Annotated in this window: 53 protein-coding genes, 3 tRNA genes, 1 other RNA gene and 2 pseudogenes (2 of these 59 cut by a window edge); 7 read left to right on the forward strand and 52 right to left on the reverse strand. The window is 41.4% G+C overall.

What is annotated here, in order from left to right; all coding sequences use genetic code 11:
* From P9L93_00280 to P9L93_00295, 4 genes are all read right to left on the reverse strand, one after another.
* On the reverse strand, positions 1-4002 hold the 5' portion of the coding sequence (locus P9L93_00280; protein ID MDP8229527.1) for a hypothetical protein. 1170 nt of this gene lie to the left of the window's left edge; 4002 of the gene's 5172 nt are visible here — the first part of the coding sequence; it begins with the start codon at positions 4000-4002; its stop codon lies off the left edge, out of view.
* Between the two features lie 78 nt (positions 4003-4080).
* Complete coding sequence (rsmI, locus tag P9L93_00285) at positions 4081-4764, reverse strand: 16S rRNA (cytidine(1402)-2'-O)-methyltransferase (GenBank protein ID MDP8229528.1); 684 nt, start codon at positions 4762-4764, stop codon at positions 4081-4083.
* Between the two features lie 2 nt (positions 4765-4766).
* A complete protein-coding gene (gene glmS / locus P9L93_00290; protein MDP8229529.1) occupies positions 4767-6590 on the reverse strand; it encodes a glutamine--fructose-6-phosphate transaminase (isomerizing) in 1824 nt (607 codons plus the stop codon).
* On the reverse strand, positions 6578-7222 hold the full coding sequence (locus P9L93_00295) for an NAD(P)H-hydrate epimerase (protein MDP8229530.1): 645 nt from the start codon (positions 7220-7222) through the stop codon (positions 6578-6580). Before P9L93_00295 ends, glmS begins: the two co-directional genes overlap by 13 nt.
* 78 nt (positions 7223-7300) lie before the next feature.
* Between P9L93_00295 and P9L93_00300 the strand changes: the two genes are divergently transcribed.
* Positions 7301-9526 (forward strand): fused MFS/spermidine synthase, encoded by a 2226-nt coding sequence (locus P9L93_00300; GenBank protein MDP8229531.1) that lies wholly within the window; start codon positions 7301-7303, stop codon positions 9524-9526.
* A gap of 121 nt (positions 9527-9647) precedes the next feature.
* Here P9L93_00300 and amrB read toward each other — a convergent pair whose 3' ends face one another.
* From amrB to rpmH, 48 genes and pseudogenes are all read right to left on the reverse strand, one after another.
* Complete coding sequence (gene amrB, locus P9L93_00305; GenBank protein ID MDP8229532.1) at positions 9648-11105, reverse strand: AmmeMemoRadiSam system protein B; 1458 nt, start codon at positions 11103-11105, stop codon at positions 9648-9650.
* 2 nt (positions 11106-11107) lie between these two features.
* Entirely contained in the window at positions 11108-11248 is a 141-nt protein-coding gene (locus P9L93_00310) for a hypothetical protein (GenBank protein ID MDP8229533.1), read from the reverse strand.
* An 82-nt stretch (positions 11249-11330) separates the two neighbouring features.
* Positions 11331-12308: an AmmeMemoRadiSam system radical SAM enzyme gene (gene amrS, locus P9L93_00315; protein ID MDP8229534.1), complete on the reverse strand. Its 978-nt coding sequence runs from the start codon at positions 12306-12308 to the stop codon at positions 11331-11333.
* Positions 12301-12444: a hypothetical protein gene (locus P9L93_00320; GenBank protein MDP8229535.1), complete on the reverse strand. Its 144-nt coding sequence runs from the start codon at positions 12442-12444 to the stop codon at positions 12301-12303. The genes amrS and P9L93_00320 overlap by 8 nt, the downstream gene beginning before the upstream one ends.
* The gene (gene lgt, locus P9L93_00325; protein MDP8229536.1) at positions 12437-13147 is read right to left on the reverse strand and encodes a prolipoprotein diacylglyceryl transferase; all 711 of its coding nucleotides are present in this window, start codon (positions 13145-13147) and stop codon (positions 12437-12439) included. Before lgt ends, P9L93_00320 begins: the two co-directional genes overlap by 8 nt.
* 4 nt (positions 13148-13151) lie before the next feature.
* Positions 13152-13889: a thymidylate synthase gene (locus P9L93_00330; protein MDP8229537.1), complete on the reverse strand. Its 738-nt coding sequence runs from the start codon at positions 13887-13889 to the stop codon at positions 13152-13154.
* Positions 13889-14386, reverse strand: a complete 498-nt coding sequence (locus P9L93_00335; protein ID MDP8229538.1) for an NYN domain-containing protein — start codon at positions 14384-14386, stop codon at positions 13889-13891. Before P9L93_00335 ends, P9L93_00330 begins: the two co-directional genes overlap by 1 nt.
* Positions 14371-14793, reverse strand: coding sequence for a DUF523 domain-containing protein (locus P9L93_00340; GenBank protein ID MDP8229539.1), 423 nt, complete (start codon positions 14791-14793; stop codon positions 14371-14373). The genes P9L93_00335 and P9L93_00340 overlap by 16 nt, the downstream gene beginning before the upstream one ends.
* A complete protein-coding gene (locus P9L93_00345; GenBank protein MDP8229540.1) occupies positions 14790-15407 on the reverse strand; it encodes an HAD family phosphatase in 618 nt (205 codons plus the stop codon). Before P9L93_00345 ends, P9L93_00340 begins: the two co-directional genes overlap by 4 nt.
* 195 nt (positions 15408-15602) lie before the next feature.
* Positions 15603-17450 (reverse strand): helix-turn-helix domain-containing protein, encoded by a 1848-nt coding sequence (locus tag P9L93_00350; protein MDP8229541.1) that lies wholly within the window; start codon positions 17448-17450, stop codon positions 15603-15605.
* A gap of 103 nt (positions 17451-17553) precedes the next feature.
* A complete protein-coding gene (locus tag P9L93_00355; protein MDP8229542.1) occupies positions 17554-20142 on the reverse strand; it encodes a helix-turn-helix domain-containing protein in 2589 nt (862 codons plus the stop codon).
* A gap of 10 nt (positions 20143-20152) precedes the next feature.
* The gene (locus P9L93_00360) at positions 20153-23740 is read right to left on the reverse strand and encodes a hypothetical protein (GenBank protein ID MDP8229543.1); all 3588 of its coding nucleotides are present in this window, start codon (positions 23738-23740) and stop codon (positions 20153-20155) included.
* Between the two features lie 26 nt (positions 23741-23766).
* A complete protein-coding gene (locus P9L93_00365) occupies positions 23767-25743 on the reverse strand; it encodes a hypothetical protein (GenBank protein ID MDP8229544.1) in 1977 nt (658 codons plus the stop codon).
* A gap of 197 nt (positions 25744-25940) precedes the next feature.
* Positions 25941-27206, reverse strand: a complete 1266-nt coding sequence (locus P9L93_00370; protein ID MDP8229545.1) for an SLC13 family permease — start codon at positions 27204-27206, stop codon at positions 25941-25943.
* A complete protein-coding gene (locus P9L93_00375) occupies positions 27203-27820 on the reverse strand; it encodes a redox-sensing transcriptional repressor Rex (GenBank protein MDP8229546.1) in 618 nt (205 codons plus the stop codon). Before P9L93_00375 ends, P9L93_00370 begins: the two co-directional genes overlap by 4 nt.
* Entirely contained in the window at positions 27817-28038 is a 222-nt protein-coding gene (locus P9L93_00380) for a NifU family protein (protein ID MDP8229547.1), read from the reverse strand. Before P9L93_00380 ends, P9L93_00375 begins: the two co-directional genes overlap by 4 nt.
* A 102-nt stretch (positions 28039-28140) precedes the next feature.
* The gene (locus tag P9L93_00385) at positions 28141-29346 is read right to left on the reverse strand and encodes a homocysteine biosynthesis protein (GenBank protein ID MDP8229548.1); all 1206 of its coding nucleotides are present in this window, start codon (positions 29344-29346) and stop codon (positions 28141-28143) included.
* Between the two features lie 40 nt (positions 29347-29386).
* Positions 29387-30313: a cysteine synthase A gene (cysK, locus tag P9L93_00390; protein MDP8229549.1), complete on the reverse strand. Its 927-nt coding sequence runs from the start codon at positions 30311-30313 to the stop codon at positions 29387-29389.
* Positions 30314-30328: 15 nt separating this feature from the next.
* Positions 30329-30781 carry an Rrf2 family transcriptional regulator gene (locus P9L93_00395; protein ID MDP8229550.1) on the reverse strand — a complete coding sequence of 151 codons (453 nt, stop codon included), beginning with the start codon at positions 30779-30781 and terminating at the stop codon, positions 30329-30331.
* A 128-nt stretch (positions 30782-30909) separates the two neighbouring features.
* Positions 30910-31908, reverse strand: coding sequence for a hypothetical protein (locus P9L93_00400; protein MDP8229551.1), 999 nt, complete (start codon positions 31906-31908; stop codon positions 30910-30912).
* Positions 31905-33212, reverse strand: coding sequence for a replication-associated recombination protein A (locus P9L93_00405; protein ID MDP8229552.1), 1308 nt, complete (start codon positions 33210-33212; stop codon positions 31905-31907). Before P9L93_00405 ends, P9L93_00400 begins: the two co-directional genes overlap by 4 nt.
* Positions 33213-33221: 9 nt before the next feature.
* A non-coding RNA gene (ssrS, locus tag P9L93_00410) (6S RNA) lies at positions 33222-33407 on the reverse strand.
* Between the two features lie 44 nt (positions 33408-33451).
* Entirely contained in the window at positions 33452-35515 is a 2064-nt protein-coding gene (pheT, locus tag P9L93_00415; protein MDP8229553.1) for a phenylalanine--tRNA ligase subunit beta, read from the reverse strand.
* Positions 35516-35533: 18 nt separating this feature from the next.
* Positions 35534-35992 carry a hypothetical protein gene (locus P9L93_00420; protein ID MDP8229554.1) on the reverse strand — a complete coding sequence of 153 codons (459 nt, stop codon included), beginning with the start codon at positions 35990-35992 and terminating at the stop codon, positions 35534-35536.
* Between the two features lie 93 nt (positions 35993-36085).
* On the reverse strand, positions 36086-37096 hold the full coding sequence (pheS, locus tag P9L93_00425; GenBank protein ID MDP8229555.1) for a phenylalanine--tRNA ligase subunit alpha: 1011 nt from the start codon (positions 37094-37096) through the stop codon (positions 36086-36088).
* A gap of 16 nt (positions 37097-37112) precedes the next feature.
* A complete protein-coding gene (locus P9L93_00430) occupies positions 37113-37796 on the reverse strand; it encodes a TrkA family potassium uptake protein (protein MDP8229556.1) in 684 nt (227 codons plus the stop codon).
* A 10-nt stretch (positions 37797-37806) separates the two neighbouring features.
* On the reverse strand, positions 37807-39165 hold the full coding sequence (locus P9L93_00435) for a potassium transporter TrkG (GenBank protein MDP8229557.1): 1359 nt from the start codon (positions 39163-39165) through the stop codon (positions 37807-37809).
* Between the two features lie 10 nt (positions 39166-39175).
* Positions 39176-39526 (reverse strand): 50S ribosomal protein L20, encoded by a 351-nt coding sequence (rplT, locus tag P9L93_00440; protein MDP8229558.1) that lies wholly within the window; start codon positions 39524-39526, stop codon positions 39176-39178.
* A gap of 12 nt (positions 39527-39538) precedes the next feature.
* A complete protein-coding gene (gene rpmI / locus P9L93_00445) occupies positions 39539-39736 on the reverse strand; it encodes a 50S ribosomal protein L35 (GenBank protein MDP8229559.1) in 198 nt (65 codons plus the stop codon).
* Positions 39737-39747: 11 nt separating this feature from the next.
* Complete coding sequence (infC, locus tag P9L93_00450) at positions 39748-40284, reverse strand: translation initiation factor IF-3 (GenBank protein ID MDP8229560.1); 537 nt, start codon at positions 40282-40284, stop codon at positions 39748-39750.
* Positions 40285-40287: 3 nt separating this feature from the next.
* The gene (gene thrS / locus P9L93_00455; protein ID MDP8229561.1) at positions 40288-42015 is read right to left on the reverse strand and encodes a threonine--tRNA ligase; all 1728 of its coding nucleotides are present in this window, start codon (positions 42013-42015) and stop codon (positions 40288-40290) included.
* Positions 42016-42184: 169 nt separating this feature from the next.
* Positions 42185-42261 (reverse strand) — tRNA-Val (locus P9L93_00460).
* A gap of 148 nt (positions 42262-42409) precedes the next feature.
* Positions 42410-42497 (reverse strand) — tRNA-Leu (locus tag P9L93_00465).
* An 83-nt stretch (positions 42498-42580) separates the two neighbouring features.
* Positions 42581-42655 (reverse strand) — tRNA-Cys (locus tag P9L93_00470).
* A gap of 342 nt (positions 42656-42997) precedes the next feature.
* Positions 42998-43195, reverse strand: a pseudogene (locus P9L93_00475) (DUF1559 domain-containing protein).
* Between the two features lie 40 nt (positions 43196-43235).
* Complete coding sequence (locus tag P9L93_00480; protein ID MDP8229562.1) at positions 43236-43859, reverse strand: phosphopantothenoylcysteine decarboxylase; 624 nt, start codon at positions 43857-43859, stop codon at positions 43236-43238.
* 38 nt (positions 43860-43897) lie between these two features.
* The gene (locus tag P9L93_00485; protein ID MDP8229563.1) at positions 43898-44437 is read right to left on the reverse strand and encodes a flavoprotein; all 540 of its coding nucleotides are present in this window, start codon (positions 44435-44437) and stop codon (positions 43898-43900) included.
* A 35-nt stretch (positions 44438-44472) separates the two neighbouring features.
* The gene (gene rpoZ / locus P9L93_00490) at positions 44473-44658 is read right to left on the reverse strand and encodes a DNA-directed RNA polymerase subunit omega (protein ID MDP8229564.1); all 186 of its coding nucleotides are present in this window, start codon (positions 44656-44658) and stop codon (positions 44473-44475) included.
* A 35-nt stretch (positions 44659-44693) separates the two neighbouring features.
* Positions 44694-45266: a guanylate kinase gene (gene gmk / locus P9L93_00495; GenBank protein ID MDP8229565.1), complete on the reverse strand. Its 573-nt coding sequence runs from the start codon at positions 45264-45266 to the stop codon at positions 44694-44696.
* A 1-nt stretch (position 45267) separates the two neighbouring features.
* The gene (locus P9L93_00500; GenBank protein MDP8229566.1) at positions 45268-46149 is read right to left on the reverse strand and encodes a YicC/YloC family endoribonuclease; all 882 of its coding nucleotides are present in this window, start codon (positions 46147-46149) and stop codon (positions 45268-45270) included.
* Complete coding sequence (locus tag P9L93_00505) at positions 46146-46649, reverse strand: nucleoside-diphosphate kinase (GenBank protein MDP8229567.1); 504 nt, start codon at positions 46647-46649, stop codon at positions 46146-46148. The genes P9L93_00500 and P9L93_00505 overlap by 4 nt, the downstream gene beginning before the upstream one ends.
* Before the next feature lie 10 nt (positions 46650-46659).
* On the reverse strand, positions 46660-47562 hold the full coding sequence (locus tag P9L93_00510; GenBank protein ID MDP8229568.1) for a ParB/RepB/Spo0J family partition protein: 903 nt from the start codon (positions 47560-47562) through the stop codon (positions 46660-46662).
* A gap of 40 nt (positions 47563-47602) precedes the next feature.
* A complete protein-coding gene (locus P9L93_00515; GenBank protein ID MDP8229569.1) occupies positions 47603-48397 on the reverse strand; it encodes an AAA family ATPase in 795 nt (264 codons plus the stop codon).
* A gap of 24 nt (positions 48398-48421) precedes the next feature.
* Positions 48422-48628, reverse strand: a complete 207-nt coding sequence (locus tag P9L93_00520; GenBank protein MDP8229570.1) for a Jag N-terminal domain-containing protein — start codon at positions 48626-48628, stop codon at positions 48422-48424.
* Complete coding sequence (yidC, locus tag P9L93_00525) at positions 48625-50178, reverse strand: membrane protein insertase YidC (protein ID MDP8229571.1); 1554 nt, start codon at positions 50176-50178, stop codon at positions 48625-48627. The genes P9L93_00520 and yidC overlap by 4 nt, the downstream gene beginning before the upstream one ends.
* 3 nt (positions 50179-50181) lie before the next feature.
* Complete coding sequence (yidD, locus tag P9L93_00530; protein ID MDP8229572.1) at positions 50182-50430, reverse strand: membrane protein insertion efficiency factor YidD; 249 nt, start codon at positions 50428-50430, stop codon at positions 50182-50184.
* Positions 50402-50761, reverse strand: coding sequence for a ribonuclease P protein component (gene rnpA, locus P9L93_00535; protein ID MDP8229573.1), 360 nt, complete (start codon positions 50759-50761; stop codon positions 50402-50404). The genes yidD and rnpA overlap by 29 nt, the downstream gene beginning before the upstream one ends.
* Positions 50761-50898 (reverse strand): 50S ribosomal protein L34, encoded by a 138-nt coding sequence (gene rpmH, locus P9L93_00540; protein ID MDP8229574.1) that lies wholly within the window; start codon positions 50896-50898, stop codon positions 50761-50763. Before rpmH ends, rnpA begins: the two co-directional genes overlap by 1 nt.
* A 111-nt stretch (positions 50899-51009) precedes the next feature.
* Here rpmH and dnaA point away from each other — a divergent pair, with 111 nt between their 5' ends.
* From dnaA to gyrA, 6 genes and pseudogenes are all read left to right on the forward strand, one after another.
* Complete coding sequence (gene dnaA / locus P9L93_00545) at positions 51010-52344, forward strand: chromosomal replication initiator protein DnaA (protein ID MDP8229575.1); 1335 nt, start codon at positions 51010-51012, stop codon at positions 52342-52344.
* Positions 52345-52506: 162 nt separating this feature from the next.
* A complete protein-coding gene (gene dnaN / locus P9L93_00550) occupies positions 52507-53598 on the forward strand; it encodes a DNA polymerase III subunit beta (GenBank protein MDP8229576.1) in 1092 nt (363 codons plus the stop codon).
* Positions 53599-53607: 9 nt separating this feature from the next.
* On the forward strand, positions 53608-53919 hold the full coding sequence (locus P9L93_00555) for a DUF721 domain-containing protein (protein MDP8229577.1): 312 nt from the start codon (positions 53608-53610) through the stop codon (positions 53917-53919).
* A complete protein-coding gene (gyrB, locus tag P9L93_00560; GenBank protein MDP8229578.1) occupies positions 53919-56348 on the forward strand; it encodes a DNA topoisomerase (ATP-hydrolyzing) subunit B in 2430 nt (809 codons plus the stop codon). Before P9L93_00555 ends, gyrB begins: the two co-directional genes overlap by 1 nt.
* Before the next feature lie 176 nt (positions 56349-56524).
* Positions 56525-56656 (forward strand): annotated as a pseudogene (locus P9L93_00565) (DNA gyrase subunit A).
* 84 nt (positions 56657-56740) lie between these two features.
* Positions 56741-57671: the 5' portion of a DNA gyrase subunit A gene (gyrA, locus tag P9L93_00570; GenBank protein MDP8229579.1), read on the forward strand. The gene runs 2603 nt beyond the window's last position; the window shows 931 of its 3534 coding nt (coding positions 1-931); it begins with the start codon at positions 56741-56743; its stop codon lies beyond the right edge, outside the window.

Consider the following 57671-nt stretch of genomic DNA (forward strand, 5'->3'; position numbering starts at 1 on the left):
CGCGCCTTTTGAAGTATCGCCCTGCCATTCTTTGGGTATGGTAGTTACTATCTTGTTAATGCCTTGCTTCTCATTCATCACCATCCATGCGGAAACCGGCATGGATTTTCCAAGAACTTCCTCTTCTTTAATATTAGCTGCGCTAACCCATTTTTGTAAGTCAATACCTGCCAGGGCTAAGGGCAAAAGCATACCATTAGTATAAGGCCCGTCATGCCTGCCTGATGTAGTAGCATTGCCTTTTAAATTAGGCATGCTTGCATCAGCTTGATCAGGCTGGTGCACGATCCTTTGGCAACCTTCTAAAGCTTTATCCACATATGAATTATCAATAGTAATCTTGTAAAAATGATCCTCTAGTTTAAGTCCATATTCTGCAAAGATTGGCTTTAAGGCATTATCTGCATTATACACAGGCTCATAAGATGTCATACCTAAGGCCTGAGCAACAACCACGGTCTTTTTTAAACCCCTTTTCAAGGCTATCTCATAATCCAAGTCTAACTCACCTGATTTTTCTCTCTCTTGCTCAACTATTTTGTCGTATATAAACTGCAATGTCTCAGAATCCACATTGTCCACTCCGAAAAATATAAGCTTCTTTCCATTAACCCCCTCAATAGCTTTAGTAGCAATAGCGGCATTCTTATCCTCTATAGACCCGCCCATGCCTGGCCAGATAACATATTCTACATCTGTTTCGTAGGCATCGTTTAAGCGTTTGTTTATACCCTTTGCTGTCTTCTGGGTCCTCTCTATTAGCTTAGGGCCCAGCTCAGGATCATTAAGCGCCTTTCCTAAATAAAATGCGCCAAGATTTATCTTATTCACCTTACCTGGCTCAGAACTAGGCTCGCAAAACACCTCGATAAGCGGATGGTCTCCAATATTTAACTTTTCCGGATCCTGCGACGTCTTATTCTTCTCATCCCAGAACAAAGGATTCCAAATCCCTTCTTTTAAGGCATCATAAATCTTCTTCGCAAGCGTCCTGATGTTTTTCTTTGTAGGGAGAATTGGCGCTTCTTCCTTCACAGGCGTCATCCTAGTTATGTCCCGCTTGCGAGCTGTTACCTTTTCAGGACCATCGGGTAACTGCAATCCTAACTCTTCAAAACCATTTATCTTTATCCCTTCCATGCTAACCTCGAAAGGCACATAGCCCTTTAAATTTCCTGTACCATGAATAATTTTTTTTGCTTCTACTTCTGTCAAAAGGTCTATCCCCATCGCTTTTAGGATATCTATAGCAGCTTGTTTTGTTTCTTCTGTTATCACTCCTATATTAGATGAGGGTCCTCCTGCACCTAAAGGCTGCGCTGCTATATGCGCCTCGTTTAGTTTCTGAACTGCACTATGTATGGGTTCCATTGTGTAAAGACTCATCTCTCTAAGTTTCTCGCCACCTATTCTGTCGTATAATTCTTTAACTAACCCATATTTGTCTTTATGTTTTTCTTCAAAAGCCAGTTCTGCAAATTTAGACGCATAACCAGGCAACCCTGTTTTGCCTTCATGCGCATCAATTGCATTCCTTATCCAAATCCTGCAAAGCTCATCCCGTATCCAGACATATCTTAATACACCATCGATTAACGTATGCCAATCTCCCTCTTTGTATGCCTGGGCATTTCGTGCTGTTATGGCTTTGAATTCCCCGAGTAAGTCTATTCCCTCTTTAATTCTAAAGCGTATAAAATCTGTCCACATCTCATTAATCAACGCTGCTGTCCTATCGTCATCCGCTTCTCCATCTGTATACCCCTTGCCTGCCTGGACTAAAAGAAAGCGGTCTTCTATCTCTTTTATTTTTTCTTCAGTGGTCGCTAATGGTATTGCTAATGCCCCGTAAGTATTAACAAGTTCTCCTTTTTCGTTTTTCTGTCCAGATCTCCATACTTGCTGGTGTATTCCGCCTGTTAAAAAACAAAGATGACCCTGGCCGCCTGTCAGACCTCTAAATACATCATTCTCGAGTTTTACTGCTAAGGCAAAGATATCTGCTTGGCTGAGGTTTGCTCCGCTTAATATACTTGCAGCTGTTATGACTGACATGCTAAAACCATTTGAAGATTCCATGCCTCCTGCCAATGCCATTGCAGGAACAGGAGGACATGTTATCCTTATGCCTTTTAATCCACAGAGATTAGCAAATACAAAAGCTGGCAAAAATCTCATATGTGCTGTACCGTTTTCATCGAGTGCTACATTTCCTTTCACTACGAGAGGTTCGTCTTCTGGGATTCCATAATCAGGAGCAACATATTCTATAGCATCCGGATCATCTGCTGCTTCGATTTTTATAGTTATGCCCATCTTGCTTGCTATAGCAACTGTTGATGGAAATTCCTCTATTTTTTTAGCTTCAATTTCAGTGTACTCGTCTTGGAACTCAGGTAGATCCAGGCTTGAACCGCCTATTACATCTGATCCCCTTAACTGTCCAGATACAGATGTTTCGATGTCGTTTTTCTTTGCTTCTAATAATTTATTTCTTGCTTCCTCAGCGCTTACACTAGGATTAACCCATTTTTTTAACTGCTTTTCGCTCACGCGTTTACGTAATCCAAAATTTATCTTTGGGTCAAACAAATATCCTTCCACCAGCACTGCGTCTCTTACTGCTTTTCTTACCTGCGTCAGGGTCTCCTCACCTGCTCTATCCAATGTGCCTCTCTGAAGCCCCTTGCCTATTACCTTTTCTGCTGCCACTTGCATGTCTTTTAAGTCTTCATGGGTAAGACCATCAAATTCAGGTGTAAATGCAGTTGTGCCGTCTTTTCTTCGTTCGATAATCCCTAACCGCTCACCGAGTCTAAATTCAGCATCAATTGTATAATCTGAAAATGGTTCTCCTGATTTTCTATCCCTTCCTGCCTCTTTCCTCACCTGTTTTAGATTACTGGTATTGCATACACCTACTTGATCTATAAGCGTATCCAATAGACCATAGAAAGCCCCTTCGGTCTTGGGTTTAGCGTCTAAACTAAACGCAAGACCAGCGAGTGGTTCAGCACTTATTATATTTGCAAGCATTTTCCTGAGTGCTCCCTTGGCCTTTAAAGGATTATCTGGCCACCAACCTTTATCCATAATTCTTTTTATGCCCTTATAACCTTTTGCAACCAAAAACTTGTAATGTTCTGGTTTATTTAATTTAAGCAATTTAAAGAAATCGTCTATTTTGTAGGAGTGCAAAGATTGATAAACCATGATATCATACATAGGTATGCCAACATCCCATAGATATCTTACATGTTCATCAATAACCCATTCTGGATCATCTGTTTCCTTATTCTTGTGCATTATCTCCTCTAATATCCTTTCAAAAATAACACGTGACAATGTATCAGTATAGTTCGCTTTCATATGTTTATAATACTTCTCGTCGTCCTTATTAGTAAGGCCTTCTCCTAGTATGTAACGCTCATATAAATGATGAATCCCCTCGTCAATTGCTATATAAACTGTCTTATTTTTCTCGTCATAATATCTCCTTGCTTGAGCCTTAAGAACACCTGACTTAACTGAAATAAATTTTATTTCTTTGGCACCCAAATTCCATTCCTTGCGAAAGTTTTTAGCAAAGATATCTAGAGCCAACTCTTGGGTCGGCAGTAATCTTCCAAAAAATCCATTAAAAATATCTACTACAAACCGCTCTAATTTATCTTCATGTGATGGCAAATCGGTAGTAATTAGATCACGTGGCTTCGCATCATCTATAGCAATACCTTCTAAAAAATCTTTCATATTTGCTGTTTCCTCAATCTTATTCTCCTTACTCAATACCTCTCTTAAGGTCGGCCCTGGCATGACTACGCCCATTATAAAGCTCTCGCCTTCTTTGGCAGCCTTGCTAGTCTGTTCTACCATACCAGGATTTCCCTGTAAGGCAGGCCGCAATGAGTTGGAACTGGGGATTGCATATGCTGTATTAGTTAATAGGAAGGTTATGATGGTAAGCGTAGAGATGATTCTATTACATAGATTGCTCTTCATATAAATTCTCCTTTTGTTAAGCAGATTTTAAATATATTTATAATATACCACGAAAACGCTTTCTCGTCAATCAAAAAATTATACCCTTTTTGAAGCTTTGCTTATTATAAGAACGAACTCTCCGCGGGGTAAATGGGAGGTAAAATGCTGAATTGCGCTGGAGGCTTTAAGGCGTAGGGTCTCTTCAAAAACTTTTGTCAGCTCTCGACTTACAACAATCTCTCTATCCCCTAATATATCTAATATATCCTCTAAACACTTTAAAACCCTGTGCGGAGATTCATAGAGGATAATGGTTCTTGCTTCATTTTTTAACGCGCCTAGCTGTTTTCTGCGCCTTGCCTTCTTATTAGACAAAAACCCCTGGAATGCGAAGCTATCAGTAGGCATGCCTGATGAGACCAGGGCTGCTATAAGTGCACATGGCCCAGGCAAAGCTATTATAGGTATATCATTATCTATAGCTAGTCTTATAATCTTATATCCAGGGTCGCTTATCCCAGGCGTGCCACTGTCAGAGACAATGGCAATGTTCTTATCTTCCTTGAGTAATCTTATAAGATAGTCACCTTTTTTAACCTGATTGTGCTCGAAGTAACTTGTGGTGGGCTTGTCGATACTATAATGGGAGAGCAGTTTTCTTGTATGCCTTGTATCCTCGCACGCAATAAGATCCACTTCTTTAAGCGTATCTATGGCGCGTAACGTTATGTCTCTGAGATTACCTATAGGTGTAGCAACTATATAAAGTTTTCCTGGCATGATTATTCTACTGTAACGCTCTTAGCGAGATTCCTTGGTTGGTCTACGTCGCAACCTCTTTTAACCGCAATATAATATGCCAAGAGCTGTAATGGCAGGACTGTAACTATGGGTGAAAATAGCTCATCTGTCTTAGGCACGTATATAACCTCTTTTGTTAATCGCTTTATCTCACTATCCCCCTCAGTGGCCACTATGATTACCTTGCCTTTTCTTGCGCAGATCTCCTGTATATTAGAAACCATTTTCTCATATATAGACGAATCAGGCGCAATACAGACTACAGCTCTATATTCATCTATCAATGCAATCGGCCCATGCTTCATCTCTCCTGCTGCATAGCCCTCTGCTGGGATATAGGAAATCTCTTTAAGTTTCAATGCGCCTTCGAGCGCAGTTGGAAAATTCAAATTCCTTCCAAGATACAAGAACGAGCCATAATGCAGGTGTTTTCCTGCAAGCTTCTTGATATAGTTTTTGTTTTCGAGAACCTTTTCTAATATCCTTGGTAGCGCCTTAAATTCCTTTATTAAAAATCTCTTAACCCTTTTTCTCAGTAAGGCCCTTTTCTCAGCAAGATAAAACGAAAGTAGATAAAGTATTGCAAGCTGCGCTGTGTATGCCTTTGTAGATGCAACACCTATCTCTGGCCCAGCATAAGTATAAAGGACCCCGTCTGATACTCTAGTAAGGCTTGAACCTACGACATTGCAAATAGATAAAATCTTCGCACCCTTCTTTTTTGCCTCTTTTATAGCAGCCAGAGTATCTGCTGTCTCACCTGACTGACTTATGGCTATAACGAGTGTATTTTTATCTACGATAAACCGTCTATACCTAAACTCAGAAGATAGATCGACTGTTACTGGAATCCTGGTGAATCTTTCTATGAGGTATTTTCCAACCATGCCTGCATGATATGCAGTGCCGCAGGCAAGGATTATAATATTTGATATCTTTTTTATCTGCATATCAGAAAGATTGATTCCATCAAGCACTATTTCACTCGCACCCTTTATTCGCGAAGATATTATCTGCTTTAAGACCTTGGGCTGCTCATGTATCTCCTTCAGCATGAAATGCGAAAAGCCTGATTTCTGTGCGCTTGAGACGCTCCATTTAATCGTATCGATCTGCTTTTTCTTCTTTTTGCCGCTTGCGTCTAAGATCTTTACTTTATTCTGCGATAGACTTACTATTTCACCATCGTCAATATATATGACCCTTTTTGTATGCCGTAATATTGCCGGCACATCTGAGGCAATAAAATTCTCTCCCCTGCCTACACCGACGATAAGAGGGCTTTCCCTCCTTGCTCCAATTAACTTATCCGGCTCATTGCTGCAGACGACTCCCAGAGCAAAAGAACCCTTTAAATATTTCACTGCCTTTAATACTGCCTTTTCTAAATCCCCTCTATAGTATTCCTCTATTAAGTGCGCTATCACTTCGCTATCTGTCTCTGACTTAAATCTGTGACCTTCTCTAATAAGAGTCTCTTTTAACTCGTGAAAATTCTCTATTATGCCGTTGTGAACCACTGCAATATCTCCAGTACAGTCTGTATGAGGGTGCGCATTTACATTTGTTGGCGCGCCATGCGTAGCCCAGCGCGTATGTCCTATACCTATTCTGCTGTGCCCCAATTTCTTGATAATCTGCACAAGGTCTTTCATCTTGCCAGACCGCTTGGCGATCTTTACAGTCCCTTGCCCCACTATACACACGCCTGCAGAATCATACCCACGGTACTCAAGCTGCTTCAACCCCTCTATAAGAATCGGCAACGCATCCTTCTTACCTATATACCCAACTATCCCGCACATATGTCCTCCGGTATCCCGATATCAACCACTATAACTTCACCCGTATGCTCTGGACCTTTATTGATATAAAATCCCTTTTTAGGAAATTGCATTGTTACTGTCTTAGTTGCCCTTATTGCCTCACCTAAAACTTCGCCAGTATCTGCGTTCAGGCCTGACGGAACGTCTATTGAAAGAATCGGTATATTTCTTTTATTCAAATCTGCGATGATCGATCTAGCTGGCTCCCTAACTTCACCCTTCAAACCTATCCCAAATATAGCATCTATAAGTAACTGAGGTCGGACCTCGAACACTTGATGTTCGAGGTCCGACCTCGGCACTATCTCTTCTACAGCAACACCGATCTTCATCAACTTATCCAAATTTATCTTTGGATCATTCTTTATGCTGGATATTTTACCTATTATATATACCTGAACCTCTGCTCCCTTATTGGCCAAATGCCTCGCAGCTACAAGCCCGTCCCCTCCATTATTGCCTGTGCCACAGAATATTGCAACCCTTTTTGCAGAAACCTCCTCTGCCACCTTGCGGCCTGCATTTTCCATGAGCACAATTGAGGCAATACCAATCTCCTCTATTGTCTTGCGGTCCATTTCCTGCATCTCTTTCACGCTGACTCTCCGCATAGGCCCATGTATTATAACACCCCTCACTTTATAGGGCAAGGTTGAACCTTTAATGGGGATATGATACACTTATAGACAATGAACCTTAAAAGAAAGCTCTATCTAAGCGCATTTGTGCTGGGCCTGACCTCGATGGTAGGCCAGATCATTATTATAAGGGAGCTTATTGTAGTATCCTATGGGAATGAGCTTTCGCTTGGCATCATACTTGCGAGCTGGCTATTCTGGGTATCTATCGGGAGTCTGGTATTTGGACGGCTCGTTGATAAAATCAAATTTAAAGAAACGCTGCTCTCTATCATTCAGCTGGCAACATCTATCGCCTTACCACTACATATATTCCTCATAAGAAATATAAAATCCCTGCTACACATATCTCCGGGAGAGGTAATGGGATTTTCTTCTATATTTATCTCTTCTTTTCTATCTCTTAGCGCAATATGTGTACTCTTGGGATTTACATTTACGCTAATATCAAAACTCGCTGCTACGAATTCTAAAGTTCCGTCTAAAGAAATAGGAAAGATCTATCTCTTAGAAGGTCTCGGCGCATCTATCGGAGGCATAGTATATAGTTTTTTCCTGATAACAACTCTCTCGCCGCTACAGAATATATTAATAGTCAGTTCTTGTAATCTAGTCGCCTCCATCTTTTTCAACAGAAATATCCTGCAGCTTGCATATCTGATCATACTCTCTGTGGCATTTGTACTTAACTGGCCATCACATTTGGATAGATTTGCCAGATCCATGCAGTTCAGGCCCTTTAAAATGGTTGAGAGCGTTGATTCTATATATGGAAATATCAGCGTCACTAAAACAGGTAAAGAGTATAGTTTCTTTGAGAATGGGCTTTTGATGTTTACCAGCGGTGATACGCTTACGAGCGAAGAAGCTGTGCATTATGCAATGCTCGAGCATCCGTCTCCGAAAAACATACTCCTTATAGGAGGAGGTATAGGCGGACCTTTACAGCAAATCCTCAAACACCGCGTGGATAATGTAGACTATGTAGAATTGGATCCCCTGATTATTGAGGTGGCTGAAAAATATCTCGCACCTGTAAAGGATAAGCGCGTCAACATACATCATATCGACGGCAGGCTGTTTGTGAAGCAACAACTGAGGGACAAGGGACAAGGGACAAGGGACAAGGGTTATGACATAGTAATAATAAACCTCCCGGATCCATATACAGCTATGTTAAATAGGTTCTACTCTGTCGAGTTCTTCGGGGAGGTAAAAGAAATCCTCTCAGACGGCGGGCTTCTCTCATTCTCCCTGACTTCCTCTGAAAATTACATAAACCGCGAGAATGCAAGATATCTTGGCTGTATCTATAATACCCTCCAAAAAGAATTTAAAGACACAAAGGTCTTTCCAGGAGATAGCGTTGTGTTTCTCGCGTCAAACAAAACAGGTTCTCTTACGTACGACGCTAATATCCTTCTCCAAAGATTAAAAGAAAGACGGATAAAAACTCAATTTGTAAGAGAATATTACCTGCCTTTTAAACTCGCGCCCCTTAGGATCAAATATGTTGAAAATACTCTGCAGGAATTTGGCAGTAAAAAGATAAATCAGGACCTCAGGCCAATAGGATACTTCTACCACATACTATTATGGATGACGCTTTTTTCTGCAGGAAGGAGCATGCTACCGCATATTGGACTGATCAACATCTATCTCTTTAGCGGGATAGCTTTCGCGCTCTTTCTCATTGCTCTCTTAATACAAAAACTAAAAAGGTCTTCTTTCAAAGTGCCAGTGGTATTATCCGTCGGCACTACTGGCATGAGTGAAATAGCCTTTCAGATAATCGTGATATTGGCATTTCAATCTCTATACGGCTATGTGTACTATAAGATAGGTGTAATTCTCACTTCATTTATGATAGGTCTAGTCTTGGGTAGCTTTTATATCAACAAATATCTTGGCCGCATTAAAAATGAAAGGACATTATATCTAAAGATCCAGGCGCTTATATGCGTCTACCCTTTGATCCTTCCTTTGATATTTACAAAACCTATTCCTGAGATAAGCTTCGCGATGCTGCCAATAGTAGCTGGATTTTTAGGCGGGGTGCAATTTCCGTTGGCAAACAAGATCTGCCTGAAGAGCGCCAAAGATGTGGGAAAAACTACAGGCGGTCTTTATGGGATCGATCTCTTGGGTGCTTGTATTGGTGGATTACTGGTAGGTTTATTACTGGTCCCGATACTAGGCATCATCCAGACCTGCATATTTCTATTTATTATCAATACACTTGTCTTAATACTGCTTTGTAATTCCCGCCCGTCTTGATTTTTCAAAAAAATATGCTATACTTTAATTAGTGAATAAACCATGGTGAAAGGAGGCGCGGAGTTAGCGCAAGCACAAAGGTTTATAGCCTATAAAAAAGACCCTTATTGAAGGGTCTTTTTTATTTCACATCCTCTTCGCCAAAGACCTCCGCTGAATAGATATAGATCTCTGTAGAGCTATCCTTCCACGCGGTTACGCTCAGGCCTGCTTTTTGGCAGGTGTGCTGAAGAAAAGTGTCTCTATCCCAACCATATTCTGTTGCGACCTGTGGTAATAAAATTCCTGAATAAAATCCTTGCTTCATATACAGGCCATGCTTACCGACCTCTATCTCGTTTACATCATCTATTCGTTTTAGAGGTGTAAGCGCTGATATCTCTATTTCCATATCTTTCAGCTCATCCTCATTCATCGGACTAAACCTTGGATCTTTTATTGCAGCTGAGCGCGCAACATCTTTGACAGTCTCATGGAGAGGCTTTACTGCGATTATATAGCCTATACAGCCACGAAGCTGGCCGTGTTTTTTTATTGTCACAAACGCCCCGCAGTTTTCTTTGAGCCGCTCTTCTGTAACTTCAGGATAAAATCCTTTTTTCCCAGTTACAGACTCTATGATAGATGCCTTAGCGATCTCCATGAGTTTTCTCTTTTCTTCTTTATTTAAATATTCATCCTTCATGAGCATCTCCCCCCTTTCAGGGACGTATATAACAATGCTTGAATAACCCACTACCCTTGATTTATCTCCTGTAACATCTCCGGAATTTGCGTATTTCAAAATCTTTGCCTTTGCATTATGTCTATTCGCAAGCATTATGGTAGCGAGCACTGCAATAGGCGCGTCTATCTCAGTGTCGCCATTCTTTAGCTGCTCCAATAACCCTTCTGCATCTAATTTTTCAATAGCAGAGATGCCACTTTTATCAAGCTGTACTGCCTTTTCATAAGCATAATAATGAGACAGATCCACACTTATCACTAAAAGCGTATCGCGATCCATCGTGTCATAAAGCGCGTCACTTAAAATGCGCGCGTCACTAAATAGAGGCGTGCCCATGGTAATAGGCACTATCGTAAAGTCCTTGTATATCCTCTGTAGAAATGGAAGCTCTACTTCAATGGCATGCTCTTTCTGGTGCGCCTCAGGATAGAATTTAAATCTATCGCTCTTTTTCATGATCTTTCCAGCAAGCTCTTCGTCTATCTTGATGCGACCAAGAGGAGTCTCGAAAAAACCTTTGTTATAAATAGAAATGCCCTCAAACCCTACATAATGACTGGGTGAGATGATTATTATTTTCTTAAAATCTGTACCTTGCAGCTGCTTAAATCCATGCGCAGCGACCTGACCAGAATATCTATAGCCTGCGTGCGGCACAATGACTGCCAGAAACCTTGCATCAAGATCTACCTTTTTAACATTATCCAAAAACCCATCCACTGCCTCTAACAGCTCACTTTTATCCCCAGGATAAAACGCGCCTGCAACAGCTGCTTTTCGCACCTCTTCAGAAGAAGAGTTGCTGCATGAAAATAAAAATACAAGAAGAATTAGAATCGCTATTTTTCTCATGATTAACCTGCCAAATTCTTATAATACCGCGCCTCTTTATGTTTACGAGGAATGATCTTCAATAAAGGCGCGATCAAAACTCCCAAAATCCCCAAAACCCCTGTCTTCAAAAACTCCTTCCGAGTAATCTTTTTCCCAAACATCTTCCCCTCCTTTACCTCTTCCACCTACCAGTAGGCCAGGTTTAAACCTGGCCTACATGGGAGGAAATAAGCCTACATTAAGTTATTTCCATCTACCAGGTATTTGGTGGCTGCAAAATTTGCATTTGCCTTGTTCTGTAACATTATACTCTAAGATCATATAGCCGCGCCTGCCGATTACTGTATTTTTGCACATAGGGCAATACGTATTATTGCCGTCGTGGCCTGGCACATTACCTACGTAGACATAGTGGATACCTTTTGACATTGCAATGTCTCTTGCCAGCGTCAAAACCTCTTCTGGCGTGGGCGGAAGATTCTTGAGCTGATACATTGGCCAGAACCTGGAAAAATGTAACGGCACCTCTGGCCCCACATTATCTACTATCCACTCGCAAAGCTTGGAAAAATCCTCTCTCGTATCATTATAAGTCGGCACTATAAGATTCGTAAGCTCTACCCATACGCCAGAACGTTTCATTGTAACTATTGTATCCAACACTGGCTGAAGCGTACCATTACACACTGTGTTATAGAATTTCTCTGTCATGCCTTTTAGATCAATGTTCGCAGCATCCACAAATGTAGTGGCCTCTTTTAATGGCTCTGGATTTATATAACCTGCTGTGACCCAAACATTCAAGAGTCCGTTTTTATGAGCGAGCCTAGCGCTATCAGCGGCATATTCAAAGAATGTAATCGGCTCAGAGTATGTATACGCTATTGTACTGCACTTTGCGGCAATAGCCTGCGCCACCATTTCTTCTGGAGGAAGGTCCATATTCCGGGTATTCTCAGGCTCTCTCTGCGATATCTCCCAGTTCTGACAGTACATGCAATGCAGATTGCATCCTGCTGTTGCTATAGAAAATGACTTTGTGCTGGGCAAATAATGAAAAAGCGGCTTTTTCTCAATCGGATCCACATGCACTGCGCATGGCTTACCATAGACAAGCGTCTGTAGCTTTCCGTCTATATTCATACGAGAACGGCAGTCACCCCTGGCGCCATTACCTAAGATACATCTTCTAGGACATAATAAACACTGGACATTACTCATCTATCACACTGTAATAACTTGCTTCTCTGGTTTCTAGATTAGATTTGGCTGGTTCTGTCGTCTTGCTCATTTTCCCCAGACTATAAATAGTGATTATTACTATAATAATCGCCAGCGCTATAAAAAATCTACGCATTTTTCTTTCTCCTCATATAAAGAGCGACCGCTATTATAAAAACTACGCCACTTATAACCTGCGCTATCTTGATATCAGTTCCCCAAATATAAAGGCTATCCGCTCGTAGACTCGAGACTACTATCCTTATAGAATTATATATCATCAGATACAATAAAAAAAGCCCGCCAGAAAATATTATCTTCTTTCTCGCTATCCACAGGCCAAAAAATCCAATCAAATTCAAAACCATTTCATAAGCTTGAGTTGAATGAACCCTTGAAGCATCTATTGGAATGCCATAACAACATCCATTTAAAAGACAGCCGATCCTGCCAATTGCCTGGCCCAGAAGAAGTGACGGCGCTACTAAATCAGCCAATCCCCAAAAAGAAATCCCACGGCGCTTCGCAAATAAAATACACGCGATTATTCCACCCAATATCCCACCATGTATGGCAAGCCCTCCCTGCCATATCCTGAATATAGACAGTGGCTCTTCTATAAAAACTCGCGGGCTAAAAAATAAAAGATAATAAAGACGAGCGCCTATTAATGCGCCGATGATGAGATAAAAAGAAAGATCGTAAATTAAATCTTTCTTGAAATTTTTTCTAACTGCCTCGATCCTGGCAAGATAAATACCAAAAACAAAAGCTATGGCAATCATCATGCCATAGCTATAAATTGTTATTGGGCCAAATTTGGCTATTATGGGGTGCATCTTGTCATTTTATCTGTAGATCCAGCTTACCTGTTCTCTGCTTTGCAAGATCCCAGCTATACTCGTAAAGATGAAGGCCTTTGCTTGAGGCTATCATCTCGCCATTCTCAACGCCTATCTCTTCTGCCATGTATTGTTTTACCAGCTCTAGCCCGCCAAGATTCGATGGAAACCCTCCCCACAGATCCCAAGACCTGAAATACGGAAAGAAATGTAATTTCCCATACCGGATCCTAGTATCTATAAGTCTCAAGCACGGCGGATCATTGAGTTTTATATCAGATGGCATGCCTATTTCCATTACTGCCTGATTCGTGCCATGGCCCTGCGTCTTATACATCTTTATCACTTCTTCAACCTGATTTACCTCAAGCGGCATCTCTTTAACTATTTCTTTTTCCTTGAATCTGACCTTCGCGTCTACTAATCTTTCCCCATAAGTATAATCTTCTGTCTCTGTTTTCTGGCCAGTCAATAAATAAGACAGGTACCCATTTATATATTCCATACTGGTCGGCGCTGGTATGCTAGCGCCCTCTGGCATTATAGGAATGATCTGATGAGAAGGATTTTTTATGCGGATAGTAACAAAATCAAACTCAAGCCTCTTCTGCCCCTCGTAGCTTCCCCTTGTTATCTTATACACATGGCCATTGTCCAAGATCTCAGACAAACACCTGAACCACGCGTCATCCAGATCAAAGGCTTCAATATGAACAGGATTAAGCTCATTTTTGGACATTACTTTAATCTCCAGTGCTTTTTTAATTCGTCGTTAATATTTTTGACCTTATGACCCTCTAATTCTTTTTCCTCTATTTTACTCTTTGATTTTCTCTTCTTCAACATAATTATATTCTTTAATTCACTTATAGAAATCGCGTCACTACCATAGACCCTTGCGTGATTCCTGACAAAATTATCATCAGACGCGACACTTATCTGGTTGCTGTTAGACGCGGCCCTTAGCATATCCACAATAACGTTATCCGCATCCTTATCATAAGTCCCATACACTACCTCGATGTTCCCATATGCCTCTTGCCTCACGCCAAGCTCTTTATCCTTGCTGTCAAATACAATAGATACTTTATCAAACATGCGCTTCTTAGACATAAAATCCAAAAGTATTCTAATAAAATGCAAGCGGCTTGCCTCAAGGCTGATATCCTTCTTAGCCTCAAGCTCTTTGATCTTATTTATCGCGTTATATCCATCTATGATTAAATGCTTCGACACTCTATCCCTGCCTTTTTTAATAACGCTGTGGTCACGCCATCCCCGTCAACTACCTTTTTATCAAAACTCCCATCATAGATCTTCCCAACCCCGCACGACGGGCTTCTTGATTTAAGAATCGCTTCTTTCACATCATACTTTTTCGCGATCTCCAGTGCTACAAAAGCACCTTTAATAAACTGTTCTGTTACATCCAGGCCATTTTCATCAAAGGCCTTTGCCTTGCCCTCTAAAACATCCTTGCCTGTGCCGTCTTTGATCTCTGCCTTTGTTCGGGGGATGCTTCTCCCCCCAAGTACTTCAGGACACATAGCAATACATTCCAGATCCTTTACTCTTGGATTAAGTCTACTTTCCCCGTCATATGCACACTTCTCACCTGCCAAACATGCACTAACTAAAATCATAACTTAAACTCCTTTAGTAATCTTTCAAACGCCCCATTCCCATCAAATACAATTCCCTTTATGCCAAGCTTTGCTGCCGCATCAACTAAATCCTTTCTATCGTCGATATAAAACGCCTTTGATGCCTCTATTTTGGCAAAATCTAGGGCAGTCTTATAAATCTCAGGTGCTGGTTTTCTATAACCCACCTCGTAAGAAAGTATCAGTTTATCAAACTCGTTAAAAATCGGCATCTTGGGTTTAAGAAACTCGAAATGCGACTCATTTAGATTCGACATCATGATGAGCTTATATTGTGCTTTTACGCTCCTTAAAAACTCATGCATTTTCTTATTAAGCTCTACCTCAAAAAATATATCCTGCCATATCGGCATAAACTCATCTTGTCCTATGCTTAACTCAAGCGTATCCTTAACCCTACGAAAAAACTCATCCGTAGAAATCTTACCTTCTTCATAAGCCTCAGTCAGGCCTGAATCAAAGAAAAGATCATAGATCTCCTCTTCCCCCTTAGGCGTACACTCCAAAATCTTCCTCACAGCAATCCTGTGATCAAAATTCACCAGCACATTCCCAAGATCACAGATTATAGCACTGTATTTATTATTCTTCATAGGTAATTAGTATAAACAGTTTAGTCCTTATAATCAAGAAACTTTACATTTAAAGCAAGACCTCAAATGTAAAGTTATTTTATCACATCCAGGACCTCCCCCGTACCACTTCGGGTACGGGGCATGCTGGCGGGCATCGAGCCTATTAACCGTGGCGAAAACAGGCCCAAGCCGCCAGTAGGATCCGTGGATTTATTAAATATCCGTTAATCTCTTGCGTTTTCTTAAAAAACTAGATTCACTATAACCTAATTTTTGTTCTGCCTTTTTAATATTACCTCTTGTTTCAGCTAATGTATTTTTTATCAGTTCGTTTTCTTTCCCTTCAAAATAATCTTTGATATCCTTCTCTCCTTTTAAAAATCTCCACAATGGGCCTTCGTTAAGATTCGTCAATTTAGATAGCTTTTTGGAGTTACCTCCTGACTTATCGATTAATGATTTCCATTTTTTTATTTTTCTTTTCTTTATCTCTTGTTGTAACTCGAGTCTTTTTATCTTGCGCCTAAATGTAACCAAGTCAAGATTCATTAATTTAGCCGTCCTCCCGTACATATATAACCCTTCGTCAAGTTTTTTAAGCAAACTATCTATTTCGATACGCTTTTGATTAACTGTGATCAGTGGCCATATATTATTTCTCTTAATAATCTCATAAAAACCCGATTTCTCAAACCCAGACAATTCTATTGCTTTTAATGGCTCCCATTCTGCCTTTCTCAACCAATAAATCGCAGCTGCCTTCTTCCCAAACAATGCCTTTGCCTCTATTGCGTTCTCAAGGAGCTCTGCATGCCAAACCGCCTTATCATCAGTGGCTTGAAAGATGTGCTGCTTTATATCATCTAAATATTGATCCATATAATCATTGTAACTATAGGCGAATAATGTTCTCAATGTGTATATATTTTTGATCTTACCCCCTGGTTTTGTGTTTGTATAGTCGAGTTCTTTGATAAGCCTGCCCACTAGCTCCTCTTCTGATAACGTGTCTATATTATTGATGTTTAATAATGCGCTTTCTTTCTTAAACACATCTATTTTATTTTGATTTGCAACCAAACCACCCCGCAGGATTGACAGCTTAGTATCCATTTGATCTATTATGTCACTAAAAATAACTGGCCTCTCCTTGCAATACCAATTCTTTCTAAGCCATTTACAGAATAACAACCAATCATAATCCTTGTTTCTTGCCGATTTTTTTATAAAGAGATCTTTTATTTTCTTATGGGTCTGTGTCATCATTTTAAACTCTGAAAAGCGCTGTTTAATTCTGCTGGTTATAAAAATGCCCTTTATGGGTAAGTCTAATCCTGATAATAGACGTCCTTTCTTTGTCAAACAATACCTGTGGGGCCATGCTCCGGCAGACTTAGCTTCACCTGTCCGTTCCATATAAAAAACTTCTGCAACATAGCCAAGCTTTTTGGCTTCTTGAATAGAGCGAAATACTGTAAGCTTATCTATGTCGTTTTCTGTGATCTCTTTGTACGACTCTACGATATCAAGAATACTAAAACTGCCAGAACCTTTTAAAGCGCATGTCTTTAATACATTCAAGCTCTTTAAGGGTTTAACTTTTCTATTGCCTACGAGAAGATCTATATCTAGATTATTTTTAGAAAATAGGCTTGTTATTTCTTTTGCATCATCGCTTAATTTATAAAAACCATATCCTACTTTTACAAGATAGCCATCTCGATATAATCTGTTTATGTGATTATGGGCTTTTGTGTCATTCAATTTTGTTCCTGTAATATTTCCATTGCATACCATCCTATATGTCCTTCTTGAAAAAGGTTTATCAAGAAAATTAACATCAGCAAGTATCTTTATAGCTACTATATTCGATTTTACAAGTCTTAAGCCTTTTTGAAGCACCAGGCTATTGTCAGAGACTACAACATCTAGCTTCTGACACAATTCACTCCCCCTGCCGCCAAGGCCCAGGGGATTCCTCAGAGTAGACGCATACACTATCTGCTGCGCTAAGAAAATACTAAGTATCAATATTGAAATTATCTTTTTTGCCTTCTCCATAATCTATCCTAAATCCAGGACCTCCTAGCGGGCATTGAGCCCATTAACCGTGGCGAAAACAGGTCCAAGCCGCCAGTAGGTGCCGTGGATTTATTGTCTTCTGCTACAAACACTTCCTTGTCAAATTATAATCTCTTAATCTTTTATCAAAATATGAAAGCTTTAGCCCTGACATGAGCCAAGCCTCTTTTTGCATATCTACCGAGAGTACCAAAGACCTCAACCACTCCTCCTCTAATTGTTCAAAATAAGACAATAACTTATGTTCTCGCAGTACAGTCCTTAAGTTAATTACACCTTTTTCAGAATAACCTGCCAAACTAGCTGTTTTTATAATGTTGCCTCCTCCTTTCTCAATGCATTTCTGGAGAAAAAGGGTCTTTAGGTTATATTTACGCAATTTATATTTCGAAGTTGAAAGTGAAATTTTCTTATCGCCATCCTTTATAGCAAGAATTAATTTCTCCTTTTCTTCTTCTTCGCCCTTTTTCTTTCTTTCTTTAGCTTCTTTATCAAGCTTGTCACGAATATCATACTTGACTAACAATTTTCTTACAGTACGTCTAGCAAGATGCATTGCTATGGCTGTCTTAGTAACGTTACATCCGCTACTACGATATTCGCGGATCAATTTTGTCCTATACAACTCATCCTTATTATCTTTGATTAGTTGATTCAATTTATGCCTTTTTATGCGCATATGCAAAGTTCGTAGTGGGATACCTGATAAATCGGCTGCCTTCCTTATATGCCAATCTGTCTGAGCTAAATAATAGAGAATGGCTTCTCTTTCAAACGATTCATCAAAAGATATGTTCCCTTCTATAAACAACCTGAGTAGTTTTGCATACCATTGTAATTTAGATATATTCTGACTCTCAAATTTAACAATATCTTTTAAATATCTCTTCATATGACTCTCTGAAGCATGATGCAAAAGCGCCTTTATTAAATCTATATGCAGCTTCACTCTCTTCGGACTTGTATTCAAAAGCTCTAGCCTGCTCATAAGTCTTGTGGTTATCTTTTCTTTCGAAAGCTTTTTTATTGTCTGATCATTCAAGTTTAATAATATGCTTTCTTCTGTAAAAGGGTTTTTTAACATTGTCTTGTTTTTCAAATTTTTATCTATTCTGGCAAGGATGCTGCCATGGGTGCCCATTCTTTCTGCCATCCATCTGCAAAACGCTATCCAGTCTACATTATTCTCTTGGTTACTTATTTTTAAAAGTTCTTCCATTTTTACAAAAACAAGCTGAGTAATTTCTTTTTTTATTTCTTCTTTATCCCTATTGATATTCGTAATTTCACTATTTCCTTTGGGCGGTTCTTTAATATGTAATTTTTGCTTTATCTCGCTAAAAATTTTGATCTCGACACCATCCATATTTTCTACATCCTCTAGATATTCTAAGATACCTTTTAATTCACGTGTCTTTGTCTTTTCCATTTCAGCTTTAAAGGTCCTATTGTATGCTTCCAAAAATCCCTCTTTGCAATAAAACCTTAATATCAGATATAAGATGGTGTACAGTTTCTTTGCATCTTCTGCCATACTAGTTAATGTACTATTTTTCTTTATTCCTATGATACTACCAAGGGCTACATATGCCTCTAAAAGCCTCTCTTTTGATCTCATCAAATCTCCAGTAGAATAGTTACTTAAAACATCCTTTAAGTAACTGCACTTTTCTTTAACCCTTTTGTCCAATGAATACTTTAGCCCGTCATAACCAAAATGTCTCTCGGAAATAATCTCGAGCTTATCTACTAGTAGATATAAAGCCTGTTTTAGCTCTTCTCGTCTTCCTGACGCTATGCTGCCGTTGGATTTTCCAAAAATACCTTCACATATTTCACTAAAGCCAAGCCATTTTTCATTTTTATGCAGCAAGTCCAAAACTTGTATTAAATAGCTATCTTGATCTTTGTCCTGCACTAGATAGTCATCTTGGCCATTAAACACTCTATCGATAATATGCCTATGCTGTTCCAGCTTCTCAAAATCTAAAATCCCCCTCAATGGAAGTTTTGCCTCAGTTAGTTTTATCAGCTCTGGTGAACATCGATAAAGTCCATGCTCGATTCTTATTATATGTCCCACGTCTTTAGCCTGTTGTAAAAAACTCTTCAATCTAGTCTCATTTTTAAATGCATAATCCCCATCTATACGACTGCATATGTCAAATACCTGTTTTCGACTAAAGCTTCTCTCTTTTTCTCCTATAAGAGTAAACAATTTAACTGTATTTAGATAATCTACATTCAATAAAAGCCTAAAAAAAGTATTGGAATTTTGATGGGCGATTATCAATTGTTTCGCAGGTTCAGTTACTATATACTTTTTGCTTGGCAATGCCACAAGGATACCGACTTCAATGCCATGTTTTAAGTAATGTTTGTGGTTTGGGTCATTATGACGAGCATCATTATAATTGTCCCTATAAAATAGATTAAGAGCCTTTTCGAATTCATCCTCAGAAAATTCCCCATTAGTCATATTTGCTGATGCAATAACTTTTAAGAGATGCACTGCTATCCTATCATCATAAGCAGAGAGCTCCAAATATACCTTTCCAAATCTATCAGATCCCCCACAAAGCGGATTGCGCAGACTCTGTGCATAGATTGGCTGGTGGGTTAAGATAGCTATTAATATTAAGATTGAGATGAGTTTTTTTGATGTTTGCATATACATATCTCTATGGGCATACCTCTAGATAAACTCTGGATTTTTTCTGCTCGCCTAAGTCAAATTTTTCAATCTCTTCAAGGAGCATCTCTTCCATTATTTCATTCATTATTTCAAACTTTTCTTCTTTTGTTGATGGAGCTAAAAGGCGGATGTCTCTTTTTTGGCGCCTGTCCATCTCTTTTGAGAGCTGTGTTCTTGCTTTGTCAAATTCCTTTTGTATATAGTCTACTGGATTATCAACACTTGTGCGCAGGTGTAGAATCCATGCCAATGTCTCTAATGTATCATCTAGCTCTTCTTCTTTAAGAGGGTCTTGACTCCACAGTGCCCATAGGATAATCTTTCTTTGTGTTGAAAGCTGGTCAAATATTCTGCCAAAACGCTTGCCCCAGTAACAGGCTTGGTTTAGCCAAGAGTTAAAGAGATTAATCCTTCCTATTATCTTTCTTTCCAGTTTTTCTTTTTGAGCCTTTGCCGTTCTTCTGATAGAGGTATTAAGCAGCTCTAATCCCTCTCCATGGCCTTTGGTCTTTTTGCCACGCAGCTTCTCTGTCAAGGGTAAAGCAGGGTCGATTATATAATCATCTTCTTCATCAGTCATAACTACTGCGCCTTTTAGCATTGGCTCGTAGTTTATTTTCCATGTTTTTTTTATATTAAGTTCAGCCTTAAGGTATTCTCTAAAACTTTGGTCTTGGTCATAGACAAATCCTCTATATGATAATGTATTATAATATTTAGTAAATTCCTGGTATTCTCCAATCCATTCTCCTATAATTCCATATAGTTTGAAAATACCGTCATTTAAGAGATCACTGAAATACCTGTCTCCCCAATAGCCATCTGGGTCTGAAACCCAGGTGTATTTTTTAACCTCTTCTATGATTAGCCAGAAGTGTGCTTCTGCAAACTCATCCCTGGCCTCTATATCGCCTTTTATGATTCTTTCTATTAGACGAGCTTCTTTTTCAATGTCTAAGCCCTTCTTTGGCTTCTTGTAATCATCTAGGATGTACTTTAGGGGAGACTCTGTGCTGGATACCATTGTCTTTTTACGCTTTAGATAATTTTTCTCTTCTTCTGCAGCATTTATCCCATCTTCTATGCGTTCTCTAAGAATTGGGTATTCTCCTTCTGTAAGCTCTAAGAGCACCTGTGCCTTCTTAAAAGAGCTTAATGCTGATCTAGGAAGCTGGCTTATGTCTAACTTGATCTCTGCTTTTTCTAATAACTCTTGTATTTTTTCAACAATAGCTAGCTCTAGAGCATATTTAAGATCCTGAGCGTCTTTAATGATAGTCTCATCTATGTGTTCTCCAAACTCTAACTGTTCAAAAACATTATTGATAGCTCGCTGCGCCGATCTGTACGAACCTTTTTGCAGATTAAACTGTGCTTTATCAAGATATTCTTCTGGGGTAAGAATCCTATATCTCCTGGCCATCTGAATCTGACTTAATTTGTAGTTTGTCTCTTTCAATACCTTTGAAATCTGAAAGAATAGCTCCATATCCATAGGTGAAGCCCAATATTTTTTGGCCCACTTTAATCTCCGTGCAGCATCTGATAGCGCACCCTTCTTCATATACTGCATGCCCTTATTAAATAAGGACTGCACGATCTCTTCTTGTCGCTCAAAATCGAATTCGATTTTTTCCACAAACTGCTCCAGTATATCCCCCTGCATATCTATAATAACCGGCAAACCATATTTATCCAGAAGTGGTCGATTCTTTTTATCCTCTACAAGCCTTAGAAGTTTTGCCTCGCCATCAATAACTAAAACATCAATCCTTGCCCCAGCTAAGCCAGGCAAATGACATTTTAAATCTATAATGTTCCAATATAATATCTCACTTTCTGGAACAGGTAAATCTATAATAAGACACGATTTTAGCCCTCTCGGTTTATTAATGCTCTTAGAGGCTTTGCTACCATCAAACATACAGACAAAACCTCCTTCTTTAAAGGCGTTGATAAAATTTCCTTTTTCAAAAGCAGTCTTTGCTTCTTTAGCCAGTTTAAACATTGCTGATAGTCTTTTTTTAGCCATCACCTCGCCATGTTCATCCAATACCTCTGCCTCTTTAACAATCGATTTCCCATTAAAATGTTGAATCTCAGTAACTCTTGCTTCTTTGTCGGCACACTTGAGGCCAAACTCCACACGTCTCTTCCCTGCTAAGAATAGATTTCCAGAGCTATTTAGCTTTAGACCTTCTATCCCATGCTCTACGTTGAGTTGATTAAACTTTTCTTTCCCAAGATAGTAAAAACCAAAGACCGTCTCTCGAATCTCTTTGTTCCTAACTCTACCAAGAGGAGAAGAAAACTCAGACTCCAGAGAAAAGACCTTATGAAACAATGTGTCAGGATAGTAGGTTATAAGCTCGCATCGTTCATCTGGATTTGTTAATAATCTAAAACGTCCTGTCGCTGTTACTGCAAACTGTATGCCCCCATTACTCAATCCGCTATTTATTAGAACTACGATCTTTTTATACTTAGGATCAGTGCAATATTTTTGAAACTCCTTGCTATCAATTGCCCCTCTGTGGACACGTATAACGCTACGCTTGCCTTTCTCGTCAATGCCAATGATAGGCAAAAACTCCTCTGCAGCTATTGTTAGTCCGTCTTTTTTAAACAAAATCATTCGCGGGATGCCGTCTTCCCATTCTACCTCGTACTCCTGGTGTGCATACTTGTCTGGATTAAACAAAAAACCATACTCTTCTAGTTTAAGAGCGGGGGATCCTTTAAATCTACCGCGCAACACAACATGCCCTTGTTCTTTTAGATATTGGATCTTGCCCTTATGGCCCCGTGGCAATTCTTCGAAATCAACATAGTTAACCTGTCCACCAAAGGCATGCTGGAGTTTAAGGTTCCAGAGATGTGCTTTTAATGCGCTATGCTCTTCTCCTAACCCGCCCTTATCTTTTGCCCTTAATAACTTATTCAAGGCAATGCGCTTACGTTTGTCATTAAGAAACTTAAACACAACATCTTGTTTCCATAGGTCACTTACGTCCTCTATCTGCAATCGCTCTAGTAGGCGCTGTACAGGTAGACGTTTCTTCACAGTCTCTACGACACCAGCCAGATTAGTAAGTGCGCCATCGCGATTAAAGTCTGAAAATAGCTCAGGGTTTGTTTCAATAATAGAATAGCCTTGTTTTAAAAGTTCATTGTCAGGTTCTACGTCTCTAAGTTTATGCTCAAATATCAAACTCCAGATATCATTGACTAGGATATTATCATCTGTGTATTTCCCATTGTTTGGGTCTAAGCTTAAATAACTATTTTTTAAAGAGCTTAATGTCTTGTTTTTTATAGAGTTATACCAGCTAGGGTCATGATATCTATTCACCTCAATCCATGCCTTGGATATTTCACGTACTAAATTAGGTTTCGCTTGAAGGTTTTTTAGTCCAATATATATTGCCTGATAAAGTAGACCTTTTTTTAATATCTTCCTGCCTTTTTCATTGCTTGCTAAAAGACGAGACCTAAGACCCTGCGCATAGATTGGCTGGTGGGTTAAGATAACTATTAATATTAGAGTTGAGATGAGTTTTTTTGTGTTTTGCATAAGCTTATATTCAGGCCCGAGGCATCTTAAATAAAAATGCTACATCTTCTATTAGGTCTTATTAATTGTTTCATTCTCTTTATTAATTGTATAGCTCTTCCTGAGTTTTGTTCTATCTTGTAAATCAAGTTCGCTGCGGCCTCTGTGAAGCCATCGTAATCCAAAAATCTCTTGGCCCAGCATGTATAATCTTTCATATAAGGTTTGAAAGCATAGATATGAAGAAAATTTAAAAGATTTATATTATAATTTACAATGAGCGTATTATGGACTACGCCAAACCTTAACTCATTAAAGATCGTGATCACATCTCTCTCTTTCAATGGTAAAAGATCTGACTTGCTAATAAATTTCTCCATCATGCCTCCATCATCTAACAAATTTATTTCAAAACCTAAGTCTTTACAGAAAAGTTGTTTAGTAATCTTGCTGTTAGATTTTTTTATATTCTTTTTTATTCCTAATCTCCTCTTCTTTATCCAGGCAATATCAAGTTCTTTAAAGGGTGGGAGTTTATATTGACTAATAATAAAACGTGGGAGGTCAGATCTCTTGGTGCCTGGAGGCACAATCCACCCATCTAAGCAAATAACCTTTACTGGCTTTAGTTCCCCATTTGTTCCACTATAAAGACGATTTAGCAATAATTTATATATTTCTTTTTTAAGCCTACGCTTACAATAATCCCGCTCTCCATCTGGATCTACTTTTAAAAAATTACTGATGAGGCGTAGCGATCCAGCATCTGCTCTCTTGATATTCATTAGCTTCTTTTTAAAAATTACTTCTCTGTCAGCAATATTACAGGCGTGCATATATTTTAATGTCAAATATAACTCTATATATAAATCTGCTGATTTTTCGGACATCTTTCCCAATATAGAACTGTCCTCTAGGAGTCCTGGCTTGTATAGCTCGAAATAAAGGTCTCTAAACTTTCCATTCATAGAAGTTTTATTTACAGAATCAAAAGGGAACTTTTTCAATATTTTTTTTGACTTATTAAGTCTGTTCCTTATTTCTTCATCAAGTCTAAATCTATAATATCTTCCATCATGTTTCGACAGAATAATTCCAAGATTCTCAGAAATCTTCTCAACAACTTCTACGATGTATCTCCTCTCAATGTTCGGCAATAGAGATCGCATATCTTGATATGCCAAAGTGTCGTGCTCGCATAAAAGATCCAGCACCTTTGTCAATACCAAATAAAGATCTGAGCTGGTAGATTGTGGAATCCTTCTCCCTATCTCCTCCATGATAAATGTGCCTTTTATGGGGAATTCTTTTGCTGCGAATTTAATCCCTCTTGTTGTCAGCTTATATTTCTTATAACCAGCCTCTATGATATGTCCCTTTTCCTTTGCTTGTCGTAAAAAATGACCTATCATATTACTGATACCGTTCTCGCTCCTGGTATCTATCCCATTTCCAATAACTGTCTTGTACAACACTAATGGATCCTGCTTTGAAAATGCTACTTCTTTCCCTATAAAAAAACACACCTTAAGTACATTTATATAGTCCAGTGCACTGATGCGATGTCTATTTTCTAAAATGTCTGCATGTTCTTTTAATTCATTAAAAATTCTGAGAAACTCCTTTGCATCATCAGTCAGCTTGTACATATCTCCTATTTTCTCAAGACAGCCCTGCCTAACTCCTCGTTTTAGATGTTGATAAGCTCCAGCTATAGAAATTTCTTTACCTTTAGTGAGCGTATTAAACGCATCTTGATACGCCTTAGTCGTAAAGGCCTTTCTCGAAAGAACTTTCGCTTCGAAGATCACATGAAGCAAGCTAAAAGTTTCGATTCTTGGATTTACTAGTCCCTTATCAAGCGTGAGGGTATTATTTGAAGCTGCGTTTACCTCCTGGCAACCTTTTCCAATCCTAGGAGATCCCCCACAAAGCGGATTGCGCAGACTCTGTGCATAGATTGGCTGGTGGGTTAAGATAACTATTAATATTAGAGTTGAGATGAGTTTTTTAAAGTTCTTCATAATCTACAAACAAAAAAGCCGAGCTGTCAGATAAGACAACGCGGCCTTGTAAGCTTGTCAGGATCCACGGTTTACTTTATCCAGACGCTCCTTATATGCTATTATAATAGATTTATAAACATTTTAACACAAGCCCCTAATAATGTCAATAACAATCCCTAAAGTAGACAAAACAGTCACTGACGGATTTGTCTACTTTAGCGCCAGGTTAGGTAGAGGAAGATGTAGGCAGATGTGACTGCGGCTAGAGTGAATGGTAGGCCGATCTTGAAAAATTCGCCAAATGAGACCTTGTATCCCCTGTCTCTGAGCATGCCCATTGACACAATGTTGGCTGAGGCGCCTATAGGGGTTATATTACCGCCTAATGTAGCGCCTATTAATAAGCCGAATAGGAATAGCTCTGGCCTTGCGCCTGTATTGAGCGCAAGGATATTGGCAACAGGTATCATTGCTATAACATAGGGAATATTATCAATAAAAGCAGAGCATAAGACTGAGATCCATACGATTAGAGTAAATGTCAGGAAGATATTGCCGCCTGTTAGGCCTGATATAAATCCTGCGATATCCTGGATTACACCTACATGAGAAAGCGCTCCTATAAGAACAAAGACGCCTATTAAAAAGAAAAATGTGCGCCAGTCTATGTTCTTCGTGAAAGAAAAATGTTCTTTTGCAAAAAACTTATGCCATAAAAGGCCAATAGCGCCAAAGAATAGACATATAAGCGCGATACTGTAATAAGGCTTATTCTGGATAAAACTTGATGCACCAAGTGAAAGAATCATGAGCGTCATTAAAATGGTGGGCACCCATGTCTTGATCTTTATCTCTTCTATCTTCTGGACACCCTGTTTGTATTTCCTGAAAAGTAGGTATAACACTATGAATGAGGCAATGGCGCCTATTTCGACTGCGAATGCAATGCCAGGCCTTCCTTTCATCCAGAAAAAGTCCATGAAGTTCATGCGGTGAGACATGGCTAAGATTATACTGGGTGAATCGCCTATCATTGTGGCTGAACCCTGGAGATTTGAGCTTATGGCTATGCCTATTAAGAAAGGAATGGGATTTGCTTTTAATTTTTTTGCAACCTCAAAGGCGATTGGCGCTACTATCAGAATAGTTGCTACATTTTCTGTAAAGCTGGATATAAAACCGGCCAGGAGACACAAAAATAAAATTGCCGCGCCAACATTTTTTGACTTTCCAACAAGCCGCGATGCCAGAAATCCAGGCACATTGGAATAGATAAACAGGCCCGAGAGTATCATTGTGCCGAGAAATACGCCAAGCACATTGAAATTTATGCTTAAAAATGCGTCCTTTACGCTAATCGCCTGGAAGACTAAAAGAATCGCGATACCGCTAAATACTGACACCAGGGGGTTAAGCTTGCGATTAAATAAAATTATCGTAAGATAGGTAAGCAAAAATGTAACTATTACAAAAATCTTCATCTTACGCTGCTCCTTAAAAAATATGTCAATCTCTCCATTTCCATTGAGAGATCCACATTTAATACCTCTATATCTTTTGGCGCCTTGGGCCTGATAGGCGCGAAATTAAAGATAGCCTTTATGCCTGAGGAAATCAACTCATCAATAGCTCCCTGCGCGACCTCCTGCGGCACAGCTACAATAGCCATATTAATATCTTTAGACTTTATAATTTTGCCCAGATCTCTTATATCTTTTATTTTAACACCTTCTTTTACCTTGTTCACCTTTTTTTTATCATTATCAAACGCGTATTGTATATTAAAACCCTGGCTCTTAAACCCTTTGTATGCCAAAAGCGCAGAGCCCAGATTCCCAACCCCTACAAGCACAACATCCCAGGTCCTGTCTATGCCAAGTATCTTTTTTAATTCTAGCTTTAATGCCTCAGTGTTGTAGCCGCTTCCAGGTCTTCCGAACTGGCCAAAATACGTAAGGTCTTTCCTGATCTGCGCAGCACTACATTCTGTGAGAGTGGCTAATTCCTGAGAGGATATTATAGGCGTGTCTTTTAGCGATAGAAGCGCTCTGTAATAAAGCGCTATTCTTGGAATGCTGGATGACGGGATTTTCAATCCACTGCCTCTACTTTTTCAATTTCCGGTACGTCTTTTTTTAATGCCTTTTCAACGCCTTGCTTCAAGGTTATCTGCGACATAGGACAGCCCATGCACGCGCCTTTTAACCTTACCTTTACTACATTATCCACTATGTCGACTAACTCAATATCTCCGCCATCGCGCTGCAGGAATGGTCTTATCTTCTCTATTGCCTTCTCAACTTTTTCTCGCATAACAGCTCCTTTTTGGCTGGTTACAGAAGGTACAAAATTCTAAGTTTTTTGTACCTCGTGTACCCACATTATCCACATTATCCACAGGTTATCAACAATCCTCTATTCTATTGGCCGCTCTTTCAAGGACTTAAAGGTAACTCCGCTCTCTGCCCCTGGTATGGGTGCAACTGGCTCTGTTAAAAGGAAATCGCCTTTCTTAATCCACGTCTTAAGAGTCTCAGCGATCTCCACTGCCTTTGGATAACTGGAGAGTGCGCCTGTTGGCACATCTTTGCCTTTAACTTTTATTGTACCGCTTTTAAGCTGAGTATAGTTTACTTCACCCAGGCTCCCTGGTTTACAATTCGGATATGCATCGCTATAGTCAACTATCTGTGTCCAGATCTCCTCATCCTTTATTGCTGTGAATTTGCAGATTTCTTCATTCAATATAGGGATAGGTAAACCTATGCCTACAGTTAGCGTAACGCCATACCCCTGAAATGTCGTACCCACCAAATACTCCGGAGACATGCCTTTTAAATCACCTATTACAGCTAAGGTGCCTGCTGGTGCCTGTGGGATACCTGTTGCTTTACGCTTTACTGTAGGTGCATGCTGTGTGCCCTGCCAGGCAATATAACCTTCTCCGCCTCCAAGAAAGATCTTTGTACCAATACCCAGAGTCTTGTAATGCGGATCGTTCAAGAGAGGTGAAAGCTGACCTGCTGAGCAATAATAGGCATTCCCGAGCTGTGGACGCAAACTACCCATGTAAGTGTAAATCATCCTGTCAGAAAGATTCACTGCACAGTTATAATTCTGATAGACATTTCTCATGTTAAAAAGCACTGCCTCGTTCAGGTCTTTTATGTTTATCAGGGTGTCAAGTTTCTTACGCGGATAACAATCTGTGCCATACGCGGTAGCAGAAAGTTTAACATCTTTTCCTGCAACAAGTTCCTGTATCACATGGGCACCACCATATTTAAACTCGCCTGGATAGACTTTGTTCTGAGGGTCGTCGTCTGGCAATGCTGTTGCCCCGAGAAATACATCAACAGCTGCAAAGCCTGTATAGAGTGGCACATCATTCAGGGTAGTTTTGCCTCCGCCGAGTTTTATCCTGGGCTTTGCATGACCTATATTAAAATACGCGCCTGAAGAGCACATAGGGCCGAACGTACCAGTGGTCACAACATCCACGCGCTCAGCTGTCTTTTTTAAACCATCTTTTTCCACAAGGTCGATTATCTCCTCAGCTGTAACCACTACAGCCTGACCTTTTTTTATCTTTTCATTGATTTCTTTAATCGTCTTCGCCATCTTAGACCTCCGTCTTTTTTATTGTAATAAATTATTAAAATTAGTCTATAAATAAGTCTGTGCTTATATACCTTTCTCCTGTGTCTGGCAATATAACCACTATGACTTTACCTTTATTCTCTGGGCGCTTTCCCATCTCAAGCGCTGCATGCAATGCTGCTCCGCTTGAAATTCCTGCGAGTATACCTTCTGCTTTTGTCAGAGTTCTTGCTGCGGAAAATGCATCTTCGTTTTTAACCTTAATTACCTCGTCTATTAAACCCTTATCCAATACATCTGGTATAAAACCAGCGCCTATTCCCTGAATCTTATGCGGCCCTGAACTGCCGCCTGAAATAACAGGTGAATCATATGGCTCAACAGCCACGACTTTAAAATCCTTTTTTCTCTGCTTAATTACCTGGCCAATTCCTGTCAGCGTGCCCCCTGTTCCTACGCCGCTCACCAATATATCTACATTTCCATCTGTGTCATTCCAGATCTCCTCTGCAGTAGTCTCTCTATGGATCTTTGGATTCGCAGGGTTCTTAAATTGCTGCGGGATGAATGCGCCTTTGGTTTTAGCAGCAAGATCTTCTGCTTTCTCTATCGCGCCTTTCATGCCCTTATCGCCCGGGGTCAGTATTATTTCAGCGCCGAATAATTTCAAGAGCTGGCGCCGTTCAACACTCATTGTGTCAGGCATGGTAATAATGAGCTTGTAACCCCTGGCTGCTGCAACAAATGCAAGGCCGATTCCAGTGTTTCCACTTGTGGGTTCAATTATTGTAGCGCCTGGTTTCAGGAGGCCTTTTTCTTCGGCATCCTTTATCATAGAAAATCCGATTCTATCCTTTACGCTTCCTGCAGGATTAAATGACTCGATCTTGGCTAAGATTTCAGCCACGGAATCCTTTGTGATCTTATTTAATCTAACAAGAGGCGTATTCCCGATAGTTTCAGTGATGCTATTATAGATTTTTGACATGAGATAGGCTCCTTTTTAAATGCTATATGTTAAAGGTGCTTTTTCTTTTTTCTTTGCCTCAGCCCTTCTAACTAGCTCAGCAAAAGTAATAGTGTCTACGATCAAAGACGTTGCTGTATAAATCTGGTTCCATATATCCTTAAATATACAATCTCTAAAATCCTTACATTCTTCGTATTTCTTTTTCCCAGAACATGCAATAGGCTCTATAGGCCCTTCGAGAAATCTAATCACCTCTCCTATTGTAATCCCTTCAGGCGGCTTGGCTAACAAATAGCCTCCACTTACGCCGCGCTTACTATCTACAAAGCCGCCTTTTTTTAAAGTCAAAAGTACCTGTTCTAAAAATTTATCTGGTATGTCGCCTTTCTTAGCAAGTTCCTGTATTGAAACAACACCTTTATTATAATTAAGCGCGAGTTCAAGCATGGTCTTTAATGCATAATCACCTTTATAGCTAACCTTCATTCAGCACCTCCTAATCTCTATAATCTTGATTGACTTAGTAGAGATTATACCACAATCTCTTTTTCTGTCAAGTCTTTTTTTCAAGGCGAAACCTCCGCCATGTTACATGGCGGAGGTTTCGCCTTGGCCTAAAGCCTGAGGCTTGAGAACGTGGGGTCAGGGGCTGCTTGGACAAGGATTGATTTTAATTCCTGGGATGGGAGGGTTTTATAGGAGACTTTTACAGCATGTGAATTAGCATCTGAATATCTGGCAACAATAGAAGATGCAAGAGTGATGGCTTCTTCTGTAACACTACCACGTAATAAGCCAATCGGGCTGGGGATGTCTATTACGTCAAAGATATGGTCGCCTGGCTGGCTAAATGAAAGAAGTGTCTCGTTTTCTTTTTCATTGCGGCCAACGAATAGCTTAGACTTGGCATTTATCCTGAATTGCCTGCCGGTTTTTAAGATATGGAGATCGCTAAGGTCGTAATTGGGTTTATATTTTAAAAGATCCTTTAGCCTATTGGAAAAACCCTTGTCTGTTAAAAGACATCCTCCTGCAGGGCATGGATAATCGCTTATTCCTAATTCTTCTGCAAGAGATATCTGCTTTACGCGCATTCTGCCCTGGATATCCAAGAGTTTTTCTCTATCCACAACCCCCTCTTTCTCTGGCAGGGTTGTCTCAAATAATTTTGCAGAGAGCGGTCTGAGGATCAAACCTTTTAGCCCTGATTCTTTTTCTATCAGTTCTATCGCATGCCTTCTCTGTGACATGGGCCTTTGTCCGAGCACCTCTCCTGTTATGATAAAAGACGCGCCTATCTCGTCCATAAAAGCCTTGGCTTTTTTAAATGTAAAGATCCTGCAATCAATACAGGGGTTCATGGCCCTTCCGCGGCCATGTTTGGGATTTTTCACGACCTCCATATATTCGCTCGTGACATTCATTACCTTTAAAGGCACACCTAATTCCTTTGCTGCTTTTGTAGCCTGGTGCATACAGCCTTTAGATGTACACGTGCAGAATATAGTCAGGAAATTAAGTGCATGCACTTCTACATCCTGCTCAAGCATGAGCTTTATAGCAAGCATGCTATCTAATCCGCCGGAGAATAATGCAACTGCTTTCTTATTCATCTTTTTCTCAATCGATCGAGATATTCTCTTATCTTTTTCTCGTACCCAATATCTGTTGGTTCGTAATAAATTTTTTTATCTGGAATGTATTCCTGGTCCACGTAGTGATCCTTATATTGATGAGCGTATTTATAGTCTTTGCCATGGCCTAATATCTTTGCGCCAGGATAGCTGGCATCCTTTAGGTGTTTTGGCACTTCAAGCGTCTTATGCGCTTCTACATCCTTCATTGCCTTTTCAATGCCAAGGTACGCTGCATTGCTTTTTGGCGCGCAAGCAATATAGCAGACAGCCTGCGCCAAAGGAATCCTTGCCTCTGGCATGCCCACAAATTCAGCCACCTGAAAGGCCGCGTTTGCCACTACAATCGCCTGCGGGTCAGCATTGCCCACATCCTCTGCAGCGCAGATAACAATGCGACGCGCAATAAACCGAGGATCCTCTCCCGCGTAAAGCATCTTTGCGAGCCAGTATAGCGCTGCGTCAGGATCTGAGCCGCGCATGCTCTTTATAAAAGCAGATATCGTATCATAATGTCCGTCTTCGTCCTTGTCATACAGGACTGCTTTTTTCTGTATAGACTCTTCTGCTACCTTTATATTAAAATCTACGATTCCTGATTTCGGCTTTATTGTTAATGCGCCTACTTCAAGCGCGTTAAGCGCCTTTCTCGCATCACCATCACACACATCTGCGAGAAAATTCAAAACATTCTGTTCGACCTTAATAGATATTTTCCCAAGACCTCTTTCCTTGTCTCCTAAGGCATTCTTCAATATGCTGATTATGTTTTCTTTTGATAATTTCTTTAATTCAAAAACTATTGATCGCGATATGAGCGGCGAAACCAGACTAAAAAATGGATTATGTGTTGTGGCGCCTATCAATACAGGATTGCCTGACTCCACATCCGGCATCAATACATCCTGCTGCGCCTTATTAAACCTGTGGATCTCATCTATAAAAAGTATGGTCTTCTTGCCAGATGCTCGTTCTCGCTCTTTGCTCGCCCTGATCGCATCCCTTAATTCCTGGACATTTGAAAGTACAGCGTTTATCTCATAAAAATATGTCTTTGTAATATTCGCGATCACATGCGCGAGAGCAGTTTTTCCTGTGCCTGGCGGGCCATAGAGGATCAAAGAAGCGATCCTGTCAGCATCTATTGCTCTTCGCAAAAGCTTACCCTCGCCAAGTATATGCGTCTGGCCTATAAACTCGTCCAAAGTCCTTGGCCGCATCCGCACAGCTAAGGGCTCGTATTTTTTCACGTTCTTTTTTTTGGATTCAAATAAATCAGGCATGAGAAAATAAAAATCCCCGCTAGTGCCGCATGAAAGGCCGTATTTTGAACCCATTTAGCAAGTGGGTGCCCTCTTAGATGTTTGGTGTTCCCTAGCTCCTAAGAACCAGGTCTACAGCCACACCTAACGTTAGGCTCCCAATTTAATGGTGTTGGCTCAAAAACTTCCTTTTCACCGCGCGCGCTGCAGGGATACCTATATTATAGCATAAAGAGCTGAATAAATCAACTCGGCGCCCCTTACCTTATCTGCGCGCCCAGCTCCTTGACAAGCGAATCTTGTATATTTTTGTGTATCTGGATGACCTCTTCGTCCTTCAGGGTCTTTTCGTCTGAACGATATTCTACTGTATAAGCAAGGCTCTTTTTACCCTCTTGGATCTGCTGACCTTTATAGAGATCAAAGACATCGACTGATCTCACCAGTTCATTGCCTTGCTTTTTTATCAAATCGAATATGCCCTCCGCGCTTACAGAATCATCCACGAGTATAGAGATGTCTCTCTTGATGGAAGGATATCTTGGTAATGCCATGAATTTTCTCTGAAGCTGGGCATACTGCAATATCTTTTCCATGTCAATCTCTGCGAGATAGACCTTTTGTTTTATGCCAAACTTTCTGGCGATGCTTGGCTTCACCTCTCCTGCAACACCGATTATGTCCTTGTCTATCTTTATACAGATCGATATCTCGTCCCTGAATATGAAAGACTCTGCCTTCTCGATCTTATAATCCATTATACCAATAGACGGTAAAAAGGTCTCCACGACACCTTTTAAGTCAAAGAACTCCAGGTCTCTTGGCCTATCTTTCCAGTTGCCTTTTGTAGATCCACACATGCCGATAGAGAGTCGCATCTTCTCTGATACTTCTCCTGCTTCTTGACCTTTGAGATAGATCTTGCTCATCTCAAAAAGCTGTATCGGGCTATTGCCCCTGTTAAGGTTCCAGCTAACAACCTCGAGCATCTCTGAAATCAAACTAGGCCTCATAAACTCCTGGTTAGAACTCAAAGGATTTTGAAGACGCACTAGCCCATCCAAAGATATGCCAAGCGCCTCTATGCTGGACCTACTCGCAAGGGTATACGTAACGATCTCGTTAAGACTTAAAGAACAAAGAATATTCTTTAGCTCTTTTGCCAGCAGAAGTTCTGATTTTTTCTCTTCTTCATATGTCTTTTGTATTGTAAATTCGGGGATCTTTGAAGGGATCTTGTCATATCCATAAAGCCTTGCTATCTCTTCTATAAGATCTATGCCGTTTTCCAGATCCTGCCTATATGAAGGGCACCTTACAAGTATCTTCGATTTTCCTTTCTTTACAGGGTTCAGATCCAGCCTCTTAAAAATATCCATTATATCTGTAGAGATTATTTCTATGCCGAGCACCCGAGGGATCTCGTCTATATCCAGTTCGATCTCTTTTTCGTTAAGTACCTTCCCGCCTACATCAGTCAGCGTGCCCTTGAGCCTGCCACCTGCGATTTCCTTGATCATCTCTTGTGCCCTTACACTGGCAGCCAGGATCATGCCAAAATCAACTCCCCTTTCAAATCTGTAGCTCGATTCAGAGGCAAGACTAAGTTTTCTCTGGGCCTTTCTGACAATGACTGGATCAAAATACGCGCTCTCGAGCAGGATTGTTTTTGTCTTTTCTGATATCTCTGTATGTTTTCCGCCCATTATGCCGGCTATTGCTACAGGTGAATTCGCATCCGCTATAATAAGCATACCAGGCTCTAATTCTCTTTTGACTCCGTCTATAGCAACGATCGACTCACCCTTCTTTGTCTTTCTGACAATGATCTTTCCGCCTTCCAGTTTATCAAGATCAAATGCGTGAAGAGGCTGGCCTGTTTCAAAAAGCACGTAATTTGTTATATCAACTATGTTATTCACAGATCTAACGCCCACTGCATTGAGCCTCTCAACAAGCCACTGAGGAGAAGGTCCTACCTTGACATTTTTTATAATGCACCCTACATACCTGGGGCATGCCTTTTTATCTAACACCTCTACTTTTGCAGAGCCGCGGCCAGACCCTTTTTTCATGTAGGCCTTTTTGATCGACGCTGGCACTTTTAGAGAGCTATCAATTGCTGCTGCAAGCTCTCTTGCAACACCCATAACAGACAGACAATCAGGCCTGTTAGGCGTGATCTCTATATCCATAATGTGGTCTTTCTCTATATTAATGACAGAAGTGACTTCAAGACCTGTCATGGTAAGGGCCTGTTGAACCTTGTCCGGCCCGCCTTTCACGTCAACATAATCCTTTAACCAATCTAAACTAATTCGCATAAGTCCCTTCCTTTAATATTAAATTACATTAGTAATAATTCCATTAACGATTGTAAAGGTTTTTTGATTGGGCGCATTTCCCGCTGTAACGACACCTGAGTAGCCTGTAGAGGCACCCACTGAAACAGAACCTGCTGTATCGCTAACTGAAAAGACTATGGTGCTTACAGTATCAGCGTTGACTGTGCCAGTTACATCCAGGGCCTGTACAGGAACAGTTGTGCCTATGCCCACATTGCCTTCTATTACTAAATCGGCATTGGCGTCGATTGTATTTGTGCATGTACCAGGCGCCCAGCAATAATCTGAACCAGCATAATTATCTCCTATTGCTATTTTCTTTGACCTAAGCTCATCATACGCCCCATACGGCGCAGGATAATACGTGGTAAGTGTAATCTCTTCGGCGATACTAATAACATTCATACACAATATCGCAAATAAAATTATCGAAAATATTATAAAGATCCTCTTCATAACTCCCCCTTCCGCGTAAGTTCCGCGTCTAAAGTAGACAAATCAGTCAGTGACTGTTTTGTCTACTTTAGCTTCCGCGTGGTTCCGCGATTATTAAAATTGCTTCAAAAACCTCACGTCGTTCTCGTAAAAGAGTCTTATGTCGTCGATGCCATGTTTTAACATGCAAATCCTGTCAATGCCCATGCCGAACGCAAGCCCTGTATATTTCGAAGGATCTATCTTCACAAACTCAAGCACCTTTGGATTTATCATACCTGCGCCAAGCACCTCGAGCCAGCCTTTATGCGAACAGACCCTGCAGCCCTTGCCTTTGCATATAAAACATGATATATCGATCTCGGCTGAGGGTTCAGTAAAAGGAAAATAGTGCGGCCTGAACTTCATCTTTACATCGTCGCCAAAATATTCCTTTGCAAACTTCTCCAGTATGCCCTTTAAATCAGAAAACACGATCCCTTCGTCGACCATGAATCCCTCTATCTGGTAAAACATGAACGAGTGGCTCGCGTCAACCGCATCTGGCCTGTAGACCTTGCCTGCGTGTATGACCTGTATGGGGGGCTTTTCCTTTTCCATGATCCTGATCTGCGCAGTAGATGTCTGGCTGCGCAACAGTCTCCCGCCCTCGACATAAAACGTATGAAAAGTCTCCCTTGAAGGATGTTTCTTAGGAATATTAAGCGCCTCAAAATTATAAAATTCTGTTTCCACTTCTGGCGTAATAACAGACTTAAACCCCATCCTGAGAAAAATATCTATAATGTCCTCCATGGTCTTTAAAAGCGGGTGGGCGTGGCCCATCTCCCTTTTTAAACCTGGGAGCGTCGTGTCATTTATCTCAAAAAGCGTCTGCTCTGCGTCCCTGAAAGACTGCTCCTTCTCATCCAATAAAGAGCCGATCTTACCCTTTAATTCATTTATATACTGCCCTGCCTTTGGCTTGTCTTTTTTCGCGACATTCTTTATGCCTTTTATGGCAGAGGTGATCTCGCCTTTTCGGCCAAGATACTTGACCTTTATCTTTTCCAGTTCTTCAAGATTGGCCACCTCTACGACTTCCTTAAGGGCAAGTTTTTCCATGGTCTTCAGTTTTTCTAACAGCTTCATGCATTCCCCCTTATTTCTCTATATGATATTTCTTCTTGAACTTATCCAGGTTCTCGTTCGAGCCTATAATTACAAAAGTATCTCCTTGTTTAACAACATAATCTGCCTTTGGCGCCACATTTAAGTCTTCTTTGCCGTCTGCGCCCGCGTCCTTTCTCCGTATGCCAATAATATTCAGTCCGTGTTTTGCCCTAACGTCCATGTCCCTGATGGACTTTCCAATAAATTCCTTTGGCGGCACTGTTTCCATTATGCCGAATTCTGGCGAGAGCTCTATGTGTTCGAGTATAGACGGGGATGTAAGTGAATTCGCGATCCTTGCGCCCATGTCCCTTTCGAGCAGCACTACTTTTTCTGCGCCGACCTTTTCCAGGACCTTGCCATGTTCATTTGTTACTGCGCGGGCAACAACATGCTGGATGCCCAGCTCCTTTAAAATCAATGTCGTAAGAACAGAGGCCTCGAGATTTGTGCCTATGCCTACTACTGCCACATCCACATTCATTATGCCAACAGCCTTTAGCGCCTTTTCATCTGTAGAATCCACCTGCACTGCTTCTGTTGCAAACTCAGATGCCTCCTGCACCAATTCTTCGTCTTTATCAATAGCCAGCACCTGATGGCCTTTTTCGCTCAATGTCTTTGCCACGCTCCAACCAAACCTGCCCAATCCTATTACCGCGAACTGTCTCATTTTATCCTCCTTAGCCAACCATGACTTTTTCTTCAGGATATTTATAGATGATCTGCTGTTCCTTCATCGCAACTGCGAGCGCAAGCGTCAAAGGCCCTATCCTCCCGACAAACATTGTGATCATGATCAAGAATTTTCCCGCAGGGCTTAATATAGGTGTAATGCCTGTTGAAAGTCCTACTGTGCCGAATGCAGAAGTAACCTCAAACAGTATCTGTAAAAAATAATTAGGCATTGCCTCGTTCCCGCGCTCAACAAAACTTAGAAGCATAGTAAAGCCCACTATCCATGTAACAGCCAGACCTGCTATCATCACTGCCTTTCTGAAAATCGGCCGGGGTATAGTCCTTTTAAATCCCTGTATATTATTCCTGTTTTTTATCATGCTCCATGCGCCTGCTAAAAGAACCCCGAAGGTACATGTCTTTATGCCGCCGCCTGTTGAACCAGGCGAGGCGCCTATGAACATTAATATAATAATGAAAAATAGCGTCGGGCTTGCAAGATCAGCTATGGACACTGTATTAAAACCTGCTGTCCTGGATGTGGTGGATTGGAAAAATGATGTTAAGATTTTATCCTTCAGGCCAAGACCATCCAAGACCTGGTGATTCTCGAGCAAAAAGAAAACTGCTGCGCCCAGTAAAAGTAACGCGGCACTCACACTCACAGCCATCTTTGTCTGAAGGCTTAGTTTTGCGAAAAGATGTTTAACCCCTTCCTTGCTCCCTAAAAAGAGTTTTCGAAAAGCCCATCTGAAGATCTTTGGAATATCTATAAGCACTATAAATCCAATACCGCCCAGAATAATCAGGGCGATCATGACGAGATTCACATACGCATCCTGCCTGTACAAGGCAAAACTCGCGGCATTGAGTGAAAATCCAGCGTTGCAAAATGCAGATATAGCATGAAAGATTGAGGCATAGATGTCGCCAAATCGATTATACAAAAGCGCCGCGCCGATAGCCTCCAGACAAAACGTTATCCCGAGAATATACAGGATAAGTGTCTTTAGCCCTAGCACAGAATGGTGATCAAGCGCGCCCTTCACTACGACATTTTCGCGAAGCGTAAGTTTTCTGCCCAAGAGAATCGCGAAGAATGTGGATAGCGTCATTATGCCGAGTCCGCCTATCTGTATTAGAAATAATATTACAGAGCGGCCGAAGTCAGAAAAATCAGTGCCTGTGTCCTTTACAATAAGCCCTGTGACGCAGGTAGCGCTTGTCGCAGTAAAAAATGCATCCACTGCGCCTATTGATTCGCCATCACTAGAGCTCTGAGGCAAAGACAAAAGCACTGCACCAATGAGAATTGCTATAAGAAAGCTAAATATCACCACCTGAGGCGGTTTCAATTTACGCATAAGAGCTTACTTATTTCTTTTTCGTGGCGTCTACTAGTTTCTTAAAAACTGGTCTATCATTCACTGCTAGATCTGCCAGGATCTTCCTATTTAGACTCACCTTTGAATCTGACAAGGACTTCATGAATTTGCTGTAAGATACGCCAAGGTCTTTACAGGCATTGGATATCCTTAGAATCCAGAGTCTTCTTATAGTTCTTTTTTTCACACGCCTATCTCTAGTGGCGTACATAAGGGCTTTATTGACTGACTCCATTGTGACTCTGTGCCACTTGCTCCTGCCAGCCCTCTGGCCCTTTGCCATCTTAGAAACTTTTTTTCTGCGTGCGCGCGATGCTGGTCCATATTTTACTCGTGCCACTTTCCCCTCCTTTTAACCGTACGGTAACAATTTCTTTGTTCTTCTTGCTACCTTTCCTGTAATTATTGTGGCCTTTCTTAAGCCGCGCTTGCGGCCAGAAGATTTAGACGTCAATAAATGTCTTCTTCCTGCTTTATGACCTTTGAGTTTCCCCTTTTTTGTTAATTTAAGACGCTTCTTCGCGCCCTTGTTCGTCTTTAACTTTGGCATTATATTCTCCTTTATTTCTTTACAGTGCTTTTAGCGCGCGGGGTAAAGTACACCTGGATGCTTCTGCCTTCCCGTGCAGGGCCTTTTTCAACCTCTCCGACATCAGCAAGATCAGATACAACGCGGTCCAATACCTTCCTGCCTATATCCATGTGAGCCATCTCCCTGCCCCTGAATACCATTGTAATCTTTGTCTTATCCCCTCTTTCCAAAAATTTCTTGAGATGGTGAAGCTTGACCTGATAGTCGTGTTCTTCTATATGAGGTTTTACCTTGATCTCCTTTAGATGCACTATCTTTTGATGTTTGCGGGCCTCTTTTTCCTTTTTATCCTGGTCGTATTTGAATTTACTATAATCCATAATACGACATACAGGCGGCTTTGCAGAAGCTGCGACTTCTACTAAATCAAGTCCTGCCTCCTGCGCCCTCTGCAGCGCATCTTGAGTGGGCACAACTCCCATCTGCTCACTATCAGGCCCTATCAACCTGACCTCTTTTATCCTGATTCTTTGATTTACTCTAAGTGGCCTTGCGATACTAATCACCTCCTATTTTCGTTGTTCGGTTTTAGGTGTTCGCGATTCGTCTTTTATCCTCTTCAAAAACTCCTCTATCTTTATAGTGCCGAGATTGCCTTCTTTTCTTGCGCGGAGCGAAACCGTACCAGCGTCTTTTTCCTTGTCGCCCACGATCAGCATATACGGGACCTTGTTTAATTCTGCCTCGCGTATCTTATACTGAAGCTTTTCGCTCCTTGCGTCTATCTCAGCCCTTATATCTTCCTCCTGTAATTTCTTCAAAATGCCTGTTGCGTAATCATGCGAGCGATCTGTGATCGGGGCCACTACTGCCTGCACAGGACTAAGCCACACAGGAAACGCGCCTTTATAATGCTCGATAAGCGTACCTATAAAACGCTCAACACTCCCGAGTATAACCCTGTGCAACATTACTGGTCTCTCTTTTTTGCCGTCTTTCGATATGTAAGATAGATCAAATCTTTCAGGCAACGCAAAATCACACTGTACTGTTGCGCACTGCCAAGGACGGCCCAATGCATCTTTTACCATGATATCTATCTTTGGCCCGTAAAACGCTCCCTCGCCCTCGTTGACTTCGTACTTCATGCTTTTTGACTCGAGCGCCTTCTTTAGCGCGCCTGTAGCAGCTTCCCAAATATCGAGTGAGCCAATGTATTTTGGCGGGCGGGTTGAAAGATCGATCTTATAATCAGTAAATCCAAACACCTTCATTGTATCAATGACAAAATCTATAACACCCTCGATCTCTTTTTCAACCTGTGATGGAAGACAAAAGATATGCGCATCGTCCTGCGTAAATCCTCTTACCCTTAAAAGCCCATGGAGCACGCCTGATTTTTCGCGCCTGTGCACATTGCCTAATTCAAAAAATCGTATAGGCAGGTCCTTGTAGCTGCGTAGTTTTGACTTATAGATCAGCATATGGCCAGGACAGTTCATTGGCTTTAGCACATACTCGTCTTTCTCGACCTTAAAGATGTACATGTTTTCTTTATAATATTCATAATGGCCAGAAGTGACCCAGATGTCTGATTTTAAGATATGCGGGCTCATAACTATCTGATAGCCGCGCTTCAAATGTTCTTTCTTTATGTAATCCTCTATGTGCATCCTTAATAAAGCGCCTTTTGGATGATAAAACACAAGGCCTGGCCCGACCTCGTCGTGGATGCTGAATAGATCCAGGTCTTTGCCAAGTTTTCTGTGATCCCGGAGCTTTGCCTCTTCTCTGAGTCTCATAAATTCCTTAATAGCTGCCTTGCTGTCAAAGCAAGTGCCATAGATCCGCTGGAGCATTGGGTTTGTCTCAATGCCATGCCAATACGCGCCTGCGATGCTCAAGAGTTTGAAGGCTCCGATTTGGCCTGTGGATTTAACATGTGGACCTTTGCAGAGATCAATGAACTTTCCATGTTTATAAAGCGATACTGTGTCGCCCTCTAAATTATTTATAAGCTCGATCTTGTAGGGTTCTTTCTTAAAAAGCTTTAGCGCCTCTTTTTTAGAAATACTTTCTTGCTTAAATTCTTGATCAGCCTTGATGATCTTTGACATCTCCTTCTCTATTATAGCAAGATCCTCGAACGCAAACGGCTCCTCCTTATCAAAATCATAATAGAATCCATCCTCTATCGAAGGCCCTATCCCAAGCTTCACTGTGGGAAAAAGCCTCTTCACGGCATCTGCCATCACATGTGAACAACTATGTCGTAGTGCGTCTAAGTTTTGTGCCATAATACCTCAATAATGGTTTACCATCCGTAGCATGCTACGAAGATTCGCCCCATTTGAGCGAAGGTCTCCTGCGCTCATGTGCTGCTAATCTCTGTAGCACGCTTCGGAGACTAAAGGTGGTTTACCACCCGTAGCATACTACGAAGTATAGCCCTATGTGAGCGTAGGGTGGTGGGCCCAACAGGACTTGAACCTGTGACCTCTTCCATGTCAAGGAAGCGCGCTATCCAACTGCGCCATGAGCCCGCCTTCGTTCAAATATAGCTATACTTCGAAGCCCTACTACGCTAAAGCTTCGTAGGACAAGCATACTTCGGCGGGCAGGCCCACTTAAAATTTAGGTGGTTTACCACCCGAAGTATGCTACGAAGATTCACCCCATGTGAACGTAGGGTGGTGCCGGGGGTGGGACTCGAACCCACAAGACCTTTTGGGCCACAGGATTTTAAGTCCTGCGTGTTTGCCAATTTCACCACCCCGGCAAATAAGGTCCTTCGACTCGCCTATAATGCTCCTATTTGTCGCATTATTAGGCTCGCTCAGGATCAATCCGCCTTCGGCGGATTGGAGGCGACGGCCGGAATCGAACCGGCGAATAGGAGTTTTGCAGACTCCCGCCTTCCCCCTTGGCTACGTCGCCGACCTTAGAAAACAAAAACGTGTAGCATCATTAAAATTACGCTACACGTTGTAAAAATTCTTGTATCCATTAAAACGGCGGGGTCCATTTGCCGCCAGAGGCAGACCGCCATCTGGTATGGCCACCGACATAAAGTACGTTCCCGCCAGTCCCCTTATGATTATCTGCGTTATCGCAAGCTATAGGCTCATCTGAATCAGCTGACTCTGTAAGCCCTGACTGATACACATAATCTCCACTATCTGCACTTGTAGGGATATCGCTTGCGCTTGAAGGACACTTAAAGATCTCAAGCGTATCTATATATTCTCCATCCACCAGATCCTGAAGTGTCTTAGGAAATCTTTCCATATTATCTGTAGCATACATATGTAAGGCAATGCCTATCTGTTTCAGGTTATTCATACAGCTCGTACGCCTGGCCCGCTCTCTCGCCTTGCCAATCGTTGGAAGCAGCATACCAGCAAGAATACCTATAATCGCTATTACAACAAGCAACTCGATCAACGTAAAACCACGTTTCTTCAAGTTAACCTCCATCGTTAGGGACATGGGACAAGTAACAAGGGACAAGGAGTATTTAAACTCCCTTGTCTCTTGTCTCATGTCCCTTGTCCCTTCCTAAATACCACATCCGCTCTATTTTGTCAAGCAAAACATGTGATATAAATGGCTTTTTTCTATTATCTATATATATCCTATGGCTAGATCTATCAATGATGCATACACCTAACCTATTATCGCCAAATGGGTTATGATTCTTTGTCAAGCGATTAGCTACAATCAAATCAAGGTTCTTACTTTTTAGCTTTTTAGAGGAATTCTTAAGCCAATTCTCAGTCTCTAAGCTAAATCCCACGAATAACTTAGCTTTTTTATACTTGGATAATTCCTTCAATATATCTTTGTTCGGCACAAGCTGTAACGAAAGTGTCTTTTTTCTCTTGATCTTTTTGCCTGCAACCTTTTTTACCCTAAAATCCCCAACTGCAGCGCACATAATAAGACAATCCGCGCTTCTAATCTCTTTCTTAAGCGCCTTTAAGAGATCCTCTGTGCTCTCAATTGGAATAAACCTTTTAACCTTTGGAGATTTTAATCTGGTAGGTCCGCTTATAAGCGTAACAGCGTGCTTTCTTCGAGACGCTTCGTTTGCAATCGCATAACCCATCTCACCCGTGGATCTATTAGAAATAAATCTCACAGGATCGATCAATTCTCTTGTCGGCCCAGCAGCAACTATTATCTTAATAATTTTTTTACCTCTTTTATTATCACGTCGATATCCTGGATATGGCCTAGTCCTTTTGTGCCGCAGACTAGGGAACCTTTGATGGGGCCGGTGAAGTGGTAGCCGGCTTTTTTTAGGTTTTGGATGTTGGCCTGTACGATCTTATTCTTGTACATGGCTTCATTCATGGCTGGCGCGAATAGGATTGGGGATTTTGTTGCGCAGATGGTGCAGGTGAGCATGTCGTCGCAGATGCCTGATGCTACCTTGCCAATGATATTGGCTGTGGCAGGCGCGACAAGGATAAGATCTGCTTTTTTAGCTAAGGAAACATGCGCAATATCCCATTCCTCTGGGACTTTGAACATGTCAGAACTGATTACTTTATTCCCAGAAACGGATTGAAACAAAATCGGCTTTATAAACTCCTCTGCCTCTTTTGTAAGCACTACTTCAGTAGACAAACCAAGACGCTGAAGCCCTCGTATAATATCGAGGGCTTTATAACACGCGATGCTCCCGGTTACGCCTATGACTACGGTTTTCTTCATATTTACAGAGGAGGTTACGTAACATTCCATAACCTCTACTTCTTAACCTTGTACGTCACTTTCCCCGCTCCTATCTCTTCCAGGGCAATTGTTGAGAATTTTTTTGAGTCAGTTTCTATTAATTTCTTGGCGCCATTGTTCAGCTCTATGGCCCTTCTTGCGGCAATCAATGTTAATTTATAAATACTGTCTTCGCTCTTAACAACCTTTTCTCGCGGCATATAAGACATTCATTGCTCCCCTCTAATCTTGTTTTTCAGATTACTTTACATCTCTCTGCTATGACAATGGAGCGCAGGTTTTCCAGCGCTGAGTCCAGCACATTATTGACGACAACATAATCGTATCTGGATAGATACGAGAGTTCTTTCTTCGCGATCCTGAGTCTCTTCGCTATCTCTTTTTTAGTATCTGTTGAACGACTCGTTAATCTTTCCTTTAGCTGTGACATGGATGGCGGAAGGATGTATACAAAAACTGCCCTCATGCCAAGCCTTTTTATCTTCATCGCGCCCTGCACATCTATATTTAAAAGAACATCATGGCCTTTGGTTATCATGTGTTTTATATATTTCCTTGGCGTAGCATAGTATTCAGTGAACACCTTTGCCCATTCCAGGAATTCGCTTTTCTTCTTGCGCTTTAAGAATTCTTCCTTTTCCATAAAAATATAATCCATGCCGTCCCGTTCTCCTGCGCGCGGGGCCCGTGTGGTCATGGAAATGGAACGACTCAGGCCGCTCAAGGAATCCACTAATTTATTACAAAGTGTGGTCTTCCCTGACCCTGACGGTGCTGAGATTATGAATAATATACCCTGTTTTTTCATATCACTCCACGTTTTGAACCTGTTCGCGCATCTTGTCTATTTCGCTTTTTATATCTATGACGAGCTGCGAGATCTTTGTGCTGGAAGATTTTGCGCCAAGCGTATTGATCTCCCTCTGTAGTTCCTGCAATATAAAATCCAGGCGCCTGCCAACCTCTTTATTTGAGCTAAGAGCGGCCTTGGTGGCCTTTATATGACTCCTGGCCCGTGTCAGCTCCTCTGAGACATCAGATTGCTTGGCAAATATGGCAAGCTCTGTTTCTAATCTCGAGCGGTCTATAAAATTCTTGTTCTTTAACAGTCCTTTTATCTTAGAATCCAGTTTATGTTTATATTGCGCAACAAGACTCGGCGCTATAGAGGAAATCTTATTCATGGAATAAGAGATATTGCCCAGTCTCTTCGCGAGATCCTTATAAAGTGCCTTGCCTTCTTCTTCTCTCATCTTATTACAATCAAGCGCTGCCTTTTTAATCGCTGATTCTAAGACAGGCCATACAGAATTTACATCATATTCAGGCTGGTCCTGCACGATCACATCCGGGAAAGACAATATATGAGAAAGTTTTATCTCGTCCTTTAAATTAAATCTTTTTTTGATCTTGGTAAGCATCTTGTAATATTTTTGAATGGCATCATGGTCGATCTTTGTCGTCTCAAAACCCTTTCCATTCTTTTTTAGAGAAAGCGCGAGATTTACCTTGCCTCTTTTGATGTGTTTATTTATATAATTTCTGATCCTGTCTTCAAAGATCCCGAGATTATTCGGCATCCTGGAAGAAATATCAAAATACCTGTGGTTTAATGTGCGCAGCTCCACCGTAAATCTGCCGAACTGGCTCTTTGATTCACCTTTTCCAAAACCTGTCATGCTCTTTATCATGCCCAGACCCGCTTATTCTTTTGCTCAATAGTTTTTTTCTTTGTCGGATATATATCGACTATAACCTCGTCTGGTTCAAACCAGAGTTTTATCTCGCGTTCTGCTTCTTCTGGATTTGTAGACGCATGAAGCGCGTTTTCGTAAAGCCCCTTTGTGGTGATCCTGCCGTAAGAGCCTCTGATGCTTGTGGCTTCCGCCTCTTCTGGATTTGTCGTACCAGCAAGTTCTCTGACTTTTTTTATCGCGTCTTCGCCCCAATAAACTATGGCCATGACCTTGCGCCTGTCATGCAGCTCTCCTTGAATATACTTGATCAGATCTTCAAAAAATGGCTTATCTTTCATGTGTTTATAATGCTCAACCGCTAATTCTCGCGTAACTTTGGCCATCTTTGCTGCGACTATTTCCAGCTTTGACTCAGATAGCCGGGTTAGGATATTGCCAGTGAGCGACTTAACAAGGCCATCTGGTTTAATAAGGACGAGCGTTTGCTGATTCATATTGACCTCTCTAACTCTTTGATTTTAAACGAGTTACGACCTTTTCTAGATCTGTATCAGAATAAAATTCTATCTCTATCTTGCCGCCGCGCTTACCTTTAAGAATGCGCACTTTTGTGCCCAATGCATCTCTTAATTCTTCCTCTAATGATAGCAAATTCGGGTCTTTTTCTGAGACTTTTTTCTTTGAATGTACAGACATTTTTTTTGCGTATCTCTCTGTGTCTCTCACAGATAGGTCATTTTTCAAAACCTTTGTACAAAGCCTGTTTTGCTCGTTCTCAGTTGGCAGGCTCAGCATAGCCCTCGCATGACCCATTGAGATAGTGCCACGTGAAACATGGTCCTGGATCTTCTTTGGCAGCTTCAACAATCTCAATATATTAGTTACTGTGGTCCTATCTTTGCCAATCGTGTCAGAGACCTTTTCCTGAGTCATGTCAAACTCGTCCAAAAGCCTCTTATATGCCTTTGCCTGGTCAATTGGGTTCAAGTCTTCTCTCTGCACATTCTCTATTATAGAAAGTTCTAGAGAGTCTAGATCTGAAACATCCTTGACTATGGCCGGTATCTCCTTTAAATTAAGCTTCTGAGCAGCCCTGAATCTACGCTCTCCTGCAACCAGCTCATATTCGCCCTCTACATCTCTTACTAAGATTGGCTGGACAAAGCCCTTTTCCTTAATCGAATTAGCCAAATCCTCTAAGGCCTGCTTATCAAAATCCCCTCTTGGCTGGTACTTATTAGCCTTGATCTTGCCCAAGGGCACATTAACTACAGCTTGGCCCTTACCAGCCTTTAATAAGGTGGTAGCTCCCACATCCCTTGCCTGCCCCGTACCCGAGCGTAGCGAGTGGTTCGGGGTCCCTGATATAAGCGCTTCTAAACCTCTTCCGAGACCTCTTTTTTCCATTCCTCTTCCTCCCTAACCCTACTCACACTGTAGGTCAGGTTTAAACCTGACCTACAGTGTGAGTAGGAGGTTGCGATTCTTCACCTAAAAGCTCTTTTGCAAGCGCTTCGTATGTCTTTGAACCTATTGAACTCTTGTCATACATATGTATTGGCTTGCCAAAACCAGGTGCCTCACTTAATCTGATGCTTCTGGGTATAATCGTGGTAAAGACCTTTTCCTTAAAGAATTTTCTAGCCTCGCCTATTACCTCAGTTGTAAGGTTTGTCCTATAATCAGCCATGGTCAATAACACCCCTTCTACTTCCAGGCCAGGATTAAGGTTCTCCTTTACCAGGTTTATGGTGTTTAAAAGCTGACTAAGGCCTTCTAAGGCATAGTACTCGCATTGTATGGGTATCAAAACTGAATCAGCTGCTGTTAGGGCATTGATGGTTAAAAGCCCTAATGAAGGCGGTGAATCAATGACAATAAAATCATACTCTGATTTAATGCCTTCAAGGCTAGTCTTGAGCCTATATTCTCTTTTCATCAGGCTTATAAGCTCTATTTCTGCGCCAGTAAGATTTATGCTGGATGGGATCAACTTAAACTCTGAATCATATAGCTTCTGTATGATATCTACAGGCTTGATATTATTGATTAAAACATCATAGATATCCTTTTCTATCTTTGCCTTATCAATGCCTACGCCACTGGTTGCATTAGCCTGTGGATCAAAATCTATAAGCAATACTTTCTTGCCCCTTAAGCCAAGAGAGTACCCAAGATTAATAGCTGTTGTGGTCTTTCCTACTCCGCCTTTTTGATTGCAAATCGCTATGATCTTTCCCATAAGACTAACCGTATCATAACCGTATCATTTTTTTTGTAACTTCTTGCAAACTCTCACTTTAGCTAATTTCGAACCATTCATGCTAAATAGGCCTTTGTGCTCTTCTCGTAACACCTTTACATCTACCTCAGACCTATCAGCCTTTAATTTAGATAGGGCTATCCTGATCGCATCCTGCGCTGTCTTTGCTTCTATCTCTATCTCATTTAGCCTCTGTCTATGAGGAGTCATGTTTTTCTTAAGGCAAAGAATTGTAATGAGCTTGTAAACAATGTATTAGTTAACCAATATAACACCAGGCCAGATGGCAAAGAGTAAAAGATAAACCCAAACATGACAGGCATTATAGAAGCCATCATCTTCTGCTGGTCTGTCTGGCTGGCGCTTGCCTTGCCTTGCGAAAGCTTCTGTTGTAATATCATAGCACCTATCATCAAAATTGGCAATAGATTTATTGCGCTGCCCAGAAAAGGCAGGCTGAACGGAAGATGAAACGCGGCATCTGGCATGGAAAGGTCCTCTATCCACAGAAAGTGCGCGCCCTTGAGCTCAACTGACCTCATAAGGGTCTGGTATAGCGCGATAAATATCGGCATCTGTAAGAACATCGGGAAACATCCGCCCATGGGATTCACTTTATACCGACGATAAACCTCCATTATTTCCTTGTTTAGCTTCTGCGGGTTATCCTTGTGTTCTTGTCGTACTTTTTCTATGTGCGGCTGCAGCTCCTGGAGTTTTCGCATGGATTTCAAGCTTTTAAATGACAAAGGAAAAAGCAGAAGGCTGATACAGCACGTAAGCAGTAATATAGCGACGCCATAATTATGAAAAATGCCATAGAAAAATTTCAATACGCTCAAAAGTACTAAAATTATGCTCGTTAATTTGCCAAAATATAATGCCCTGCCAAAGGATCTGTCAACCTTTTCTAATTCAATGCCTTCTGTCGGGCCCATATAGAAAAGGAGTTTATATGTCTTTGTTTCCCCAGGCACGATCCTTTCGTCAACAATAAATCCTGTAACAAGCGAACCTTGTATATTGTCAGTAAACACGCCTGATGGTATAAAATCAGGTCGAGCAATAATTGAGTAATATTTATTTCTTAATGCAAGCCATTCGATATTGTTTTGGTATAACTTATTGTGATTCTTAGAGTTAGGCTTTGCTATCCTTGCTATCTTGCCATCCTTATATAAAACATCTACACCAATATACCTTGATTCCCACGCCTCTTTATTAGATATATTTGACGCAGTGGTGAGCTCGAAAGATAGATTCTGAGTTACGCCAGAATTATTCGTTATCTTTATGTACGCGTTCAGGCCGTATTGATCTTTTAAAAATCTTACGCGTTTTTCTATTGCAAGTCCATTTTTTTCTGTATAAAATGACTTTGTATCTCTTTTGATTTCAAACGGTTGTAACGATAATCCCTGCAGCGCGCCCTTACCTTCGATTGACAAAACCCCTGCCTGATAAAATGCCTTTTCCACTAGATCGATGTCTAATCTCTTGCCGTCTTTTATCTGGATCTTCTGTATTGAGCCGCCTGCGTCAGATATGTCTAACGCGTATTTCTCGTTCTCAAGGGATCCGGAAGCGATGATTTCCTGTTCTGGGGTCACAGGCTCTATTTCTATAACTTCTTTTTGTTCAAGCGATTGCGTCACGAACTCTGTTTCAATAGGTGGCGGGTTGATCTTTGCCATGAACAAAGGGTATACCAGCATCACCAGAATCGAAAGTACCACTGCAGTCAACAATCTTTTTTCCATTATTTAACCCCTTGTCCCTTGTCCCTTGTCCCTTGTCCCTAGAAAAGGGTCATACCCGCCCGGAAAAAGTGCATTGCATCTTAGGATGCGTAACGCCCCCTTTAATAGCCCTTTTAATACGCCCTGATCTTCGATTGCCTCGAGCGTATATTCTGAGCAGGATGGATAGTATCTACATTTGCGTAACATCAATTGCGACAAATGCTTACGATAAAACTCTATACTATTTTTTAACGCATTTTTTAAATACATGGATTAGTTCTTGTTCAAGGCTGGTACTTTTTGTCTGCCTGGTAAGATTTGTGGCCAGCACGATCATGTCATAGCCGCCAGGCATGAATTCTTTTGTCTTTCTATATGCCTCTCGCAGGACTCGTCTATATCTGTTTCTCAGGCTAGGCTTTTTATTGTACAGCCCTTTTCTTACTGCAAACGCGACTCTATTCAGGCCCGGGTCTTTATTTCTCTTAAGCAAAAATACTGTAACTAGCTTGCTCCTGAAGCGAGTGCCTTTGTCAAAAACTGCTTTTATCGCCTGATTCTTCTTGAGGCGCTCTTTCCTTGTAAAGGAACTCTTCTTCATCAAGCAGAGAGTCTCTTGCGGCCTTTCTTGCGCCTACGTCTTAAAGTGGCCCTGCCTTTGGCAGTGCGCATCCTCTTTCTAAAACCGTGCTTGCGTTTTCGCTTTAAAAGACTTTTTCTGGTAAGATGTTTTTTCACGACAATATCTCCTTATCTGTGGAATATTTATTATAACACATTCGAGCATACCGTCAAGGGGAAAGATTTCTCTTGAAAACGCAAAACCTCCCTGTTATAATGTGTGAACCTATGAACGTTGACCTATCTAATATCTGGGATAAAATCCTTGATCACACAAAACAGGAAATAGGGCAGAGGGCCTTTGATAACTGGTTCACACAAACCAGTCTCTCGTCGCTGACAGAGGATGCCGTTGTAATAGAAGTGCCTTCTAATTTTTTTAAAGATTGGATCTATGATCATTACAGAGACGTATTGAATATATCTATATTAAAAACCATTGGTAAGGTCGTACCAATAACATTCCAGATAAGGCCTCTTGCACAAGAGAAGGGAGTGGACACAAAAAAAATTACCACTCCTGAAAGACCAGCGCAGAAAAAACCGTTTTATCTGAACCCCAGGTATACATTCGAAGGGTTTGTTGTGGGATCGTCCAACCGCTTTGCTCACGCAGCCACCATGGCCATAGCTGAATCCCCTGCAAAGGCATATAACCCGCTTTTTATTTACGGCGGTGTGGGCCTGGGCAAGACTCATCTCATGCAGGCAGCGTGCCATTATGTCTCAGAGATGCACAGGAACATGAGACTTTCTTACACCTCAAGCGAGAGCTTTACCAATGAACTTATAAACGCTATCAGGAACAGGACCACGCCACAATTTAGGGAAAAATACCGCAAGGTCGATGTGCTGCTGATAGATGACGTGCATTTTATCGCTGGCAAGGAATCCACGCAGGAAGAATTCTTCCATACCTTTAACGCGCTCTACGACGCCCATAAACAGATCGTGCTCTCTAGTGACCGGCCGCCCAAGACCATACCAGGCCTTGAAGAAAGGCTTGTCTCGCGATTTGAGTGGGGCCTGGTAACAGATGTACAGCCGCCGGATCTTGAGACGCGCATAGCCATATTAAAGAAAAAGGCAGAACGCAATGCTGTCACGCTGCCAGAAGACGTGTTGTATTTTATAGCTGAAAAAATAAAGACCAATATCCGCGAGCTCGAAGGGGCTTTAATAAAGGTCATTGCGTACGCGTCCATGGGAAACACCCGGGTCTCTATGACGCTCGCGAAGGATGTGCTGAAGGATGTGCTCATGGCAGGGGAGAAGAAGATATCAGTGGAGCTCATTCAGAAAAAGGTCGCTGATTATTTTGACGTGAGGCCCTCTGACCTAAAGGCCAAGAAGCGCTCTAAACAGATCGCATACCCCAGACAGATGGCCATGTATCTTGCAAGGGAGCTCACCAGCTCCACGCTCCCTGCTATAGGTGAACAGTTTGGCGGCAGGGACCACTCCACTGTCATACATGCCTGCGGTAAAATACAGAAGGAAATTAAGAAGGACCAAAATGTTAAGAACTTGATCAACCGCCTGATGCTCGAGATAAATGGTTAGTAGTGTGGATAATTAATATTTTTTTGTGGATAATTTTTATTTCGTAACTATAATTAAAGAGTCGGCTTTCGCGGTTATCAACATACTAACACCGCTTAATACTAAGACTATTAATTTTCAATAGAGAAAAACTAATAATACAATAACGCTTGGGGGATATTTATGAAATTAAAAATAATCAAAAATGACCTTATAAAAAATGTACAGAACGTGCAAAACGTCATATCATCAAAAAGCAGCCTGCCAATACTATCAAATGTATTGATCGAAGCAGAAAAAGACAGTGTCAGACTCACAAGCACAGATCTTGATATAGGCATATCATCTACGCTGAATTCAGAGGTAGAGGACAGCGGCGCGTTGACAGTGCCGGCAAAGAGGTTTAATGAGATAATTAAAGAATTGCCGGATGAGGACATTATAATAAACACCCTGAAAAACAACTCAATGACAATAAAGTGCGGAAAGTGTTTCTTTAAAATACTGGGCCTGCCAAAAGAGGACTTCCCGAAGTTCCCAGAGTTTGAAAACGAGCCGCACGTTATAATAGAGCAGTCTATGTTAAAACAAATGCTCAGCATGACGCATTTTTCGATCTCTCATGACGAAACAAGATATGTCTTAAACGGGGCGCTTTTTGTATTTAAAGCAAACCAGCTTTTAATAGTAACTACAGATGGGAAGAGACTGAGTCTTATTAAAAAAGACCTGGGCAAGGAAGCGCCGGACAAATCTATTATTGTGCCGTCAAAGACTATCTATGAATTAAACAGGGTTTTGAAAGATGAAGGAGATGTCCGGATAACGTTTGGTGAAAACCAGACAAAGTTTGAGCTGGAAAACGTCACGATCATCTCGCGGCTTATAGAAGGCGAGTTTCCGAACTACGAGCAGATCATACCAAAACAGGTAAAGGATAAAATAATTATAAATAGAGAACAATTTTTGCTGGGCGTAAAAAGGGCAGCGCTTCTTACGACACAGGACTCCAGATCCATAAAAATAGATGTCCTGAAGGATAAGATCGTGGTCTCTAAATCCAATCCAAACATAGGCGAGGCAAGAGAAGAGATAGACACTAGTTATAAAGGTCACGAAATGACCGTTGGTTTTAACCCGGGCTATCTCCTTGATGCGCTGAAGGTGATACCAAAGGATGAGATCGAAATAGAAATAGCTGGACCTGATAAGCCAGCTGTTATGAGGATAGAGGACTGGTACTTGTACCTGGTGCTCCCCATGCAGCTCGCGTAATTCATTGCTGTGAAGAAAAGAACCGGCCGCACCGAAGACATAAAAGGCATACTGCGTAAGATAGTAAAGAAAATAGAAGAGCAAGGGCCTGGTAAAAAAGAAGAGATATCGCAGGCATGGAAAAAGGCGGCTGGAGAAAAAGCTATTCTTCATTCGCGGCCAGTTAGTTTGACGCGCAAGATTTTAACAGTAGAGGTAGACAGCTCCACATGGCTTTACAGCCTTAGCTTAAAAAAGCGCTCTATATTAAAGGACATAAAGAAGGAATTAGAGCAGTATAGAATAGAAGACATCCGGTTTAGGATGGGAGATATCACATAATGGCAGAATCGCAAAAACGCAAAAAGGTAGACGCAAAGACGCAGAAGTATGATGCGCGGACTATCCAGGTGCTGGAAGGCGCTGATGCGGTAAGAAAGCGGCCTGCCATGTACATAGGCGATGTGTCCGCAAGAGGACTGCATCACCTGGTGTATGAGGTAGTGGATAACTCTGTGGATGAGGCAATGGCTGGCCATTGCGACAAGATAGAAGTAACTGTTCATGTGGATAATAGCGTCACTGTCACAGACAATGGCCGCGGCATACCCGTGGACATGCACAAGACGCAGAAAAAGCCTGCTGTTGAGGTCGTCTTAACCACGCTCCACGCAGGAGGAAAGTTTGACCACCGCTCTTATAAGGTATCAGGAGGCTTGCACGGTGTAGGCGTGAGCGTTGTAAACGCGCTTAGCGAATGGCTCGAGGTAGAGATAAAAAGGGACGACAAGGTCTACCACCAGGAATATGAGCAGGGCAAGACTGCTTCGAAGCTCACAGTGGTTGGCAAGGCAAAGACTACTGGCACCAGTGTGACCTTCAAGGCAGATAAGGAAATTTTCAAGGGCACGATAGAGTTTTCGTTTGAAACCTTGTCCAACCGTCTGAGAGAGCTCGCATTTTTAAATAAAGGCCTAAAAATAACATTAGAGTATGAGGGCAAGGAAAAAGAGGCTGAATTTTTCTATTCCGGAGGCATCATATCATTCGTAGAGCATCTTAACAGAAACAAAAACGCGTTACATAAAAAGGTGATCTATTTTGTAGGTGAAAAAGACGGGGTCTCGTGCGAGATAGCGCTCCAATATAATGACGCATATTCAGAGAATATATTTACCTTTGTAAATAATATAAATACGATCGAAGGCGGCACGCATCTCAGCGGGTTTAAGTCTGCCCTTACAAGAACAGTTAATCAATATTGTAAAAATAAAAACATGCTTAAGTCGTCAGACGTGGCTATCTCTGGCGAGGACATACGAGAAGGATTGACGTGCGTATTAAGCATTAAGGTGCCAAACCCCCAGTTCGAAGGCCAGACAAAGACAAAGCTTGGCAATAGTGAAGTCGAAGGCATTGTTGCATCCATTGTAAACGAAAACCTCTCGGCGTATTTTGAAGAGAATCCGTCAGTTGCGAACAAGGCTATTGAGAAGGCAATACTCGCGGCAAGAGCAAGAGAAGCTGCTCGTAAGGCAAGAGAGCTTACCAGGCGCAAAGGCGCGTTAGACTCAACATCTCTACCAGGCAAGCTCGCAGACTGTTCTGAGAGAGACGCGAGCTTATGCGAATTGTATATAGTTGAAGGAGATTCAGCAGGTGGTTCTTCCAGGCAGGGCAGGGACCGCAGATTTCAGGCGATCCTTCCTATTAAAGGAAAGATCCTGAACGTAGAAAAGGCAAGGCTTGATAAGGTCCTGGCGAACGAAGAAATACGCACCATTATAAGCGCGCTTGGCACAGGCGTAGGGGAAGAATTTAATCTGGAAAAGCTGAGATACCATAAAATAATACTTATGTGCGACGCAGATTCTGATGGCAGCCACATCCGCACGCTTCTTTTGACGCTATTTTTCAAACAGATGTCGCAACTCATAGAAAAAGGCAATATCTACATAGCTCAGCCTCCTTTATATAAGGTAAAAAGGGGCAAGCGCGAAGAGTACATAGATACAGAAAAACAGATGAATAATTTCCTGTTTGACCTTGGCACAGAAGGCATGGTGCTCACGCGGGTCAAGGACAAAAAGACCTTTAAAGACAAGCAGCTCAAGGAGCTATTAAGCCTGGTTTTGGGGTTTGATAAGTTGGCAGGGGCCATAGAGCGTCGTGGAGTGAAATTGTCAAAATACCTGGGTTTTAGGCATAAGAAGACCAAAAAACTACCCATTTATATGGTAAAAGTGGAGGGAGAAGCCCAATTTCTCTATGATGACGAAGAGCTGGCAAAGGCCATAAAAAAGCTGGAAAAGGAGCTGGGCAAGGACGTTGAAATAGGCCAGAAGAGCGGCCATGTAGTGGAGTTCTACGAGGCAAGAGACACAGAAAAGATCGTTGAAAAGATAGAGAAAATGGGCTTTAAGATCGAACAGGTATTCCAGCCAGACGCGGGCACAAAAAAGAATGATTTTAAGATGGAGTCAGAAGATGACATAAAGGGCCTGGATACCTTAAAAGAGTGCCTTGATTACGTACAAGAGATAGCCAGAAAGGGCCTGCACATCCAGAGATACAAAGGTCTTGGTGAAATGAACCCGACCCAGCTCTGGGAGACCACCATGGACCCTGGGACGCGCACTCTTTTAAAGGTAGCTATGGAGGATGCAGTCGCAGCCAATGAGATGTTTACAGTTTTGATGGGTGACCAGGTCGAACCCAGAAAAGCGTTTATAGACAAATACGCGCTTGAAGTGACGAATTTAGATATTTAGAATCGCGGAACCAACGCGGAAGCTAAAGTAGACAAAACTGTCACTGACTGATTTGTCTACTTTAGACGCGGAACCACGCAGAAGTAAGAGGTATTTAAGATATGTATGCCCAGAACGAAAAATTAATACCGGTTTACATCGAAAATGAGATGAAGAATTCCTATCTCACTTACGCCATGAGCGTAATCGTAGGCAGGGCCTTGCCTGATATCCGCGACGGCTTAAAGCCAGTGCACAGGCGTATTCTCTACGCAATGATGGATCTCGGCCTGGAGCATAGCAAACCCTACAAAAAATCCGCAAGAATCGTTGGCGAATGTTTTGTTAAAGACACGCTTATATTGACCGAGAAGGGGCTGGTTCCTATCCAGAATGTTGAGCGAGGCGACCAGGTGTTTACGCAGCATAGCTTGAGGACGGTTACGCAGTTATATGAGATGCCAAAAAAGGGTCTTTTGAAGATCAAGCTGGACAATGGGATTTCTAATACAGTTACGCCTTCGCAGAAATTCAAGGTATTAGATAAAGATTTAGAATTTGTCTGGAAAGAGGCAAAAGAATTAACCAGAGAAGATTATATTGTTACGAGAGCTCATTACCCTGAGGTTAAAGGGCCAGTGAGGCTGAAGAAAAGCGTTGATATAAAAAAGTACCCCACTTATCTCAATGAAAATATAGCGTATGTGTTAGGTTTTTTGTTGTCAGATGGGTCTGTGGAAAAATCTAACGGAAGACAGCGTAACAGGATGCGTTTTGATTCTTGCAGTGAAAGTATTTTAGAAAAAGTGCGCTCAATTTTCAAACGAGAATTTGATTATGAACCGAAGATTGAGGTGAAAGCGCCTAAAGGTGTCACAAAACACGGGAAGCCACTTAAAAAGATGTATTCTGTAAGGACTAATAGGAATCATATCAACGATTTCTTTATGTCAAATTTTAATCTCGAAGGCTGCAAGGCAAAGACTAAAAAAATTCCGTGGCAGATATATAGATCTCCAAAAGAAGTAATATTTGCTTTTGTTTCTGGGTTAGTTGATGGAGATGGCAGCATTCATAAAAACAGAAATGTCGTACATTATGGCTCGATTTCTGAAGAGCTGATAGACGGGTTGTTGTTGCTTTTACAGCATCAAGGAATTTTTGGCAGAAAATATAGAGCAAAGCAGACAAGCTCCAGCCTTGTGTTGGGAAAAGCAGTTAAAGGCAGAGAAGCATTCTATGCGCTAGAATTCAAGGGTTCCAATGCGCTATTATTGGCGTCTAAAATTAATTGTGCCCAGCCGCTGAAGCAGGTTAGATTATTTGGCATGGCTCTTAAGCGAA

The sequence above is a fragment of the Candidatus Gorgyraea atricola genome, from assembly GCA_030765235.1.
GTDB classification, from domain to species: Bacteria; Omnitrophota; Gorgyraeia; order Gorgyraeales; family Gorgyraeaceae; genus Gorgyraea; species Gorgyraea atricola.

Coding starts and splice junctions, on each gene's coding strand:
- rsmI (MDP8229528.1), bottom strand. CDS start 4,764: ATGCCAGGAAAACTTTATATAGTTGCTACACCTATAGGTAATCTCAGA.
- glmS (MDP8229529.1), bottom strand. CDS start 6,590: ATGTGCGGGATAGTTGGGTATATAGGTAAGAAGGATGCGTTGCCGATT.
- P9L93_00295 (MDP8229530.1), bottom strand. CDS start 7,222: ATGCGGAGAGTCAGCGTGAAAGAGATGCAGGAAATGGACCGCAAGACA.
- P9L93_00300 (MDP8229531.1), top strand. CDS start 7,301: ATGAACCTTAAAAGAAAGCTCTATCTAAGCGCATTTGTGCTGGGCCTG.
- amrB (MDP8229532.1), bottom strand. CDS start 11,105: ATGAGAAAAATAGCGATTCTAATTCTTCTTGTATTTTTATTTTCATGC.
- P9L93_00310 (MDP8229533.1), bottom strand. CDS start 11,248: ATGTTTGGGAAAAAGATTACTCGGAAGGAGTTTTTGAAGACAGGGGTT.
- amrS (MDP8229534.1), bottom strand. CDS start 12,308: ATGAGTAATGTCCAGTGTTTATTATGTCCTAGAAGATGTATCTTAGGT.
- P9L93_00320 (MDP8229535.1), bottom strand. CDS start 12,444: ATGCGTAGATTTTTTATAGCGCTGGCGATTATTATAGTAATAATCACT.
- lgt (MDP8229536.1), bottom strand. CDS start 13,147: ATGCACCCCATAATAGCCAAATTTGGCCCAATAACAATTTATAGCTAT.
- P9L93_00330 (MDP8229537.1), bottom strand. CDS start 13,889: ATGTCCAAAAATGAGCTTAATCCTGTTCATATTGAAGCCTTTGATCTG.
- P9L93_00340 (MDP8229539.1), bottom strand. CDS start 14,793: ATGATTTTAGTTAGTGCATGTTTGGCAGGTGAGAAGTGTGCATATGAC.
- P9L93_00345 (MDP8229540.1), bottom strand. CDS start 15,407: ATGAAGAATAATAAATACAGTGCTATAATCTGTGATCTTGGGAATGTG.
- P9L93_00350 (MDP8229541.1), bottom strand. CDS start 17,450: ATGGAGAAGGCAAAAAAGATAATTTCAATATTGATACTTAGTATTTTC.
- P9L93_00355 (MDP8229542.1), bottom strand. CDS start 20,142: ATGCAAACATCAAAAAAACTCATCTCAATCTTAATATTAATAGCTATC.
- P9L93_00360 (MDP8229543.1), bottom strand. CDS start 23,740: ATGCAAAACACAAAAAAACTCATCTCAACTCTAATATTAATAGTTATC.
- P9L93_00365 (MDP8229544.1), bottom strand. CDS start 25,743: ATGAAGAACTTTAAAAAACTCATCTCAACTCTAATATTAATAGTTATC.
- P9L93_00370 (MDP8229545.1), bottom strand. CDS start 27,206: ATGAAGATTTTTGTAATAGTTACATTTTTGCTTACCTATCTTACGATA.
- P9L93_00380 (MDP8229547.1), bottom strand. CDS start 28,038: ATGCGAGAAAAAGTTGAGAAGGCAATAGAGAAGATAAGACCATTCCTG.
- P9L93_00385 (MDP8229548.1), bottom strand. CDS start 29,346: ATGGCGAAGACGATTAAAGAAATCAATGAAAAGATAAAAAAAGGTCAG.
- cysK (MDP8229549.1), bottom strand. CDS start 30,313: ATGTCAAAAATCTATAATAGCATCACTGAAACTATCGGGAATACGCCT.
- P9L93_00395 (MDP8229550.1), bottom strand. CDS start 30,781: ATGAAGGTTAGCTATAAAGGTGATTATGCATTAAAGACCATGCTTGAA.
- P9L93_00400 (MDP8229551.1), bottom strand. CDS start 31,908: ATGAATAAGAAAGCAGTTGCATTATTCTCCGGCGGATTAGATAGCATG.
- P9L93_00405 (MDP8229552.1), bottom strand. CDS start 33,212: ATGCCTGATTTATTTGAATCCAAAAAAAAGAACGTGAAAAAATACGAG.
- pheT (MDP8229553.1), bottom strand. CDS start 35,515: ATGCGAATTAGTTTAGATTGGTTAAAGGATTATGTTGACGTGAAAGGC.
- P9L93_00420 (MDP8229554.1), bottom strand. CDS start 35,992: ATGAAGAGGATCTTTATAATATTTTCGATAATTTTATTTGCGATATTG.
- P9L93_00430 (MDP8229556.1), bottom strand. CDS start 37,796: ATGAGACAGTTCGCGGTAATAGGATTGGGCAGGTTTGGTTGGAGCGTG.
- P9L93_00435 (MDP8229557.1), bottom strand. CDS start 39,165: ATGCGTAAATTGAAACCGCCTCAGGTGGTGATATTTAGCTTTCTTATA.
- rpmI (MDP8229559.1), bottom strand. CDS start 39,736: ATGCCAAAGTTAAAGACGAACAAGGGCGCGAAGAAGCGTCTTAAATTA.
- thrS (MDP8229561.1), bottom strand. CDS start 42,015: ATGGCACAAAACTTAGACGCACTACGACATAGTTGTTCACATGTGATG.
- P9L93_00485 (MDP8229563.1), bottom strand. CDS start 44,437: ATGAAGAAAACCGTAGTCATAGGCGTAACCGGGAGCATCGCGTGTTAT.
- rpoZ (MDP8229564.1), bottom strand. CDS start 44,658: ATGCCGCGAGAAAAGGTTGTTAAGAGCGAAGACAGTATTTATAAATTA.
- gmk (MDP8229565.1), bottom strand. CDS start 45,266: ATGAAAAAACAGGGTATATTATTCATAATCTCAGCACCGTCAGGGTCA.
- P9L93_00500 (MDP8229566.1), bottom strand. CDS start 46,149: ATGATAAAGAGCATGACAGGTTTTGGAAAAGGTGAATCAAAGAGCCAG.
- P9L93_00505 (MDP8229567.1), bottom strand. CDS start 46,649: ATGAATCAGCAAACGCTCGTCCTTATTAAACCAGATGGCCTTGTTAAG.
- P9L93_00510 (MDP8229568.1), bottom strand. CDS start 47,562: ATGGAAAAAAGAGGTCTCGGAAGAGGTTTAGAAGCGCTTATATCAGGG.
- P9L93_00515 (MDP8229569.1), bottom strand. CDS start 48,397: ATGGGAAAGATCATAGCGATTTGCAATCAAAAAGGCGGAGTAGGAAAG.
- P9L93_00520 (MDP8229570.1), bottom strand. CDS start 48,628: ATGACTCCTCATAGACAGAGGCTAAATGAGATAGAGATAGAAGCAAAG.
- yidC (MDP8229571.1), bottom strand. CDS start 50,178: ATGGAAAAAAGATTGTTGACTGCAGTGGTACTTTCGATTCTGGTGATG.
- yidD (MDP8229572.1), bottom strand. CDS start 50,430: ATGTATTTAAAAAATGCGTTAAAAAATAGTATAGAGTTTTATCGTAAG.
- rnpA (MDP8229573.1), bottom strand. CDS start 50,761: ATGAAGAAGAGTTCCTTTACAAGGAAAGAGCGCCTCAAGAAGAATCAG.
- dnaA (MDP8229575.1), top strand. CDS start 51,010: ATGAACGTTGACCTATCTAATATCTGGGATAAAATCCTTGATCACACA.
- dnaN (MDP8229576.1), top strand. CDS start 52,507: ATGAAATTAAAAATAATCAAAAATGACCTTATAAAAAATGTACAGAAC.
- gyrB (MDP8229578.1), top strand. CDS start 53,919: ATGGCAGAATCGCAAAAACGCAAAAAGGTAGACGCAAAGACGCAGAAG.